Raw genomic sequence first — 57337 nt, forward strand, 5'->3', positions numbered from 1 at the left:
TCGTCACCCGCGCCGCCGTTGATGGTGTCGTGGCCCGAGGGCGCCAGCTCGGAGCTGCTGGAGCCGCCGTGCAGGGCGGCGGAAAGGTCGCTGGCCTGCTTGACGATGTCCACCTGGCCGGTCGGGGCGGTCACCACGTTGGGGCTCACGACCGTGATGTTGTCGATGCGGACGTCGACATCGGAGCTGCCCCAGAGCCAGTGGGTACTGTTGTCATTGGCCGAGAACTCCAGTTTGTAGGTGCCGTCGACCAGGGCCTTGCTGGTGATGGTGGCGCTGTCCGAGCTGGTGCGGGAGCCGCTGTCGACGAGTTCCCAGCTGACCGCGCCGTTGGCCGCGACCACTTTCTTCATCAGGCTCCAGGCGAAGCTGTCGCCGCTGCCGAATTCGCCGGTGCGATAGTCGAAGCTCAGCTTGCCCAGGTTGTTTCCGTTAACGTTGAACTCGGGACTGCTGGCCTTGGTGGCGGCGCCACCGTAGGCATCGGTGATCTTCAGCTCGCTGTTGCTGCGGGAAATCGAGCCGGTGCCGGTCTTGCTCCAGTTGTCGACTTTGGCGATGCCACTGCCGCTGTTGTTGTCGAAGTTGGCGAGAACAGTGGTGGTATTGCCCAGGTTGATGGTGCCGGTCCCGGTGACCTTGGTGTTATCGAAGTACTTGAGGATGTCGGCGTTGACGCCGGTGCCGATACCGATTGCCCGCACATCGCTGATACCGCTCAGGCCCGCAAAGGACTGTGCGGACTCGGCGACGATGTTATCGCTGGTGCTGTTACCGTTGCCGTAGTTCTTCGAGTAGGTCGGATCGCCGTCGGTGAGGAACAGTGTGAGGTTTTCATAGCCGTTCTTCTGGCCGTTGAACCAGGTGACTGCCTGCTCGAAAGCCGACTGGTAGTTGGTGCCACCATCGGCCTGCAGGCCGGTATTCTGGGTCTTGCCGATGGCGTTGATCAGCTGGTCGACGTTGCCGCTGTTCAGGTCGGCGATGCTGATCTTGATGCTGGCGGTGGCGGAGAAACCGATCAGGCTGATGTTGATCACGCCATCGTGGCCCTTGAGCTCGTTGGCCAGGTTGATCAGTGCATCCTTGATCAGTTTCATTCGCGAGTCGGCGTAGGCCGCACCGCTGTTGCCGGCCAGGTTGTAGGCCATGCTGCCGGAGGTATCGACCACCAGGGCGATGTTGTAGTTGGTACCCGGCTGTGTGGTGGTGAGCATGCCGCCTACGTCGCCGAGGATCACGTCGTCCCCCGAGCCGCCGGTGAGGGTGTTGTCGCCGTTGGGCGTGGTGCCGGGGATCTGCACCTGGCCGACGTGGATGTCGAAGCCGTAGGTCGGCGAAGTGTCGACGCCGCCGTTGGTCACGCCACCGCTGTCCTGCACAGCGAAGCTGAAGTGCGCGTTGGAACCAGAACCGTCCGGTACGAAGGTCAGCTTGCCGCCAGCCACGTCGCTGGCGCTGATGGCCTGGCCAGCCTTCACGGCGGTGCCGTTGAGCAGCAGGGTGCCGGAGTCCGGCAGGGCCTTGATCAGGATGTTCTGCAGGCTGTGGTTCTGGCCGTTGGCGGAGTCGGCGGTGTCGCTGAAGGAGAAGTCCTTGGTGCCGAAGGTGTAGGTCTTGTCGGCATAGATGCTGGCCGAACCGTCCGACGACAGCGGCGCATCGTTCACCGGGGTGACGTTGAAGGTCAGGGTGCTGGAGGAGCTGGAGAAGCCGTCATGGCTGTCCTGGACCGAGAACTTCAAGGTCGCATAGGCATTGCCCGCGGCGTTGGCCACCGGGGTGTAGACCAGGCTGGCGAGCAGGCTGACGGCGATGATCTGGCCGGCGGTCACCGACTGGCCATTGAGGGTCAGGCTGCCGGCGGTGGGCAGGTTGTCGATGCGGATCGCCTTTAGCGCGTCGCCGGCGTCCTTGTCGCTGAAGCCGAAGTCGCTGGCGCTGAAGCTGCGCTTGCCGTCCTCGTTCAGGGTCACGGTGCTGTCGGTGGCGGTGGGCAGGTCGTTGCTGCCGGTCACGGTGATGGTCACGGTGGCCGGTGCGCTGACTGCGCCCTGGGCGTCCTTGGCGGTGTAGGTGAAGGTCACCTGTCGCGATTCGCCGACGTTGAGCGAGTCGAAGTCGGTGCCCGGGTTGAACACGTAGCTGCCGTTGGCGTTGAAGGTGAGGGTGCCGTTGCCGGCGCCGACGCCGACGTTCTGCACCAGGGCGTAGCCGTTGGGGTTGACCGCGCTGTCGATGTCGGTGGCCGCCGGGACCTGGCCGTTGAGCGTGTTGTTCTCGCCGGTGGTCTGCAGGTCGTTCTTGGCTTCCGGCGCATCGTTCACCGCGTTGACGCCCACGGTGACGGTGGCGGTGCTGGTGCCGCCGTGGCCGTCGCTGATGGTGTAGGTGAAGCTGCCGCTGCCGTTGAAGTCCTTGGCCGGGGTGAACACGACGTTGCCGTTTTCCAGCTTCACGCTGCCGTTCACGGCGTTCTGCACGCTGACGATGGTCAGGCTGTCGCCGTCCACGTCGCTGTCATTGCCCAGCAGGGTCTGCGGAGCGATGGTCAGCGCGGTGTCCTCGTTGGTCACCAACTCGCCCACGGTGTGGGTCAGCGCGGTGCCGCCGACGGTGGTGTAGGTGCCGTTTTGCGGGCGCATTTCCACCTGCAGCTGGGCCTGGCCGCCCTGATCCCAGTAGACGATCTCGATGCTGTGGCTGCCGCTCTGGGCGATGGTGAAAACAGTCGATTCGCGTCCGGTCGGGCTCTGGTTGGCGTCGAACTTGAAGACTTCCACGCCGTCGATCTTGATGCTGAAACCATCGTCTGCGTTGACCCGCAGCTGGTAGCTGCCGGCGTTGAGGTTGATCGCGCCGGTCAGCTGGATGATCGCGTCGGAGGTGTTCGCCGGATCGGTGTTGAGGCTCTTCGCATCGTTGCCGAGGAACTTCTGCAGGTTGCCGTCGCCGCCCAGGTCGCCGTTGCTGAGGTTGTAGTTCAGCGTGGTGGAGGTGAAGGTGGCGCTCGGGTTGTGCCCGGCCATGAAGCTGGTCACCTGGCTCAGGCTGGTCAGGTTGCTGCCGTCGGGGCCTTCGTTGTAGCCCCAGTAGTTGCCCTTCAGGCCGCTGACGGTGAAGTTGTCGTTCACTGCCACCGGTGCGTCGTTCTCCGGCGTCACGTTGAAGGTGATCTTGTTCGGCGTGGTGTCGTAGGTGTTGCTGCTGTCCTTCACCGAGAAGGTGAAGTTGGCGTAGTTGTTGCCGTTGGCGTTGGCGGCCGGGGTGAACACCAGCTTGCCGAGGTCGGCGGCGTCGATCACCTGGCCTGCGGTCACGGCGCTGCCGTTGAACTTCAGCGTGCCGTTGGTGGGCAGGCTGTCGATACGCACGCCGCTCAAGGTATCGCCGGCGTCCACGTCGCTGAAGCCGAAGTCGGCGGCGGTGAAGCTGCGGCTGCTGTCTTCGTTCAGGGTGATGGTGTTGTCGGTGCCGTTGGGAGCGTCGTTGCTGCCGTTGACGGTGATGGTGATGGTCTTCGGATCGCTGAGCGCGCCAGCGTCGTCCTTCGCCTGGTAGGTAAAGGTGACGGTTTCGCTCTGGCCGGTGGCCAGGTGGTCGAAGGCGGTACCCGGCGTGAAGGTGTAGCTGCCGTTGGTGTTGAAGACCAGGCTGCCCTTGCCCTGGGCGACATCGGTGGCCAGCTGGTAGCCAACCACGGTGCCGTCCACATCGGTGGCGGTCGGGACCTGGCCCTGGAGAACGGTGTTCTCTCCGGTGGACGCGGTGCCGTCGACGGCAACTGGTCGGTCATTGGTGCCGGTGACGTCGATGGTGATGGTTTTCGGATCGCTCAGGGCGCCGTTGTTGTCCTTCGCCTGGTAGGTGAAGGTCACCAGTTCGTGAGCGCCGGCGGCCAGGTGATCGAAGGCCGTGCCTGGATTGAAGGTGTAGCTGCCGTTGGCGTTGAACGTCAGGGTGCCTTTGCCGGCCGCCACGTTGGTGACGAGCTGGTAGCTGGCGATGGTGCCGTCGACGTCGGTGGCCACCGGAATCTGGCCCTGGAGCACGGTGTTCTCGCCGGTGCTCTGGGTGTCGGCGTAGGCGACCGGCGCATCGTTGGTGCCGTTGATGGTGACGGTCACGTTGGTGCTGGTGCCGTCGGCGGCTTTCACGACGAAGGTCTCGACGAGGTGTTCGCCGACCTTCAGTTCGTTGAAGGCGGAGTTGGCCACGTAGGTCCAGGTGCCGTCAGCGGCGATGCTGAACTTGCCGTTGGTGCCGACGGTGTTGGTCTGGGTCTGGAAGACCGCCGGGCTGTCGACATCGTTGACGATCAGCTTCCCGCCGATGGTGACTGGGGCGTTGGTTTCGTCGGCGCTGCCGCTGTTCTGGCCGGTGATCACCGCCGCGTCGTTGGTGCCGGTGACAGTGATGGTGACGGTCTTCGGATCGCTCAGGGCGCCGTTGTTGTCCTTCGCCTGGTAGGTGAAGGTGACGTCCTGGGTCTGGCCCGCCGCCAGGTAGTCGAAGGCGGTACCCGGGTTGAAGGTGTAGCTGCCGTCGCTGTTGAAGGTCAGCGTGCCCTTGCCGCCGCCGATACCGGTGGCCAGCTGGTAGCTGGCGATGGTGCCGTCGACGTCGGTGGCGACCGGAACCTGACCCTGGAACACGGCGTTCTCGCCGGTGGTCTGGGTGTCGGCGTAGGCCACCGGCGCATCGTTGGTGCCGTTGATGGTGACGGTCACGTTGGTGCTGGTGCCGTCGGCCGCTTTCACGACGAAGGTCTCGACGAGGTGTTCGCCGGCCTTCAGTTCGTTGAAGGCGGAGTTGGCGACGTAGGTCCAGGTGCCATCGGTGGCGATGCTGAACGTGCCGTTGGTGCCGGCGGTGTCGGTCTGCGCCTGGAAGCTGGCCGGGCCGTCGACATCGGTGACATTCAGCTTGCCGCCAATGGTGACCGGGGCGTCGGTTTCATCAGTGCTGCCGCTGTTCTGGCCGGTGATCACCGCCGCGTCGTTGCTGCCGGTGACGGTGATGGTGACTGTCTGCGGGGTGCTCAGCGCGCCGTTGTTGTCCTTCGCCTGGTAGGTGAAGGTCACGGCTTCGCTCTGGCCGGCGGCCAGGTGGTCGAAGGCGGCGCCCGGGTTGAAGCTGTAGCTGCCGTCGCTGTTGAAGGTCAGGGTGCCTTTGCCAGCCGCCACGTTGGTGGTGAGCTGGTAGCTGGCAACGGTGCCGTCGATGTCGGTGGCGACCGGGACTTGCCCGTTGAACACGGCGTTTTCGTCGGTACTGACGGTGTCGGCAAACGCCACCGGCTTGTCGTTGGTGCCGACGATGTTCACGGTGACGGTGCTGCTGGTGCCGTCGAAGGCTTTCACGGTGAAGGTGTCGGTCAGGGTCTGGCCGTCCTTCAACTCGTTGTAGGCCTCTTTGGCGGTGTAGACCCAGGCGCCGTCGCTGCCGAGGTTGAAGGTGCCGTACTTGCCGGTGCTGCTCTGTGCCTGGAAGCTTTCCGGGCTGTCGACGTCACTGATGCTCAGCTGGCCATTGGTGGTGACCGGGGCGTCGGTCTCGTACACGTTGGCCGTGGACAGGCCGCCGATGACGGCTGCGTCGTTGCTGCCGTTGACGGTGATGGTGATGGTCTGCGGATCGCTCAGTGCGCCGTTGTTGTCCTTCGCCTGGTAGGTGAAGGTCACGGTTTCGCTCTGGCCGGCGGCCAGGTGGTCGAAGGCGCTGCCCGGATTGAAGCTGTAGCTGCCGTCGGTGTTGAAGGTCAGGGTGCCTTTGCCAGCGGCCACGTTGGTGGTGAGCTGGTAGCTGGCAACGGTGCCGTCGACGTCGGTGGCGGTCGGAACCTGGCCGTTGAGAACGCTGTTCTCTTCGGTGGTCTTGCTGTCGGCGTAGGCAACCGGCGCGTCGTTGGTGCCGTTGACGGTGATGGTGATGGTCTGCGGATCGCTCAGCGCGCCGTTGTTGTCCTTGGCCTGGTAGGTGAAGGACACGGTTTCGCTCTGGCCGGCAGCCAGGTGATCGAAGGCGTTACCCGGGTTGAAGCTGTAGCTACCGTTGGCGTCGAAGGTCAGGGTGCCCTTGCCGGCGGCGATGTTGGTGGCGAGTTGGTAGCTGGCGATGGTGCCGTCGACATCGGTGGCGGTCGGAACCTGGCCGTTGAAGACGGTGTTTTCCTCGGTGGTCGCAACGCCGTCGAAGGCCACCGGCGCGTCGTTGGTGCCGACGATGTTCACGGTCACGGTGGCGCTGGTGCCGTCCGCGGTCTTCACGATGAAGGTGTCGGTGTAGGTTTGGCCGACCTTCAGTTCGTTGTAGGCGCTGCTCGCTACGTAGGTCCAGTTGCCGTCGGTGCCCAGGTTGAAGGTGCCGTACTTGCCGGCTACGTTGCTCTGCGCCTGGAAGGTTTCCGGGCTATCGACGTCGCTGACGTTGAGCTTGCCGCTGGTGCTGACCGGCGCGTCGGTCTCGTTGACGCTGCTGGTCGTCACGCCAGTGATGACGGCGGCGTCATTGCTGCCGGTGACGGTGATGGTGATGGTCTTGGGTTCGCTCAGCGTGCCGTTGTTGTCCTTCGCCTGGTAGGTGAAGGTGACGACCTGGCTCTCGCCGGCGGCCAGGTGGTCGAAGTCACTGCCTGGCTCGAAGTGGTAGGTGCCGCTGGAGTTGAAGTTCAGCGAGCCGTTGCCCTGGCCGACGTCGGTGACCAGTTGGTAGCTGGAGACCTTGCCGTCCGGATCGGTAGCGGCCGGTACCTTGCCGTTGACGCGGCCGTTCTCGTCGATGGTGACACTGTCATCGTAGGCGGTGGGCGCGTCGTTGGTGCCGAGGATGTTCACGGTGACGCTGGAGCTGGTGCCATCGGCGGCCTTCACGGTGAAGGTGTCGGCCAGTATCTCGCCCGGTTTCAGCTCGTTGTAGGCGTCCTTGGCGATATAGGTCCAGGTGCCGTCGGTGCTCAGGTTGAAGGTGCCGTACTTGCCGGCGACGTTGGTCTGGGCCTGGAAGGTGTCCGGGCCGTCGACGTCGCTGACGTCCAGCTTGCCGGTGGTGGTGATCGGCGCGTCGGTCTCGTAGACGTTGACGATCTTCGCCCCGCTGATGATCGCGGCATCGTTGCTGCCGGTCACGGTCAGGGTCAGGACGTTCTCGTCGGTGGCGCCCTTGTCGTCGGTGACGATGAACTTGATCTGCAGCTCGAGGGACTCACCGGCGCCGAGCTTCTGGTAGTCGGCGTGGTTGCCGTCGAAGCTCCAGGTGCCGTTGGCGTTCAGGGTGAAGCCGCTGGGCGCCGCATCCTTCAGGCTGAAGTACAACGCGTGGCCGTCGTCGATGTCGGTGGCGGTGAGCGTGCCGCCGCTGATCTTGTCTTCATTCACCGATGCGCTGGCGGCCTTGGCCTGCGGCGCATCGTTGGTGCCGATGACGGTGATGGTCAGAGTGCTGGTGCTCTTCGCACCGTACTGGTCGGTGACGCTGTAGTTGACGGTGAATTCCTGGGTCGCGCCCACGGCCAGGTGCTGGTACGCCGCATTGCCGGCGTCGAAGCTCCACTTGCCGCTGCTGTCGCTGCTGAAGCCCGCCGGCAGGCTGCCGGTGGTGGCGAAGGTCAGCACGGCGTTGTGGTCGACATCGCTGCCGGCCAGTTGGCCACCGATCTTGCTGTCTTCGTAGACGGTTTCCTTCATCACCCCGGCGACCGGTGCGTCGTTGGTGCCGGTGATGGTGAGCGTCAGGGTGCTGGTGCCGGTGGCGCCGTGTTCGTCGGTGACGGTGTAGTTGATCGCCAGGGTCTGCGTCTCGCCCTGGGCGAGGTGGTCGTAGGCCGGGTCCTTGGCATCGAACAGCCAGCTGCCGTCGGACTTCAGGGTGAAGCCGGCGGTGTTCTGCGCGGTGCTGAAGGTCAGTTGGGCGTCATGGTCGACGTCGGTGGCCTGCAGCTTGCCGGTGATCTCGCTGACCGGCTTGAGCTGGTTGGCCAGGGTGGCGTTGTTGGCGCCGTTGGTGGTCAGGGTCCAGTTGCTGCCGGTGTGGGTGACCTGGCCGACCACATTGCCGACGCTCACCTGCGAAGGCAGGTTGCTCAGCACCAGGGTCGAGTTGACGTCTTTGTCGACGGCATCGGAAACGCCCAGGACGATGGTGTAGGTGCCCGGCTTGTCGAACACCTGCTGGAAGGTCTGCAGCCCCGAGCTGCCGCCGTCGCCGACCAGAGCCACGCTGGAAAGCAGCTGCACCTTCTGGCCGTTGACCTGCACGTAGGCGAAATCGTTGAAGGGCGATTCGTCGTTGGTGCTGAACTTCCAGTTGAAGCTGACCGCCTCGCCCGGCTGGGTGGTGGTGATGGTCAGGGTCACGGACGAGCCGTCAGTGGCGCCGGCCACGACGCCGGGGTCCTTGATGCCGCCTTCGACCGCGCTGGCGGTGGCCGGGTAGGCGACCGGCGCGTCGTTGGTGCCGACGATGTTCACGGTGACGCTGTAGGCGGTGCCATCGGCGGCTTTCACGGCGAAGGTGTCGACCAAGGTTTCACCGACCTTCAGCTCGTTGTAGGCGGACTTGGCGGTGTAGGTCCACTGGCCGTCGGCGCCCAGGTTGAAGGTGCCGTACTTGCCGGTGACGTTGCTCTGCGCCTGGAAGGTTTCCGGGCTGTCGACGTCACTGATGGCCAGCTGGCCGCTGGTGCTGATCGGTGCATTGGTCTCGTAGACGCTGACCGAGGTCTGGCCGCTGATGACCGCGGCATCGTTGCTGCCGGTGACGGTGATGGTGATGGTCTGCGGGTCGCTCAGCGCGCCGTTGTCGTCTTTCGCCTGGTAGGTGAAGGTGACGTCCTGGCTTTCGCCAGCGGCCAGGTGGTCGAAGTCGGGGCCCGGCTCGAAGGTGTAGCTGCCGTCGGCGTTGAAGGTCAGGCTGCCATGGCCCTGGCCGACGTCGGTGGCCAGTTCGTAGCCGACGACGCTGCCGTCGATATCGGTCGCCAGCGGAACCTGGCTGGTGAAGGCCGCATTCTCGCCGGTGGTCTTGCTGTCGCCGAATGCCACCGGCACATCATTGGTGCCGATGATGTTCACGGTGACCGTGGCGCTGGTGCCATCGGTCGCCTTGACGGTGAAGCTGTCGGTCAGCTTCTCGTCCTGCTTGAGCTCGTTGTAGGCATCGTTGGCGGTGTAGGTCCAGGTGCCATCGGTGCCCAGGCTGAAGGTGCCGTACTTGCCGGCGACATTGCTCTGCGCCTGGAAGCTGGCCGGGCCGTCGACATCGCTGACGGTCAGCAGGCCGCCAGTGGTGACCGGCGCGTTGGTCTCGTTGACATTCACGCTGGCCACGCCGCCGATCACGGCCGGGTCGTTGCTGCCGGTGACGGTGATGGTCAGGCTCTGGGTGTCGGTGGCGCCGTGTTCGTCGGTGACGATGTACTTGACCTGGATGTCCTTGGTCTCGCCTTCGGCGAGGGACTGGTAGGCCGGGTTCTTGCCGTCGAAGCTCCAGCTGCCGTCGGTCTTCAGGGTGAAGCCGGCCGGCGGGTTGCCGGAAACGCTGAAGCTCAGCTTGGCGCCATCGTCCACGTCGGTGGCGGTGAGCTGGCCCTTGCTGACGGCGTCTTCCTGGGCGGCTGCCGTCGCAGCGTCGGCCTTGGGCGCATCGTTGGTGCCGGTGACGGTGATCACCAGCACGCTCTGGGTGCTGGCGCCGTGTTCGTCGGTGACGGTGTAACCCACGCTGATGAGCTGGGTCGCGCCGGCCTTCAGGTGCTGGTAGGCGGCATCGCTTGCGTCGAAGCTCCACTTGCCGTCGCTGTTCAGGGTCAGGCCCGCCGGAGCGGCCTTGTTCAGGCTATAGGTGAGCTGCGCGCCGTTGTCGACGTCGATGGCCTTCAGCTCGCCGCTGATCTGCGCATCTTCCTTGACGCCATTGAGCAGCGAGGGCAGGGCGATGGGCGTGTCGTTGGTGCCGGTGACGGTCAGCGTCAGGGTGTTGCTGCTGGTGGCGCCGTGTTCGTCGGTGACGGTGTAGTCGATCGACAGCACCTTGGTCTCGCCGGCGGCGAGGCTCTGGTAGGCCGGGTCGAGGCCGCTGAAGGCCCAGGTGCCGTCCTTGAACAGGGTGAAGCCGGCCGGTGCCTTGTCATTCAGGCTGAAACTGAGCTTGGCGCCGTCGTCGACGTCGCTGGCGGTCAGTTTGCCGAAGCTGAGTTTGTCTTCGCTGGCCTTGGCGGACGCCGCGTTGGCGACCGGCGCATCGTTGGTGCCGGTGATGGTGATGGTCAGGCTGCTGGAGCTGATGGCGCCGTGCTCGTCGGTGACGGTGAACGGGATGCTGAGGGTCTGCGTGGCGCCGGCCTTCAGGTGCTGGTACTCGCTGCGGCTGGCATCGAAGCTCCACTTGCCGTCGGCGTCGATGCTGAAGCCGGCCGGGGCGGCCTTGTCCAGGGCGTAGCTGAGCTGGGCGCCGTTGTCGGCGTCGGTGGCGGCGAGCTGGCCGCTGATCTGTGCATCTTCCTTCACCGCGCCGGTGGTGGCGCTGGCGACCGGCGCGTCATTGCTGCCGGTGACGGTGATGGTGATGGTCTGCGGATCGCTCAGCGCGCCGTTGTCGTCCTTCGCCTGGTAGGTGAAGGTGATGTCACGGGATTCGCCTTCGGCCAGGCCGTCGAAGTCCTTGCCGGGGTTGAAGCTGTAGCTGCCGTCGGCATTGAAGGTCAGGGTGCCGTTGTTGGCGCCCACGCCGGTGGCCAACTGGTAGCCGGCGATGCTGCCGTCCACGTCGGAAGCTGTCGGAACCTGGCCGTTGAAGACGGTGTTCTCTTCGGTGGTGGCGTTGTCGGCATAGGCGACCGGCGCGTCGTTGGTGCCGGTGACGGTGATGGTGACGGTCTGCGGATCGCTCAGCGCGCCGTTGTTGTCCTTCGCCTGGTAGGTGAAGGTCACGGTCTCCTCGGCGCCGGCGGCCAGATGGTCGAAGGCGGTGCCCGGATCGAAGCTGTAGCTGCCGTTGGCGTTGAAGGTCAGGGTGCCGTTGCCCTGGCCGACGTCGGTGGTCAGCTGGTAGCCGACGATGGTGCCGTCCACGTCGGAGGCTGCCGGAACCTGGCCGTTGAGAACGGCGTTCTCTTCGGTGGTGGCGGAGCTGGCAACGGCTACCGGCGCGTCGTTGGTGCCGATGAGGGTCACGGTGACGGTGGTGCTGGTGCCATCGGCGGCCAGGACGTTGAAGGACTCGGTCTGGTGCTCGCCGTCCTTCAGCTCGTTGAAGGCCTCGTTGGTGACGTAGGTCCAGCTGCCGTCAGCGGCAACGCTGAACTTGCCATAGTCGCCGGCAGTGCCGGTCTGGACCTGGAAGCTGGCCGGGCTGTCGACGTCGCTGATGTTCAGCTTGCCGCCGATGGTGACCGGGGCGTTGGTTTCATCGGCGCTGCCGCTGGTCTGGCCGGTAATGACCGCCGCGTCGTTGGTGCCGGTGACGGTGATGGTGATGGTCTGCGGATCGCTCAGCGCGCCGTTGTCGTCCTTCGCCTGGTAGGTGAACGTCACGTCGCGGGTCTCGCCCTGAGCCAGGCTGTCGAAGTCCTTGCCGGGGTTGAAGCTGTAGCTGCCGTCCGGATTGAAGGTGAGGCTGCCGTTGCCCTGGCCGACACCGGTGGTCAGCTGGTAGCCGGCAACGCTACCGTCGACGTCGGTGGCGGTCGGGACCTGTCCGTTGAGAACGGTGTTCTCCTCGGTGGTGGCCGCGCCAGGCAGGGCTACCGGCGCATCGTTGGTGCCGGTGACGGTGATGGTGATGGTCTGCGGATCGCTCAGCGCGCCGTTGTTGTCCTTCGCCTGGTAGGTGAAGGTCACGTCACGGGTCTCGCCCTGGGCCAAGCTGTCGAAATCCTTGCCGGGGTTGAAGCTGTAGCTGCCGTCCGGGTTGAAGGTCAGGTTGCCATTGCCGTTGCCGACACCGGTGGTCAGCTGGTAGCCGGCGACGTTGCCGTCCACGTCGGAGGCGGCCGGGACCTGGCTGTTGAGCACACTGTTTTCTTCGGTGGTGGCTGCGCCCGGCAGGGCGACCGGCGCGTCATTGGTGCCGGTCAGGGTCACGGTGAGGGTGGCGGTGCTGGTCGCGCCGTGCTCATCGGTGACGGTGTAGGGCACCTGCACGACCTGGGTCTCGCCCTCGGCCAGGTGCTGGTAGGCCGGGTCCTTGCCATCGAAGGTCCAGCTGCCGTCCGGCTTCAGGGTGAAGCCCGCCGGCGGATTGCCGTTGGTGGTGAAGGTGAGGGTGCTGCCGGTGTCGCGGTCGGTGGCTACCAGTTGGCCGCCGATTACGCTGTCTTCATTGCCGCTGGCCTGGCCATCCTGGGCGACCGGGGTGTCGTTGGCGCCCTGGACGTTGATGGTGATGACGCGGGTGTCGGTGGCACCGGACGGATCGGTGACGGTGACGGTGAAGTTCTCGCTCGGGTTCTGACCCTGTGGCAGCGCGTTCACTGCATTGGCATCGACCACGTAGGTGTAGCTGCCATCGGCGTTGACGGTCAGCTCGCCGTAGGCGCCCTTGGCGCTGCCGCTCCAGGTCAGGTTGGTGTCGTCGACGTCGCTGGCGCTCAGTTGGCCCTTGATGTCGGCGAAGCTGTCGTTGGCGGCGGTGTCAGTGATGGCACTGGTATAGGTGCCCGTGGCCACTGGAGCGTCGTTTACCGGCGTGATGCCAACGTTCACGACCAGGGTGCTGGACGCGCCACGGCTGTCGGTGACGATCACGGTGAAGCTGTCGGCGCCGTTGTAGTCACCGTTGGGGTTGTACTGCCAGGTGCCGTTGGGGTTGAGCACCAGCAGGCCGTTGGCCGGCGCCTGGCCGACGCTATAGGAGATCAGGTCGCCATTCGCGTCGCGGGCGGAGAAGGCGCCGGTGAGCAGGGTGTCTTCGGCGGTGGTCAGTTCCAGCACGCCGTTGTTGCCATCGATGAACTGGGGCGCGAGGTTGGCCGGCAGTTCGCTCTGGCGCTCGTCACCGGCTGCGCCGCTGTTGTCCAGACCGGAAGTGGAGTAGCCAATGTGGGGATCGACGCGGCCGGCGGTAGCATCCAGCACCACGAAACTGTGGCCGCCGCCAACGCCACCATTGCTGCCAGCGGCCGAAGGCGCAGCAGTCGGGCCCGCAGCGGTGGGCGCCAGCGCCTGGGTCGGGTCGAGGCCGGCGGCGATGGCTTTCTGCAGGTCTTCGGTGCTCGGTGCGTTGGCCGGCTGCGCGGCGGCGTGGTGCGTCTCGGCCTGCGGCAGGTCGGCGCTGCTCCACTGGCTGTCGCGGCCCAGGTCGACCAGCTTGCCCTTGCCGACGTCGAGCGTCACCGCGCCGGCAGCGCCGGTGAGCAACTGCTCGCCCTGGTAGATGCGGTCACCTTCGACCAGAACGCGCTGGGCGCCTTCGGGGGTAACCGCAATCACTTGGCCGATGATGCTTTTTACGACGGCGACGACGCTGCTCATGCACTTCTCCTGGTGAGGCTTGCCTGGTTGCCGACCGGCCACAGGTGACGTCGGCTCAGGGGCATTCCTTTGTCTTTAAGAGCAAAAAGTTTGGCGTCAATACATTGGCTTATAGCGGTTGGAAATTACGTATATGCCAATGTATTGACCATTCGTTTGCCATCCTAAACAATTGGCAAATCGATGTCACTTTGATATCGGTGGTCCGCCCAAAAAAATTTAGCGTGAAATTCATCACGCTTTTGAAGCTTTCCTTGCAGCCATTCGCCGGTCTTTTGACGCTCTTTAGCGGCAATCGAATCGCTGCGGCTATCTCACTGATAAGGATGTTTTCCTCATGCGCATGCGATTCGCTCAAGCCGTGCCCTTCGCCCTGGCTTTCGTCATTCCCGTTGCTCTGCCGGTGCAGGCCGACACCCTCAACCAGGCCATGCAGAAGGCCCTGGAGTACCACCCGGAAATCCAGGCCGGAGTGAACTCGCGTCTCGCTGCGGACAAGCAACTGCGCGCCGCCAAGGGGGGCTACCTGCCGTCCGTCGACCTGACCGCTGGCTACGGCCGCGAAGGCTCCGACAACACCACCACCCGTGGCGAAGGCGATCACTGGAAGACCCTGAACCGCGGCGAGTCCAACCTCGCCCTGCGCCAGATGGTGTTCGACGGCTTCGCCACTTCCAGCGAAGTCGGCCGTCAGCAGGCCAACGTCAACTCCCGCGCCTACGCACTGCTGGGTACCTCCGAGCGCACCGCGCTGGACGTTGCCCAGGTCTACACCGACGTGCTGCGTCGCCAGGAGATGGTTCGTCTGGCCGAGGACAACCTGAAGAATCACCAGCGCGTCTACGACCAGATCAGCCTGCGCAGCTCCCGTGGTGTTGGCCGTCTCGCCGACCAGGACCAGGCCGAAGCCCGCCTGGCCCAGGCGCAGAACAACCTGATGACCGAGAAGACCAACCTGGCCGACGCCCGCACCAACTACTACAGCGTGGTGGGTAGCGACCCGGTGGAACTGAGTGAGCCCACCGGTCTTGTCGGCCAACTGCCGGAAGACCTGCAGGCTGCCCGTCGCCAACTGGTCGAGAACAGCCCGATCCTGCGCTCCGCGGAATCCGACGTCGCCGCCGCCGAGAAGCAGTACGACGCTGCGAAATCGACCTTCTATCCGAGATTCGATGCAGAACTTTCCAAGGGTGCCGATAACAACCTCGATGGCGAGGAAGGCCACAACAACGAATGGCAGGCCATGCTGCGCATGCGCTACAACCTGTTCGCCGGTGGCAGCAACAAGGCGGAGCTGGAAGCCAAGTCCTATGAAGCGAACCAGGCCCTGGATATCCGCAACAACGCTTTGCGCCAGTTGAACGAGGAACTCGGATTGTCCTGGAACGCCCTGAACAACGCCCGTGACCAGCTGCCGATCGCCCGCCAGTACGTGGACTACAGCACCCGCGTGCGCGAGGCCTACCAGAAGCAGTTCACCATCGGCGAGCGTACCCTGCTCGACCTGCTGGACAGCGAGAACGAGCTGTTCAACGCTTCGCGCCGCCTGGTCGACCTGAAGTACACCGAGCTGTTCACCCAGTACCGCATCAAGGCCACCCTGGGCGAACTGCTCAAGAGCCAGGGCGTGGTCGCGCCGATGGCCGCGGTGGCGTCCGAAGACATCAAGCCGAAAGTCCAGCTGCCCGGCCTCAACTAACCTGCCCGAGAGAGCATCCGCGTGGATCAAGAAGTCAGCGCCGTACCCTTAAGCCACGATCCGCGCGGTCTGCTGGATGACCCGCTGTTGGACAGCCTGCTGACGCTCTGTCAGCTGCACCAGAAGCCGGCCAGCCGCGCCATGCTCACCAGCGGCCTGCCGCTGCCCGGCCAGCGTCTCTCCGCCGAGCTGCTGCCCCGTGCGGCGGCTCGCGCCGGCCTGCAGGGGCGCCTGCTGCAGCGCAAGCTGGAGCAGATTCCCGCGCTGGCGATGCCCGCCATGCTGTTGCTGCGCGAAGGGCGCTGCGCGGTGCTGCTGGGGTGGGAGAGCAATGGCGATGCGCGCCTGCTGCTGTCCGAGAGCGACGGCGGTGAAGTGCGCGTCACCCGCGAGCTGCTCAGCGAGGACTACGCCGGCCAGGCCTTCTTCGCCCAGCCGCAGCACAAGTTCGACCTGCAGCACGGCGAGCTGATTCCGCGCGCCAAGAGCTGGTTCCGTGACACCCTCAAGCGCTCGCGCTGGCTCTATGTCGATGCCGTGGCCGCGAGCCTGCTGATCAACCTGATCGCCCTGGCCGCGCCGCTGTTCGTGATGAACGTCTACGACCGCGTAGTGCCCAACCAGGCCGCCGCCACCCTCTGGGTGCTGGCCATCGGCATCAGCGGCGCCTACCTGTTCGACCTGCTGCTGAAAACCATGCGCGGCCTGTGCCTGGACCTGGCCGGCAAGAAGACCGACCTGATCATCTCGGCGACGCTGTTCGAGCGCATCGTCGGCATGAGCATGAAGTACCGCCCGGCACGGGTCGGCTCGTTCGCCCAGAACATCCACGAATTCCAGACGCTGCGCGACTTCCTCAACTCGCTCACGCTCACCACCCTGATCGACATGCCGTTCACCCTGCTGATCCTGCTGGTGATCGGCATCATCGGCGGGCCGCTGGTGTTCGTCCCGCTGATCGCCTTCCCGCTGGCCGCAGGTCTTGGCTGGCTGCTGCAGAAGCCGCTGGTGGAGACCATGAATCGCACCATGGCGCTGGCCGCCGAGCGCCAGTCGAGCCTGATCGAGACCCTCGCCAGCCTTGACGCGGTGAAGGTCAACAACGCCGAAAGCGAGCGCCAGTACCTCTGGGAGCAGACCATCGGCACCCTCAGCCGCCTGGAGCTGCGGGTCAAGCTGCTGTCGACCCTGGCGATGAACATCACCGTGCTGATCCAGGCGCTGGCCGGGGTCGTCATGATCATCGGCGGCGTCTACCTGATCATCGCCGGCGATCTGTCCATGGGCGGCCTGATCGCCTGCTACATGCTCAACGGCCGCGCCCTTGGCCCGCTGACCCAGCTCTCCGGGCTGATCCAGCGCTACCAGCAGGCGCGCCTGTCCATGGCCACCACCAACCAGATGATGGAGCTGCCGCAGGAGCGCAACGCTGACGAACGTCCGCTGACCCGCTCGCAACTGCGCGGCGGCATCGAGATGCGCGGCCTCGACTTCGCCTACCCGAACCAGCAGGTGGCGGCGCTGCATGGCATCAATCTGCAGATCCGCGCCGGCGAGAAGATCGGCATCATCGGCCGCAGCGGCTCGGGCAAGAGTTCGCTGGCCAAGCTGATCGTCGGCCTGCACCAGCCCGAGAACGGCAACCTGCTGGTGGACGGCGCCGACGTGCGCCAGCTGGACATCAGCGAACTGCGCCACAACATCGGCTACGTGCCGCAGGACATCAGCCTGTTCAGCGGCACCCTGCGCGACAACCTGGTCAGCGGCGCGCGCTACATCGATGACGAACGCGTGCTGGAAGTGGCCGAGCTGACCGGCGTGAACGAATTCGTCCGCCTGCACCCGCAGGGCTACGAACTGCAGGTCGGTGAGCGCGGGCACAATCTTTCCGGCGGCCAGCGGCAGAACGTCGCCCTGGCCCGCGCGCTGCTGCTCGACCCGCCGATCCTGCTGCTGGACGAACCCACCAGCGCCATGGACAACGCCGGCGAAGAACGCCTGAAACAGCGCCTGCAGGCGATCATGGGCGAAAAGACGCTGCTGCTGGTCACCCACCGCGCCTCCATGCTCAGCCTGGTGGACCGCCTGGTGATCATCGACAAGGGCCGCATCATCGCCGACGGTCCGAAGGACGTGGTGATGGATGCGCTGAAGAAGGGGCAGATCAGTGTCGCTTAATCCTCTGGGCAATATCCGCCACTCTGTCCGTGGCTATTTCAAGGGCGGCGACAACCTCTCCGGCCAACCGCTTCCCGAGGTCAGCAAGGCGCTGATCGAAGACGCGCCGCGCGTGGTGCGCCTGACCATCTGGATTCTCATCGGCTTCGTGGCCTTCCTGCTGCTGTGGGCGCACTTCGCGCAGATCGACGAGGTCACCCGTGGCGAAGGCAAGGCGATCCCCTCGTCCAAGGTGCAGAAGATCCAGAACCTGGAAGGCGGCATCGTCTCGCAGATTTTCGTCCACGAAGGGCAGGTAGTGCAGGCCGGCGAGCAACTGATGCGCCTGGACCCGACGCGCTTCCAGTCCAACGTCGGCGAGACCGAGGCCGACCGCCTGGCGATGTTCCTGCGGGTGGAGCGCCTCTCCGCCGAGGTAGAAGACCGCCCGCTGAACATCCCCGATGACGTGCGTGCCAAGGCGCCAGGCCAGGCCAGTAGCGAAGAAGCGCTGTTCCACAGCCGCCAGCAGCAGCTCAAGGATGAAACCGACGGCCTGCAACAGCAGCTGGTGCAGAAGCAACAGGAATTGCGCGAGTTCATCTCCAAGCAGGCGCAGTACCGCAACAGCCTGAACCTGCTGCGCGAGGAAATCGCCATGTCCGCGCCGCTGGTGGCCCAGGGCGCGATGTCCCAGGTGGAGCTGCTGCGCCTGAAGCGCGGTGAAGTGGAGAACCGTGGCCAGCTCGATGCCACGACACTCGCGATCCCGCGTGCCGAAGCGGCCGTGAAGGAAGTCGAGCGCAAGGTCGCCGAGACCCAGTCGCGCTTCCGCAGCGACGCGCTGAAGGAACTCAACGAAGCCCGCACTGAACTGAGCAAGGCCACGGCCACCGGCAAGGCGCTGGAAGACCGCGTCAGCCGCACCCTGGTCACCTCGCCGGTGCGCGGCATCGTCAAGCAGTTGCTGGTGAACACCATCGGTGGCGTGATCCAGCCGGGCAGCGACCTGATCGAGATCGTCCCGCTGGACGACACCCTGCTGGTGGAAGCGCGCATCCGTCCGCAGGACATTGCCTTCCTGCGTCCCGGTCAGCACGCCATGGTCAAGTTCACTGCCTACGACTACACCATCTACGGCGGCCTGCAGGCGGACCTGGAGCAGATCGGCGCCGACACCGTCACCGACGATGACGGCAACAGCTTCTACCTGATCAAGCTGCGCACCCGCAAAAGCCATCTGGGCACCGACGACAAGCCCTTGCTGATCATCCCCGGCATGATCGCCACCGTGGACATCATGACCGGCAAGAAGAGCATCCTCAGCTACCTGCTCAAGCCCATCCTGCGGGCCAAGGCGGAGGCGCTGCGCGAGCGTTGATTGCCGCGCGGTACCCAGTGAAACGGGCCACCCTTGGGTGGCCCGTTTCGTTTGTGCAGGTCGGCTGTGACGATCAATAAGCCACGGTAAACCGCTGCTGGTGATGGTTGGCTTGCTCGGCCTCGTCGACCATCGCCACCGCCAGGTCCGGCAGGGAAATGCGGCTCTCGCCATTGCCGTCGAACAGTACCTGGTCGCCGCCAATGCGGAAGCTGCCGGTGCGGGTCTCGCCGTCGAGCAGCATCGCCGGGCTGAGGAAGGCCCAGTCCAGTTCCTTCTCGGCGCGCAGCTGGTCCAGTGCATCGGCGGCGCCTAGTGCGCCCTGCTTCCACTGTTCGGGGAATTCCGGGCTATCCACCAGGCGTTGGCCGGGGGCGATCTCCAGGCTGCCGGCGCCGCCGAGCACCAGCAGGCGCTTCACGCCGGAAGCCTTCACGCCGTCGAGGATGGCGCGGCTGCCGCTGGCGTGGGCCTCGCGGATATCCGGGTTGCCCCAGCCGGCGTTGAACGCGCTGATCACGACCTCCTGGCCTGCCACGGCACGGGCGACCTGGGCCGGATCATAGACGTCGGCCTGGACCACCTTGAGGTTATCCCGCGCTGGCAGTTTCGCCGGGTCGCGTACCAGCGCGGTCACCTGGTGGCCGCGACGCAGTGCTTCTTCGAGGAAGTAATGGCCGACGTGGCCGGTGGCGCCGATCAGGGCAAGTTTCATGGAATCACCTTTTCGTGGGAGGGAGTGCCGCGCCAGTGGGCACGGGTGGCAGGTGATTCATCTTCGGTCCAGGACTCCTGAGGATAAAGCCACGCCAACGCCATGCACTCATAAGCGTGGCTTCACAATGGGCTCAGTTATCGAAGAGTTTCTGTACCACCGAGAAGTCCTGCTCACCATGGCCCTGTTTCACCAGCAACCGGTACATCGCCAGCGCCAGGCTGCCCATGGGCGTGCTGTTGCCACTGACCTGTGCGGTCTCCTGCGCCAGACCCAGGTCCTTGGTCATCAGCGCGGCCATGAAACCGCCGGTGTAGCCGCGCGAGGCGGGAGCGTTTTCCATCACGCCGGGCCACGGGTTGTACACCTCCAGCGCCCAGTTGCCGCCGGAACTGCGCCGCATGATCTCCGACAGCACTACCGGGTCCAGGCCATTGGCAGCGCCCAGGGCGAGGGATTCGGCGGTGCCGATCATCAGCACGGCGAGCAGTTGGTTGTTGCATACCTTGGCGACCTGCCCGGCGCCGTCGCCGCCAGCGTGGAAGATATTACGGCCCATGGCTGAGAACACCGGGCGCGCGCGTTCGAGCACCTCGGCGTCACCGCCGACCATGAAGGTCAGGGTGCCGGCGATGGCGCCGCCGGTGCCGCCGGAGACTGGGGCGTCGAGCATGGGAATCTTGCGTTCGGCGGCGGCCTGGTGAACCTTGCGCGCCGAGGCTGGGGCGATGGTGGAACACTCCAGCACCAGGGTGCCGGGGGCGATGTGCGCGAGCAGGCCTTCGTTGCCGAGGTAGAGCCCCTCGACGTGCTGGCTCGCCGGCAGCATGGTGACTACCACGTCGGCGCCGTCCACTGCGTCATGAGCGCTGCGCGCGGCACTGGCGCCCTGGACGATCAGCCCGTCGATGGCGCTCTGCACCAGGTCGAACACGCGCAGCAGGTAGCCGGCCTTGATCAGGTTGGCGGCCATGGGGGCGCCCATGTGGCCGAGGCCGATGAAGGCGATGGTTTGCATGCTGGTTTCCTCCTGTTCAACGACGACAGGCACTCCAGCGCTTTGGCTCTTCGTAGGAGCGAGCTCGCTCCTACAGGGAGGGCACCCTACAGATCCGCCAGCGGATGCTCGCCCTCCCAGGTCGCGTCGAAGTGCGCATTCACCACAGCATCAGGTATGGCAGCGATATCCGGCCAGTGCCAGTGCGGGGTGTTGTCCTTGTCGATCAGCCGGGCCCGCACGCCCTCCGGGAATTCCGGGTGGCGGCAGCAGTTCAGGCTCATCGCGTACTCCATGCGGAACACCTCGGCGGTCGACAGATGGCGCGCGCGGCGAATCTGTTCCCAGACCAGACGAGCGGTCAGCGGGCAGCCGGAGGCGAGGGTCTTGGCCCCGCGAGCGATCAGTGCGTCCTCGTCGTTGACCAGCGCGGTCAGCGCGTTCCAGGCTTCGGCGATATTGGCGCTGTCGAGCACCGCATCCAGGCGTGCGCGGCGCGGCAGCAGCTGGGCGTCGGGCATCTCGCCACGGGCTTCGTGCTCCAGTGCCTGGAGCAGGCTGTGCAGCTGCACGTCAGCCTGTTCGCGCCAGTTCAGTTGCACCAGGCCTTCGATCAGGTCGTCCTGCTGGGTGTCGAGCAGGAAGCGGTCGGCGAGGTCCAGGTCCAGCGCATCGCGGGCGTTCATCTGCGTCGCGGTCAGCCCGAGGAACAGGCCAAGGCGGCCGGGCAGGCGGGCGAGGAACCAGCTGGCGCCGACATCCGGGTACAGGCCGATGTTCACTTCCGGCATGGCCAGGCGGCTGCTCGGGGTGACGATGCGCACGCCGGCGCCCTGCATCAGGCCCATGCCGCCGCCCATGACGTAGCCGTGGGCCCAGCAGATCAGCGGTTTGGAATAGGTGTGGATAAGGTAGTCCAGGCGGTACTCGTCGGCGAAGAAGCGGCGCGCCAGCTCCGGCACCTCGCCGGGTTTCTCGCGGCAGGCGTCGACCAGCTTGCGCACGTCGCCGCCGGCGCAGAAGGCCTTGCCGCCGTTGCCGCGCAGCACCACACAGGCGATCTGCGCGTCGTCCTGCCAGACACGCAGCTGGTGGTTCATCGCCTCGATCATCGGCAGGCTCAGGGCATTCAGGCTCTTCTCCGCGTCCAGCGTCACCACGCCGATGCGAAAGCCGTGCAGGCCGGGGCGTTCTTCGAACATCACATTCATCGTCGGGCCCTTATTGGTTGCGCCAGTGCGGATCGCGTTTCTCGAGGAAGGCATTGACGCCTTCGCGGGTGTCGTCGGCGTCGAACAGGTCGACGAAGCGCTCGCGCTCCTCCGGCAGCCAGGTGGTCGGGCCGCGCTCGCGGGCGCCCTGGATCAGCGGCTTGATGGTGCGCACTGCCACCGGGCTCTGCCGCGCGACCTTGGCCGCCAGCAGCAGGGCGGTGCCGCGGGCTTCGCCGGTATCGACGACCTGCTCGATGAGACCGATGCGCAGCGCGGTGTCGGCATCGATGCGCTCGCCGCAGAGGATCATGCGCTTGGCCCAGCCTTCGCCGACCAGCCACGGCAGCGCCTGGGTGCCGCCGGCGCAGGGCAGCAGGCCCACGGTGGCTTCGGGCAGGGCCATCTGCGCCTGGCGCTCGGCGATGCGTATGTCGCAGGCCAGGGCGCATTCCAGGCCGCCGCCCATGGCGTAGCCGTTGATCGCGGCGATGGACACGCCACGGAAGTCGCGCAGCGTCTCGAAGGCTTCGCCGAAGCGGCGGGCCATCTCGCGGGCGCGGGCCTTGTCGCCGTCGGCAAACATATTCAGGTCGGCTCCGGCGGAGAAGAATTTCGGACCCTGGCCGGTCACCACCAGGGCGTAGATGTCGTCGTCGCGGTTCAGGTGCTCGACCACCTGGCGCAGGCCGATCAGCGAGTCGCGGTCCCAGGTGTTGGCCGGCGGATGGTTGATGGTGATCAGCGCGGTGTGGCCGTGTTTTTCCACGGTCAGCTTGTGGGTCAGATCGAAGACTCCGGGCTTGTAGGGCTCGAGGGCGTTGCTCATGGGCATCTCCTTGTCGGTGCCGCCGGCGGCGGGCGTATGGGCATGAACTCTAGGCATGCGCGGCAGGGCGAGTCCATGTCCGATCTGTTCGATTGCGCCTGTGCGGGCGGGCGGTTTTTCCAGTGATTCGTTGCGGCCGGGTCAGAGCAGGCGGTCCAGCATTCCGCCCTGTTCCAGCAGGCGCCGGGCGACGATCACCCGCATGATCTCGTTGGTGCCCTCGAGGATCTGGTGCACGCGGCTGTCGCGCACCCAGCGCTCCAGCGGGTAGTCGTTGAGGTAGCCGTAGCCGCCGTGCAGCTGCAGCGCCTCGTTGCACAGGGCGAAGCAGCGGTCGGTGGCGAAACGCTTGGCCATGGCGCAATACAGGGTCGCCTCGCCGTCCTTGTGGTCCAGCTTGTGCGCGGCCAGGCGCACCATCTGCCGGCTGGCGGTGAGGTCGGTGAGCATGTCGGCGAGCTTGAACTGCAGGGCCTGGAACTCGGCCAGCGCCTTGCCGAACTGCTTGCGCTCCTCGACGTAGCGCAGCGACTGCTCCAGCGCCGCCTGGGCCGCGCCGAGGGAGCAACTGGCGATGTTCAGGCGGCCACCGTCCAGGCCCTTCATGGCGTAGACGAAGCCCTGGCCCTCCGGGCCGATGCGGTTGCCGGCGGGGATGCGCACGCCTTCGAAGGTGATGGTGCGGGTCGGCTGCGCCTTCCAGCCCATCTTGTCTTCGTTGCGGCCGTAGCGGATGCCCTCGGCGTTGGCCGGCACCAGGAAGCACGAAATGCCCTTGGCGCCTTCCTCGCCGGTGCGCGCCATGACGATCAGCACGTCGGTGGAGCCGGCGCCGGAAATGAAGGTCTTGGCGCCGTCGAGTACGTAGTCATCGCCGTCGCGTTTGGCGCGGGTGCGCAGGCGCGCGGCGTCGGAGCCGGCGTCCGGCTCGGTCAGGCAGTAGGAGGCCAGCAGTTCACCGCCGATCAGCCCCGGCAGCCACTGCTCCTTGAGCGCGGCGTCACCAAAGCTGGCAAGCATCCAGCTGGCCATGTTGTGGATGGTCATGTAGGCGGTGGTGGCGACGCAGCCGGCGGCCAACTGCTCGAAGATCAGCGAGGCGGAAAGGCGCGACAGACCCAGGCCGCCGTCTTCCTCGGCGATGTACAGGCCCAGGTAGCCCTGCTCGGCGGCACGGCGGATTACCTCCACCGGGAAGTGGTGCTGGCGGTCCCAGTCGGCGGCATGGGGCGCCAGTTCGCGGCTGGCGAAGGCGCGGGCGCTATCCACCAGCAGGCCTTGTTCTTCGGACAGATCGAAATGCATGCAGCTACCTCTGTTTGTTCTTGTTGGCTACAGCTTGGCGCTCGTGGCGCGCGCTCGTCGGCAAAGAAGCTCCTGGTTGAAGAGCCTCCCGAGTAAACAGTCCTCCGGTTATAGCGCGTTGCGCCCTCGACTGTGGATTGACGATCTTGTGCTGGGGATGGACGATCTTGGTATTGCCGATGCCGGATTACCGCCCATGTCCCGCCCACTGATCTCCACCTGGCCGCTGCCGCAGCAGGGCGTGCGCTTCATCACGCCGCCGCGCCTGCGTCGCGCGCTGGACCGCCACCCGCTTGGCCAGGCCTGCTATCCCTTGGCCCTGGGCTATTACCCGGCCGCGGTCGGGCACCGCATGGAGCGGGAAGACCCGGACGATCACCTGCTGATCTACTGCAGCGCAGGGCTCGGCTGGCTGGAAACGGCGGATGGACGATTCGAGGTCGCCGGTGGTGATCTGCTGGTGCTGCCCAAGGGCCGCGCCCATGCCTACGGGGCCGACCTTCAGCAACCCTGGTCAATCTTCTGGGTGCACCTGGAAGGCCGGTTGGCCGAAGACTTCCTGCGTCCGCTGGGCAAATCGCCGCGCCTGCGCGTGGGCGTGCAGCCGAGAATCCTCGGCGAGTTCGACGCGCTGTTGGCGTTGCGCCGACAGGGCCTGAGCCTGCCGCACTTCATTCATGCCGCCCATCTGCTGCAAAGCCTACTAACCTCGCTGGCCCTGCGCCCGGCCCGCGCGCGGCTGAAGTCCGGGCGGGTGCTGGACGTGGAGGCGGTGCAGGCGATGATGCGCGAACACCTGCACGATGCGCTGAACCTGGACGAGCTGGCGGCGCAGTTCCGCCTGTCACGCTTCCACTTCGCCAAGACCTACCGCGCGCTGACCGGCCAGGCGCCGATCCAGGATTTCATCCGGCTGAAGATGACCCACGCCTGCCGGCTGCTCGACCAGGGCAACCTGGAAGTGCGCCAGGTTGCCGAGCAACTGGGCTATGCCGATCCGTACTACTTCTCGCGGTTGTTCAAGAGCGTGGTGGGCATGGCGCCCAGTCACTACCGGGCGCTGCATCAGGGATAGAATCGGCATTTGCATTGATCTGCAGGGAGCACAACGGCAATGCGCAAACCCCTTTCTCTCTACCATCCCTGGCTATACGCCCTGAGAGTCTGGCAGCGCCGCGTGTTCCGCACCTGCCGCTGGTATCTGTCGAAAACCCCCTATGCGAGTCGGCAGTGCGAAGCACGCTTGCCGTTTCGCTACATCAAACATACCTCCAGGCTGATCCGGAAACTGGGCTCCAGTGATCTGGCGTTGCAGCACAACAAGGTGATCAACCTGCGCTTGGCCGTCGACTGCATGAGTGGTGTGCAGATCGGCCCTGGCGAGTACTTTTCCTTCTGCCGCCTGCTGGGTCGCCCCAGTGCCAGCCGAGGTTTCGTGGAAGGCATGGAGTTGTCCTTCGGCGAGGCGAGACAGGGGATTGGCGGCGGCATCTGCCAGCTGAGCAACCTGATCCACTGGATGGCTTTGCACTCGCCATTGAAGGTCGTGGAACGCGCCAATCACAGCTTCGATCCCTTCCCCGATGACGGCAGGATTTTGCCGTTCGGTTCGGGGGCGGCGATTTTCTACAACTTCATCGATCTGGTGCTGTACAACCCGACGCAGCAGACCTTCCAGCTCGACTTGCGGGTGGCGGAACATCAACTCGAAGGCGTGCTGCTGTGCAGCGCCGAGCGTCCCTTCCGCTATCACGTCTACCAGCGCAACCATCGTTTCGTGAAAGCCGGCGAGGGCGTCGTCCGGGAAAATGAAATCTGGCGTGATATTCGGGAAAAAGGCCAGCAAGGGACGTTGCTGAAGAGCGAATGCCTTTATCGCAATCGCGTGCGGGTGAAGTACCGGGTCGAAGACGAGCACCTGTCCGGCACCTGAGAGTGGCGCGCGGCGTCGCCTGTGCTGGCGTCCCCTACCGTGCGCGCCATGACGTGGCTCGCTAGTCTTTGCCGACTACCCGGAGAAGGACCCGCCCGATGCTGCCCGTGATCGCTGAACTGCTGCTGACCCTGGCCTGCGCTGTCGCCGCCTGGCTCGTCCTGCGTGAGCAGATGGGCTGGCGCGCGCTGGGGTTCCTGTCCATGGGCATCGCGGCGCTGCTGGGGGCGCTGGAGTATGGCGGCGTCGGTGCATTGACTGAGGCGCATCATTTGGCGAGCGTGGTGTCCGGCGCCGTAGGCCTGCCGTTGATCGCGCTCGGGCGTCTGTCCGGCGGCCCCGGCCGGCAAGTAGTGGTGCTGGTGATCGGCGTGCTGCTGGTGCTTCTGGCGCAGCTTTCATTGGTGAGCAACCTGATTGCCTTGCTGGTCATCGCCTGGCCTGGTCGCTCGCGGCGCTATGGGGTAGCGCTGCTTGGCGCGCTGCTGTTCATCGGCAGCGGCCTGCTGATCGGCACCCGTGGCGAACTGGCTGGCGTACCGCGCCGCGAACTGTTTCACCTGGGCCTGACAGTTGCCGTCGCGGTATGGATTCTTGCCGGCCTGGGCAGCGGCGCGCCGCGTCTGCCGGGCTCCTGGGCGGTGCGGCACAAGTCGCCTTGACTTGGCCGGGTCGCTTGCTTAGCGTGCCGGTTCGTTTCACCAGGCAGACGCACCATGACCAACGACGACCGGATCAAGCTGGAACCCAGCTGGAAAGAAGCCCTCCATGAGGAGTTCGAAAAACCCTACATGAAGCAGCTGGGCGAGTTCCTGCGCGCGGAGAAGGCCGCCGGCAAGGTGATCTTCCCGCCCGGTCCGCTGATCTTCAACGCGCTGAACACCACGCCGCTGGAGCGCATCAAGGTCGTAATCATCGGCCAGGACCCGTACCACGGCCCCGGCCAGGCCCATGGTCTGTGCTTCTCGGTGCAGCCGGGCGTGCCGACGCCGCCGTCGCTGCAGAACATCTATAAAGAGCTGCAACGCGACCTCAACCTGCCGATCCCCAATCATGGCTACCTGCAGCACTGGGCCGAGCAGGGCGTGCTCCTGCTCAACACCTCGCTCACCGTCGAACAGGCCCGCGCCGGCTCCCACGCCCAGGCGGGCTGGGGCCCGTTCACCGACAAGGTGATCGAAGTGGTCAGCCAGCGCCGCGAGAACCTGGTGTTCCTGCTCTGGGGTTCCCACGCACAGAGTAAGCAGAAGCTGATCGACGCGCAGAAGCACCTGGTGCTCAAGTCCGCGCACCCGTCGCCGCTGTCGGCCTATCGCGGCTTCCTCGGCAACGGCCACTTCAGCCGCACCAACAAGTTCCTCGAACAGCACGGCTTGACGCCTATCGATTGGTCGCTGCCGCCGGTGTAATGCCGATGATCCGGCGTGCGTGGCTGGCGAACCTGCCGGGCTTGATGCTCGGTGCTAGCTGCCTCGCGGCCGGTTCTTCTCTCGATGAGTGGCGTTCCAACGACGCCATTCACGGCCTTTACGAGATCGATCAGGCGGCCCGCGCTTTCGTGGCCGCCGAGAACGCCCGCAGCAACGCTGGTTGGACCGTCGCCGAGCCCAATCTCAAGACAATCGTCGCCCGCTGCTCCGTGCCGCTGGACACCCGCTGGGGTGAGATTCGCCTGTTCGCACCGGACGGGCGCGAGCTCAGGCGCAAGGTCGTCGAAGTCGTCTGTGCCAAGCCAGTCAGCGGCAAAAACTGGACGGTTTCGCTGCGCGTTTCCCACAAGTCTTGATCCCCCACAAAAAAAGAGGCCCGCACAAAGGCGGGCCTTGAAAATCGCCGCGTGTCTCGACGCGGCGAGCGTGGTTGCTTTAAGCGGCGTCAGCTACCGCCTCGCGGGAACGACGGGCGCGCTTGCGCCAAGCGCGGTACAGCGGCAGGCCGAGCATCAGCGCGACCAGCGCCCAGGTGCCGATGGCGATGGGGCTGGACCAGAGGATGCCCAGTTCGCCGTTGGAGATGGACAGTGCGCGGCGCAGGTTCTGCTCCATTAGCCCGCCGAGGATGAAGCCCAGCAGCAGCGGCGACAGCGGGAAGTCCAGCTTGCGCAGGATGTAGCCGAGGATGCCAATGGCGACCATCAGGAACAGGTCGAAGGTGGTGGCGTGCACGGCATACACACCGATGGCGGTGATGATCGCGATGCCCGGCACCAGCGCCCAGTTCGGCACCGAGAGGATGCGGGTGAACACCCGCACCATCGGCACGTTGAGGATGATCAGCATGACGTTGGCGATGAACAGCGAGGCGATCAGGCCCCAGACGATGTTCGGTTGTTCCTGGAACAGCAGCGGGCCGGGGGTGATGTTGTACAGGCTGAGCGCGCCGATCATGACCGCGGTGGTGCCCGAGCCGGGGACGCCGAGGGTCAGCATCGGCACCAGGGCGCCGCAGGCGGAGGCGCCGATGGCGGTTTCCGGGGCAGCCAGGCCGCGCAGGTCGCCCTTGCCGAATTTGCCGGTTTCACCGGCCAGCTTCTTCTCGGTCATGTAGGCCACGGCGCTGGCCAGGGTCGCACCGGCGCCGGGCAGCACGCCCATGATGAAGCCGAGCAGGCCGCAACGTACGTTGACCACGGCCACCGAGGCCGCTTCCTTCATGTTGAACAGCATGCGCCCGCTGGCCTCGACCATCTTGTGGCCGTGGTGGGTCTTCTCCAGCAGCAGGAGGATTTCGCTCACCGAGAACAGACCCAGCACCAGCACGACAAACTGGATGCCGTCGGAGACATGGATGTTGTCGAAGGTGAATCGGTACACGCCGCTGTTGGCGTCGATCCCGACGCTGGAGAGGAACAGCCCGAGCAGCGCCGCCAGCAGCGTCTTCAGCGGCCGGTCGCCGGCCAGTCCGCCGAGGGCGACGATGGCGAAGACCATCAGCACGAAGTATTCCGCGGGGCCGAACGCGATGGCCCATTTCGCCAGCAGCGGGGCGAACAGCACCATGCCGCAGGTGGCAATGAAGGCGCCGATGAACGAGCTCCAGGCCGACAGCGACAGGGCCACGCCGGCCAGGCCGTTGCGGGCCATGGGGTAGCCGTCGAGGGTGGTCATAACGGTGGAGGCTTCGCCGGGAATATTCAGCAGGATCGAGGAAATTCGCCCGCCGTATTCGCAGCCCAGGTACACGGCGGCCAGCAGGATCAGCGCCGACTCCGGCGGCAGGCCGAGGGCGAAGGCGACCGGGATCAGCAGCGCCACGCCGTTGATCGGGCCCAGGCCCGGCAGCAGGCCGACGACGGTGCCGATCAGGGTGCCGATCAGCGCGGTGATGAGGTTGTACGGGCTCAGGGCGACACCAAAGCCCTGTCCGAGATAGCTCAAAGTTTCCATGACGAGTTCCTCAGAGCAGGGGGTCGAGGATGCCCAGCGGCAGCGGGACGTCCAAAGTGCGGTCGAACAGCACGTAGAGGCCGATGGCGAGCAGCGTTGCGGTGATCACGCTGGCCGCCGGGCGGCCGCCGTAGATCAGCGCGATGAAGGTGCCGACCAGGGCGCTGGCGGGGATGAAGCCCAGCGGCTCGAACAGGCCGGCATACACCGCCAGCAGCACGACGCAGAGCACCACCTTGCCCAGCAGCGCGCCTTCCAGCGCCGGCTCGTCGTCCTCGCGCTTGATCGGCGTGGGACGGGCGATCAGCCAGGCCAGGCCCACAGCCATCAGGCCCAGGCAGAGCAGTGGGTAGGCGCGCGGGCCGACCGGTTCGTAGGAGAAGGGCGCCTGGAGCTGCCAGGCGATCAGGGCGAAGGCGACGCAGGCGAACAGCCAGGCGCCGGCGAACAGCCGCTGGAAGAGGCTGGTACGGGACATGGGGAGTCTCCTGGCGCCGCCTTCGTGGAAGGCGGCGCCGCTCGGGGCGTTACTGGATGAGGCCGAACTCGCGGGCCAGCTGCTTGTACTGGGCGACCTGCTGCTTCACATAGGCGTCCAGTTCCGGGCCGGTCATGGCGAAGGGGAACAGCTCGCGCTGGTCGCGCAGCCTGGCGAAGTCTTCCGAGGCCAGCAGCTTGTCGAAGGAGGCCTTCCAGAACTGGTAGTCCTCTTCGCTCACCTTCGGCCCGACGTAGAAGCCGCGCACCACTGGCCAGACGATGTCGAAGCCCTGCTCCTTGGCGGTCGGGATGTCGGCCATGCCTTCATCCTTCAGGCGCTCCTCGGAGAACACCGCGAGGATGCGCATCTTGCCCGCGCGGATGTGTGGCATGGAGTCGGAGATGTCCGTGCTGCCCACCTGGATGTGCCCGCCCAGCAGCGCCGTGGCGATTTCGCCGCCGCCTTCCAGGGCGACGTAGCGCAGCTGCTTCGGATCGATGCCGGCGGCCTTGGCGATCAGCGCGGTCTGCATCCAGTCCTGACTGCCGACGGTGCCGCCGGAACCGATCACCACTTTGCCCGGGTCGGTCTTGAGCGCGGCCACCAGGTCGCCGAGGTTCTTGTACGGTGAGTCGCTGGGCACCGCGATGGCGCCGTAGCTGGTGCCCACGGCGGCGAGCCACTTTACGGCGTTCTCGTCGAAGCGGCCGAACTTGCCCTGGGCGAGGTTCAGCAGCGAGCCGCTGGAGAAGGCGGTGATGGTGTTGCCATCGGCCGGACGCTGGGCGACCACCGCGTTGTAGGCCACGGCGCCAACGCCGCCGGGCATGTAGGTGACGCGCATCGGCTTGGTCAGTAGCTTCTCGTCCACCAGGGCGCTTTGCGCCAGCTTGCAGGTGAGGTCGAAGCCGCCGCCCGGGGAGGCGGGGGCGATGCATTCCGGGCGCTTGGGCTCGGCCATTAGTTGGCTGGCGGCGAGCAGGGTGGCGCCGGCGAGGGTCAGGTTGCGCAGGACGGTGGTCATGGTGCGATGCCTCTCTTGTTGTTGTCGGTTTACCAGATCGCCAGGGAGTAGCTGAGGTAGATACGCGTCTCGTCGGCGTCCCGCGCGAAGCTGGAACGGTAGGTGGCGTTACGCACGCGCACCGCGACGTCCTTGAGCGGGCCGCTCTGGATCACGTACTTGATGTCGGTGTTGCGCTCCCATTCCTTGCCGTGACCGTCCATGCCGTTGATTTTGGCATTGTCACCGCTGATGTAGCGATTCATCAGGGTCAGGCCGGGGATGCCGAGCTTGGCGAAGTCGTAGTCGTGGCGGACCTGCCAGGAGCGCTCGTCGGTCTCGGCGAAGTCGCCGACCTGGACGAAGTTGACGAGGTAGGGGTTGCTGCCGTCGATGTAGGGGAAGGCGCTGTCGCCGCTCATCTGCTGCCAGCCGAGGCTGAACTTGTTGGCGCCGATGGCGTAGCCAAGCATGCCGTTGAAGGCTCGGTTGTCGATCTCGCCGCCGCGCGCCTCGCCCTGGTCATCGCTGATGGCCAGGCGCACATCGGCGCTGAATTTTCCGGGGCCCAGCGGGTAGCTGGCGAGCAGGCCGACGAAGTGCTGGCGGTAGACCTCGTCCAGCTGCGCGTAGTGGTAGCGGCCGGTGAGGTGGTCGGTGAACTTGTAGTCGCCGCCAGCCAGGTCGTAGTGCTTGCCTTCGGCGCTGCCGCCGGAGAAGCGGCGGTTCTTGTTGTTCAGCGCCAGGTCGGTGTAGTCGGTGGAGTCGCGGTCCTTGACCTTCTCCAGACGCCCGCCGGTGAAGTTCAGGCCGGGCAGGTCGGTGGAGTTGAGCAGGCCGCCCTCGAAGGTCTGCGGGAACAGGCGGCTGTCGTTGGGCTGCAGAGTCGGCAGGTCGGGGATCAGGCTGCCGACCTTCAACTCGGTTTCGGAGGCCTTGAACTTGGCGGTCAGGCCGAGCTTGCTGTACTCGTCGGCGGCGCGGCCGTCGTCGTGGGTCGGCAGCAGGCCGGTGCCGGTGCGGTCCGGGGAGGAGTCGAGCTTCAGGCCGAGCATGCCCATGGCATCCAGGCCGACGCCGATGGTGCCGGGGGTGTAGCCGGACTGGAAATCGAGGATGAAGCCCTGCGCCCATTCCTCGCGCTTGGACTGGCCGGCGCCGTCGCGGAAATCACGGTTGAAGTAGATGTTCTGGGTACTGAGCGCGGCGCTGCTGTCTTCGAGGAAGCCGGCGGCTTCGCACAGCGGGGCGACCCCGGCGAAAGCCAGCAGGGCGGGGGGCAGACAGCGGGAACTGGGCTTGGAAAAAGCCGGTGCAGCCAAAGGCCGGGCGGTGGGCATCTGTGGTCTCCGTTCTTGTTGTTGTCGCGAAAGGGCACCACGCCGCCTTCCGCTCTGTTGACGGTCTTTGCCGTCGTCGAGTCCGCTGCTCCCGCCGTTGCGCCTGGGCAGTCGGCGCTGAAGTATTCGGGGTTGGGAGGCGGCTCGTTGGCGATGCTAACGGGCTAAGCTTTCGCCAGGCTTTCAGTCTCCTTTCGCAGTGATTTCAGCGAATTTCCCCCATTCACAGGGGCGCGCGGATGGGTAAACTGCCGGCCCGAACCTGTAGTCCGAGGGGTAGAAATCCGTGCGAATCCTCCTGGTTGAAGACCATCCGCAACTCGGTGAAAGCGTCGCCCAGGCGCTCAAGGGCGCCGGCTGGACCGTGGACCTGCTACAGGACGGCGTGGCCGCCGACCTGGCCCTGGCCAGCGAGGACTACGCGCTGGCGATCCTCGATGTCGGCCTGCCGCGACTGGACGGCTTCCAGGTGCTGGCGCGCCTGCGCGAGCGCGGCAAGACCCTGCCCGTGCTGATGCTCACCGCCCGAGGCGAAGTGCGCGACCGCGTGCACGGCTTGAACCTGGGCGCCGACGATTACCTGGCCAAACCCTTCGAACTCACCGAGCTGGAAGCGCGGGTGAAGGCCCTGCTGCGCCGCAGTGTGCTGGGCGGTGAACAGCAGCAGCGCTGTGGCGAGCTGGTCTACGACCTTGGCGCGCGGCGCTTCACGCTGGCCGAGCAGGCGATGAACCTGACCTCCCGCGAGCAGGCCGTGCTGGAAGCGCTGATTGCCCGGCCGGGGCGGGTGATGAGCAAGGAGCAACTGGCGGCCCAGGTGTTCGGCCTCGACCAGGACGCCAGCGCCGATGCCATCGAGATCTACGTGCACCGCCTGCGCAAGAAGCTCGAAGGCAGCTCGGTGCGCATCGTCACCTTCCGCGGCCTGGGCTATCTGCTCGAGGCCCAGGATGGCTGAACGGCGCTGGTTGCTTCCCGGTACGGGCAGTCTGCGCGGGCGCCTGCTCTGGCGCCTCGGTGGCCTGCTGCTGGTGCTGCTGCTGATCGGTAGCGCGGCCACCTACTGGCGCGCCCGGCACGCCGCCGACATCGCCTATGACCGCACCCTGCTGGCGTCAGCACGGGACATCGCCGACGGCCTCTACGCCAGCGACGGCACCCTGCGCGCCAATGTGCCCTACGTGGCGCTGGACAGCTTCGAGTACGACAGCGCCGGGCGCATCTTCTACCAGGTGATCGATCCGCAGGGGAACATGATCTCCGGCTACGAGAATCTCCCGGCGCCGCTGCCGACCGCGCCACGCACCGACGATTATCCGGCCTTGGCCAAGTTCTACGACGCCACCTACGAAGGGCAGGGTGTGCGGGTGGTCAGCCTGCTGCAGCCGGTGAGCCAGCCGACGGTAAACGGCATGGCGGAAATCCGTGTTGCCGAAACCATGGGCGCCCGCGAGCGGCTGGCGCGCAACCTGCTCGCCGATACCCTGCTCAACCTCGCGTTGTCGGCCATCGCCGCGCTGATGATGGTCTGGTACGCGGTGAGCGCCGGCCTGCGCCCGCTCGACCGCCTGCGCGGAGCGGTGGAGGAGCGTCAGCCGGACGACTTGCGACCGTTGCCGGAAGTCCGTGTGCAGAAGGAACTGCGCCCTCTAGTGGCAGCGCTCAACCACTTCACTGTGCGCCTGCGCGGCTTGTTCGACCGCCAGTCGCAGTTCATTGCCGAGGCGTCCCATGAGCTGCGTACCCCGCTGGCAGCGCTCAAGGCGCGGCTGGAGCTTGGCCTGCGCGAGCAGGACCCGCAGAAATGGCGCGCGACGCTGGTCGACGCGGTGCAGAACACCGACCGGGTGACCGGACTGGCCAACCAGTTGCTGTCCCTGGCGCGAGTGGAAAGCGGCGCCCGCGCGATCGCCGAAGGCGCGGGAGAGGATGTCGATCTCAGTCAGCTGGCGCGGGAGCTGGGTCTGGCCCTTGCGCCGCTGGCCTACTCGCGCGGCGTTGCGCTGGCGCTGGAGGCGGACGAGCCGGTTTGGGTCAAGGGCGATCCGACCCTGCTCAACGAGCTGCTCAGCAACCTGGTGGACAACGCCATCGCCCACGCCCCGGCGGACGGCAACGTGATCATCCGCGTGCGCTCGCCAGCGGAGCTGGAGGTCGAGGACGACGGCCCCGGCATCCCGCCGGAGGAGCGCGACAAGGTATTCCGCCGCTTCTACCGCCGCCGCCAGCAGGGCACCGGCCTGGGTTTGGCCATCGTCGGCGAGATCTGCAGCGCGCACCGCGCCCGTATCGAACTGGGCCAGGGCGAGCTGGGCGGGCTGCGGGTACGGGTGACCTTCCCGGCGGAAAACGCCTGAGCCAGAAACGCGAAACCCGCCGGAGAGGGCGGGTTTCGAAGGTGGCGAGGTTTTTTCGTAGGAGCGAGCTTGCTCGCGAACCTTTCGGCAGCGAAACCCCTTCGCGAGCAAGCTCGCTCCTACAGGTTGACCTCTACCGGCTCGCCTTCGACGTCGCTTACTGAAGCATGCTCATCGCCGCTTCCATGGCGGCGGAGAGGTCTTCGTCTTCCTTCACGTCCGCCGTCGGGTCCAGGCCCAGCTTGGCGAAGGCCGGGATGGTCGCCCAGTCCAGCTCGGTGTAGGGATGCTGGCTGCCGAGGTAGCTCTGCAGGGTGGCGACCTGGACGATGTCCACGTAGTCGACCTTGGCCGAGTCGCGGCTGAAGTCCAAGTGCTGCCCCGGCACCGCGGCGATCGGCGCAGGGAAGTCCCAGGCCTTGAGGATGCGGTCGCCGATGATCGGGTGGATGCGCTCGATCACGTGGTTGAGGCTGATGGAGTCGGCCAGCAGTTCGCTGTGCTCCTCGGCGTAGGTGAGGATCGGCAGCACGCCGATCTGGTGCACCAGGCCGGCCAGGGTCGCCTGATCCGGCGCCAGGCGGGTGTAGTGGCGGCACAGGGCGTGGCAGATGCCGGCGATCTCGGTGCTCTTGTTCCACACCTCCCGCATCTTGCGGTCAACCACGTCGGAGGTGGCCTGGAACATCTGCTCCATGGCAAGACCGGTGGCCAGGTTGCAGGTGTAGTTGATCCCCAGGCGGCTGATCGCCATCTGCAGGTCGGTGATTTCCTTGTTGGTGCGCAGCAGCGGGCTGTTCACCACCTTGATGATGCGCGCCGTCAGAGCTGCATCGTTGCCAATCACCTTGGCCAGATCCTGGATGCTGATGTCCGGGTTTTCCGCCGCTTCACGGACGCGCAGGGCGACTTCCGGCAGCGTCGGCAGCACCAGCTCATCGTTGTCGATGGCCCGCAGCAGTTCCTGTTGTACTTTTTCGGCAAGCTTGCTCATGAAGTGTCCTTCAGGGAAAGCCGGGCTCCCCGCCCGGCACGATATTCAGCGCTGGATCTCGCGGTCGCTGTCCAGAACGTAAGGCAGGTCCAGCAGGCGCAGGGGCTGGTCCTCGCCCAGGCGCACGTTGCCGTCGGCAGCGGCGTCGTCCTGCAGCACGGCGAGCAGCTCTACGCCATCGGCCGCGCGGGCGGCCAGTACCACTTCGCCGACGCTGGTGGAGTGCACCGGCGAGAACAGCTCGCGGCCCGGCTCCGGCAGTTCGGCGCCATCGAGTTTCAGGCGCTGCAGGCGGCGCTTGAGGCGGCCCAGGTACTGCATGCGCGCGACGATTTCCTGGCCGGTGTAGCAGCCCTTCTTGAAGCTCACGCCGCCCACGGCCTGCAGGTTGATCATCTGTGGGATGAACAGCTCGCGGGTGGCGCCGAATACCTGGCCGACGCCGGCGCGAACCTGGCCGAGCAGCCAGTCGTTGAGCTCGGCATGGGGCAGGCGGGCCTGCAACAGGTCGGCGATGGCGGCGGCGCGCTCGGCCGGTGCCCAGAGTTCGACGCGGCCCTGGCCGAGGCCGATGGCGATCAGGCCGTCGGCCCGCGCTACCTGGTCGGCTTCGCCGGAGAGGCTCAGGCCCAGTTCGGCAAGGACGGCGTCCGCACCGCTCAGGCCGAAGCGCGCCCACTGGCTGCTGTCATCGGCGAGGGTGGCCTTGGAAAACACCGCGTACTTCTTCAGGTCCGCCAGTTGGCTCTCCAGCAGGTCATTGGCCATGGCCAGCAGGAAGCCTTCGCCTTCGGCGAGGATGCGGAAGCTGGACGTCATGCGGCCCTTGGGCGTGCAGCGGGCGCCGAGGCTGGAGTAGTCGGCGTTCAGGTAATTGAGGTTGCAGGTCAGCTGGCCCTGGAGGAATTTGCCGGCGTCCGCGCCACGGACGGCGAGAATCCCTTCGTGATTGAGTTCGGTGTAGAAAGCGGAGTCGGTCATCACGATTCGCTGGAAGAAAGTTAGGGGCCTCATGATAGAGCCCAGGCCCAGCCTTGTCAGCGGGTGCCGGGTGAGCCGAGCATGCGTATAATGCCGCTCGGCTCGCGCCGTCCGTCGGCTTCGCGAGCATCAAGACGTATTCGCCCGCTGTTAATCGAGGTGCCCCGCAGATGAACGACGAAATCGAACTCAAACGCCTTTTCTGGCACAGCCGCCGCGGCATGCTGGAACTGGACGTACTGCTGGTGCCCTTTGTCCAGGAAGTCTATCCGGGCCTGCCGGCCGATGATCAGGCGCGCTTCCGCAAGCTGCTGGAGTGCGAGGATCAGGACATGTTCGGCTGGTTCATGCAGCGCGGCGAGCCGGAAGATGCCGACCTGCGTATCATCGTTCGCATGATCCTGGACCGTGTCCAGCCGAAGTGACCCCTTCGAGTGTCGCTGGCAACCGTCCATCGGTTTGCTGGCGGCCTATCTCGCCGCGCAGTGCTGCGCCGTCCTGGCGCTATTGCTCGCGGACATTCCCCTTCACTGGAAAACGCTCGGCCTGAGCCTCTGCCTGCTGCACGCTGCTCTGGTTGTGCCTGGGCGGATTCTATTGCGCGCGCCTGATTCGGTGCGTGCGCTGCGCCACAACGCTGAGGGCTGGCAGTTGTGGAGCGAGCGGGCGGGCTTTCAACCGGTGCGGTTGCTGCCGGACAGCCTGGCGCTGCCCTCGTTGATCGTCCTGCGTTTCCGCCGTCCCGGCGACTGGCTGGCGCGCAGTGTCTGCGTGCCGGCCGATGCATTGGCGCCGGAGTTGCACCGGCGCCTGCGCGTGCGTCTGCGCTTCAGCCGCAATAGGTGGACGGCGCCAGGATAGTGTCACGGGCCTCGGGCAGCAGGTCCGGATAGTCCAGCGTGTAGTGCAAGCCGCGGCTCTCGTGGCGTTGCATGGCGGAGAGGATGATCAGCTCGGCTACCTGGGCCAGGTTGCGCAGCTCGATCAGGTCGCGGCTGACCTTGTAGTTCGAGTAGAACTCATCGATCTCGTCCAGCAGCAGACGTACCCGGTGCTGGGCGCGCGCCAGGCGCTTGTTGGTGCGCACGATGCCCACGTAGTCCCACATGAAGCGCCGCAGCTCGTCCCAGTTGTGAGCGATGATCACGTCCTCGTCCGAATCGGTCACCTGGCTGGCGTCCCAACAGGGCAGCGCGACCAACGTCTGGGCCTTGGGCAGTTCGGCGAGGATGTCGGCGGCGGCGGAGCGGGCGTAGACAAAGCACTCCAGCAGCGAGTTGCTGGCCATGCGGTTGGCGCCGTGCAGGCCGGTGAAGGTGGTTTCGCCGATGGCATAGAGATTCGGTATATCGGTACGGCCTTGGGAATCCACCAGCACGCCGCCGCAGGTGTAGTGCGCCGCTGGCACCACCGGGATGGGCTCGCGGGTGATGTCGATACCGAAATCCAGGCAGCGCTCGTAGACCGTGGGGAAGTGCTCGCGGATGAACTCGGCCGGCTTGTGGCTGATATCCAGGTAGACGTAGTCGATGCCCAGGCGCTTCATCTCATGGTCGATGGCACGGGCCACAACATCGCGCGGGGCGAGTTCGCCCAGGGTGTGGAAGCGCGGCATGAAGCGCTCGCCATTCGGCAGGCGGAGCAGGGCGCCTTCGCCGCGCAATGCTTCGGTGATCAGGAAACTCTTGGCCTGCGGGTGGTACAGGCAGGTCGGGTGGAACTGGTTGAACTCCAGGTTGCCGACCCGGCAGCCGGCGCGCCAGGCCATGGCAATGCCATCGCCGGAGTTGCCGTCGGGGTTGCTGGTATAGAGGTAGACCTTGCTGGCGCCGCCGGAGGCGAGCACGGTGAAACGCGCGCTGAAGGTGTCCACTTCGCCGGTGGAGCGATCCAGCACGTAGGCACCGAGGCAGCGTTGACCGTCCATCCCCAGTTTCTGCTCGGTGATCAGGTCGACGGCGACCCGTTGCGACAGCAGTTCGATGTTCGGCCTTTGCCGGGCCTGGTCCAGCAGGGCGTTGAAGATCGCGGCGCCGGTGGCGTCGGCGGCGTGGATGATCCGGCGATGGCTGTGGCCGCCTTCACGGGTCAGGTGGAATTCGAAACCGCCGTCTTCGCGGCCCGGTTCATGGTCGCGGGTGAAAGGCACGCCCTGTTCGATCAGCCACTGGATGGCCTCGCGGCTATGCTCGACGGTGAATTTGACTGCGTCCTCGCGACACAGACCGGCGCCGGCGATCAGAGTGTCCTCGACGTGGGACTCCACGGTATCAGTGTCATCCAGCACGGCGGCGACGCCGCCCTGGGCCCAGAAAGTGGAGCCCTGAGACAGTTCGCCCTTGCTCAGCACGGCGATCTTCAGGTGCGAAGGCAGCGTCAATGCCAGCGTCAGGCCGGCGGCCCCGCTGCCGATCACTAGGACATCGTGCTGGAAATGCTGACTCATACCCGGCTCCACAAAATGGCGCCCTAGTATATAGAAGGGGGCCACGGCACAATACTGGCGAACCGATGACACCGAAGGCGCGTGCCGCGGGACGGCAGTCGCAGGGCGGGAGGCTTTCTTCCCCGCTCAAGCCGGTCCGGCAAGCGCCAGGGGTGGAGTCGAAGTCATTGAACGATCACGGCAAATCCCCGGAACTTTTTCAGACGTTCCGGTTCGAACTCGGAATACCCAATCAACTTTGCGTGCAGATTGACATTGCGCGGAAGGGGAGCGGGTGTTCCGCCCGGTGCAGTTGAATTTGACGGGCTTCGGACGCATGTCGGGGTCCGATTGCCGCAAATGTGAAAAAACTGTGCGGCGCATGCTTGGAGGGGAGAACTTTTGCAAAAGACCCGAGTCTATCTTGGCAGGACGATTTACCAGGGTGCTCGAAGCTCCTCCAGGTTTTCAGAGGAGCATTCATGCTAACCCAGGAACAGGATCAGCAACTGGTTGAACGGGTACAGCGCGGAGACAAACGGGCTTTCGACCTGCTGGTGCTGAAATACCAGCACAAGATTCTGGGGCTCATCGTGCGATTCGTGCACGACGCCCAGGAAGCCCAGGACGTTGCACAGGAAGCATTCATCAAGGCGTATCGCGCCTTGGGCAACTTCCGGGGTGACAGTGCCTTTTATACCTGGCTGTACCGTATCGCCATCAACACCGCGAAGAACCATCTGGTTGCGCGCGGTCGGCGGCCGCCGGACAGCGATGTCACGGCAGAGGACGCGGAGTTCTTCGACGGCGATCATGCCCTGAAGGACATCGAGTCGCCGGAAAGAGCCATGCTGCGGGATGAGATCGAGGAAACCGTCCATCGCACCATCCAGCAGTTGCCCGATGACTTGCGCACGGCTTTGACCCTGCGTGAGTTTGAAGGCCTGAGTTACGAAGATATCGCCACCGTGATGCAGTGTCCGGTGGGAACCGTCCGCTCACGGATTTTCCGTGCGCGGGAAGCGATCGACAAAGCTTTGCAGCCGTTGCTGCATGATGAAGTCTGATACAGCGGCAGAAGCCAAGAGAGGTACCGCTATGAGTCGTGAAGCCCTGCAGGAGTCGCTGTCCGCGGTAATGGATAACGAGGCGGATGAGCTTGAGCTGCGGCGTGTGCTTGCAGCCTGCGGCGAGGACGCCGAATTGCGGGCCACCTGGTCCCGTTACCAACTGGCCCGTGCCGTGATGCACCGCGAGCCGGCCATGCCCAAGCTGGACATTGCTGCCGCCGTGTCCGCCGCGCTGGCTGATGAAGCCGTACCGGCGCCGCGCAGTCGCAATCCGTGGCGCAACGTCGGCCGCCTGGCTGTCGCCGCCTCGGTGACCCTGGCTGTTCTGGCCGGTGTGCGCATGTACCACCAGGATGACAGTGTTGCCAACGGCCTTGCCCAGCAAGGCGCCACTCCGCAGATCGCCCTGCCGCAAGTGCAAGGTCCGGCGGTACTGGCAGGCTACACTCAGGACGAGGCGCCGCAGGTGATCACCAATGCCCAGGGTGGGCAGACCACCTGGCACGAGCAGCGTCTTCCGGGTTACCTGCGTCAACATGCTCAGCAGTCCGCCGTCAGTGGCACTGACAGCGCCCTGCCTTACGCACGCGCCGCGAGCCTGGAAAGCCGCTGATTTGCGACCTTAAGGAGCGACATGCGCGCGAAGACAGCACTGTTGTTCTTCCTCGGTGGTCTGCTGGCATTGCCAGTCCAGGCCGCCGATGCGTTGGACTGGATCAAGCGCCTCTCCGAGGCTGATCAGAAACAGAACTTCCAGGGTACCTTCATCTACGAACGCAGCGGAGCCTTCTCCACCCACGATGTCTGGCATCGTGTGGAGAGTGACGGCTCGGTGCGCGAACATCTGGTTCAGGTCGATGGGCCGCGCCAGGAAGTGGTGCGCGTCGATGGCGCTACCCAGTGCGTAGGGGGAGGTATGTCGGGGCAGGTGTCGACCGGCGAGATGTGGCCGGCACGCAAACTAAACCCTGCCGATCTATCTAGCTACTATGACGTGCGCGTCGCTGGTGAGTCGCGTATTGCCGATCGGCCGGCGGTTGTGCTGGCGGTGATCCCGCGCGATCAGCATCGCTATGGCTTCGAGCTGCACGTGGACAAGGAAACCGGCCTGCCGCTCAAGTCCCTGCTGCTCAATGACAAGGGCCAGATCATCGAGCGCCTGCAGTTCACCCGCATCGACATGGCAGCGCCGGATGACGGCGAGTTGCAAGCGAGCGCTGCCTGCAAGCCAGTGAAGGAAGCCAAGGTTGCCGAAGTGAAGACCAACTGGCATTCGGAATGGGTGCCGCCGGGCTTTACCCTGAACAGCACGCTGCAGGAACGCAGTCCGGTCTCCAATGACCAGGTACTATGCCTGGCCTACGGCGACGGGCTGGCGCGCTTCTCGGTGTTCCTCGAGCCGCTGCACGGCGCCAAGGTCGATGATGCCCGCACCCAGTTGGGCCCTACCACCGTTGTGTCGAGGCGGTTCGCCAGTGACGACGGCGGCACCATGGTGACTGTGGTCGGCGAGATACCCAGTGGCACTGCCGAGCGCGTGGCGTTGTCCATGCGGCCCACGGGAGCCCAGCCACAGTGATCCAGGAGTGGGGGAGGGTGATTGCGGTCGAGTCTGGAACTGTCCAGATCGAAACGCTGCGCCGCTCCGCCTGCTCGGGATGTTCGGTCAATGCCGGTTGCGGCCAGGGTCTCCTGGAGCGGCTGGGGATTGCCCGGGGGCGGGGTCAAGCGCGCGCCCTTTCTTCACTGCGTCTGATACCTGGCGACGAAGTCGTGCTTGGCGTGGATGAAGACCTTCTGCTGAAAAGCGCTCTCCTTTTCTATCTCCTTCCGCTGATCGGGCTTTTCGCGCTGGCGCTACTGGCGGCGTGCCTCGATCTGGGGGAACCTCTCATCATCGTGGCCGGACTGGCGGGGTTCCTGCTGTCCTGGCTGCCGGTGCGTCGCTACGCGCGACGCCATACGGATGATCCGGCGATGCAACCGGTTGTGCTGCGTGCGCTGGTCGGTGGGCCGCCCGGCCCTGTTTAGTGATCTTCCCAATCAACATCACGGGAGCTGTAGTCAATGCAAACCCTGAAACGCAGCATGGCTGCGCTGGTCGCCCTGCTGGCCCTGAGCCTGTCGGTCACCGCGCGGGCTGAACTACCGGACTTCACGCCGCTGGTCGAGAAAGCCTCGCCGGCGGTGGTCAACATCAGTACCACCCAGAAGCTTCCCGACCGCTCCAACGCGCAGATGGGCATTCCGGACCTCGACGGCCTGCCGCCGGGCCTGCGCGAATTCTTCGAACGCAGCATTCCCCGCGGTCAGGGTGGTCAGGGCCAGGCGCCCCGCGGCCAGCAGCGCGAGGCCCAGTCCCTGGGCTCGGGTTTCATCATTTCCGATGATGGCTACATCCTCACCAATAACCACGTGGTGGCAGACGCCGATGAGATTCTCGTGCGCCTGTCCGACCGCAGCGAGCACAAAGCCAAGCTGGTCGGTGCCGACCCGCGCAGCGACGTGGCCGTGCTGAAGATCGATGCCAAGGGCCTGCCGACGCTCAAGCTGGGTGATTCCGACAAGCTGAAAGTTGGCGAGTGGGTGCTGGCCATTGGTTCGCCGTTCGGCTTCGACCACTCGGTGACTGCCGGTATCGTCAGCGCCAAGGGCCGCAGCCTTCCGAACGAGAACTATGTGCCGTTCATCCAGACCGACGTGGCGATCAACCCGGGCAACTCTGGCGGCCCGCTGCTGAACCTGCAGGGCGAAGTAGTCGGTATCAACTCGCAGATTTTCACTCGTTCCGGCGGCTTCATGGGGCTTTCCTTCGCGATCCCGATCGATGTGGCGCTGAACGTCGCCGATCAGCTCAAGGCTGGCGGCAAGGTCAACCGTGGCTGGCTGGGCGTGGTGATCCAGGAAGTGAACAAGGACCTGGCCGAATCCTTCGGTCTCGACAAGCCGGCCGGCGCGCTGGTCGCGCAACTGGTGGAAGACGGCCCGGCAGCCAAGGGCGGCCTGCAGGTAGGTGACGTGATCCTGAGCCTGAACGGCCAGACCATCAACGAATCCGCCGACCTGCCGCACCTGGTGGGCAACATGAAGCCGGGCGATAAGGCCGCTCTGGAAGTCATTCGCGACAACAAGCGTCAGACCTTGAGCATGACCATCGGCAGCCTGCCGGACGACGACGATGCCGTCGCTGCCGTCGAGGGCAAGGGTGCCGAGCGCAGCAGCAACCGCATGGGTGTGACTGTGGCGGAGCTGACTGCCGAGCAGCGCAAGTCCCTGGATATCAAGGGTGGCGTGGTCATCAAGGAAGTGCAGGGCGGCCCGGCGGCCATGATCGGCCTGCGTCCGGGCGATGTCATCACCCACCTGAACAACCGCGCGGTGGATTCTTCGAAAACCTTCAGCGAGATCGCCAAGGCGCTGCCGAAGGATCGTTCGATTTCCATGCGCGTGCTGCGTCAGGGACGTGCGAGCTTCATTACGTTCAAGCTGACCGAATAAGGTCGGTGCACCAGAAAAGGGCGACTCCGGTCGCCCTTTTTCATGCCTGACCGTCCGGCGCGGCGTGACGCGTCAGGCTGTAGTCAGGTAAACTCCCCGGCTATTTTTCGGCGGACCGCCGCCTTCAGCCTTCCGAGTGTGTTCGCCGTGAGTGACCTGAGTCATATCCGCAATTTCTCCATCATCGCCCACATCGACCATGGCAAGTCGACGCTGGCAGACCGCTTTATCCAGATGTGCGGCGGCCTGTCCGACCGCGAGATGGAGGCCCAGGTTCTGGACTCCATGGACCTGGAGCGTGAGCGCGGCATCACCATCAAGGCGCACAGCGTCACCCTTCACTACAAGGCGAAGGACGGCAAGACCTACCAGCTGAACTTCATCGATACCCCCGGTCACGTCGACTTCACTTACGAAGTCAGCCGTTCGCTGGCGGCGTGCGAAGGCGCGCTGCTGGTGGTGGATGCCGGCCAGGGCGTGGAAGCGCAGTCGGTCGCCAACTGCTACACCGCCATCGAACAGGGCCTGGAAGTGATGCCGGTCCTCAACAAGATGGACCTGCCGCAGGCCGATCCGGACCGCGTAAAGGACGAGATCGAAAGCATCATCGGCATCGACGCCACCGACGCTGTGGCCTGCTCGGCCAAGAGCGGCATGGGCGTGGAAGATGTGCTGGAACGCCTGGTCACCGCCATCCCCGCTCCGGAAGGCGAGATCGACGCCCCTCTGCAGGCGCTGATCATCGACTCCTGGTTCGACAATTACCTGGGCGTGGTCTCGCTGGTGCGCGTGAAGCACGGCCGCGTCAAGAAAGGCGACAAGATCCTGGTGAAGTCCACCGGCAAGGTCCACCAGGTGGACAGCGTCGGCGTCTTCACCCCGAAGCACACCGAGACTCCGGACCTCAAGGCCGGCGAAGTAGGCTTCATCATCGCCGGCATCAAGGACATCCTGGGCGCGCCGGTAGGCGACACCCTTACCTTGAACAGCACGCCCGACGTGGACGTGCTGCCGGGCTTCAAGCGTATCAAGCCGCAGGTCTACGCCGGCCTGTTCCCGGTCAGCTCCGATGACTTCGAGGACTTCCGCGAAGCGCTGCAGAAGCTGACCCTGAACGACGCCGCGCTGCAGTACGAGCCGGAAAGCTCCGAGGCCCTGGGCTTCGGCTTCCGCATCGGCTTCCTCGGCATGCTGCACATGGAGATCATCCAGGAGCGCCTGGAGCGCGAATACGACCTGGACCTGATCACCACCGCGCCGACCGTGATCTTCGAGATCGTGCAGAAGAACGGCGAGATCCTCTATGTCGACAACCCGTCGAAGCTGCCCGACCTTTCGTCCATCGACGAGATGCGCGAGCCGATCTGCCGCGCGACCATCCTTGTGCCTCAGGAGCACCTGGGCAACGTCATTACCCTGTGCATCGAGAAGCGCGGCGTCCAGCGCGACATGCACTTCCTCAGCGGCCAGGTCCAGGTGATCTACGATCTGCCGATGAACGAAGTGGTGCTGGACTTCTTCGACCGCCTGAAGTCCACCAGCCGTGGCTATGCTTCGCTGGACTACAGCTTCGACCGCTTCGAGCCGGCCAACCTGGTTCGTCTCGATGTGCTGATCAACGGCGAGAAGGTTGACGCCCTCGCCCTGATCGTCCACCGCGACAACGCCCCGTACAAGGGCCGTCAGCTGGTGGAGAAGATGAAGGAATTGATTCCGCGGCAGATGTTCGACGTCGCGATTCAGGCGGCCATCGGCGGGCAGATCATCGCTCGCTCGACGGTCAAGGCGCTCAGGAAGAACGTGCTGGCCAAGTGCTACGGTGGTGACGTGAGCCGTAAGCGCAAGCTGCTGGAGAAGCAGAAGGCCGGTAAGAAAAGGATGAAGCAGGTCGGTAGCGTGGAGATTCCGCAGGAAGCCTTCCTCGCTGTGCTCAAAGTGGACAGTTGAACCCTATGACCCTGAATTTCCCGCTGTTGCTGGTGATTGCCGTTGCGGTATGCGGCGTTCTCGCCCTGGTGGACCTGGTGCTGTTCGCGCCGCGTCGCCGGGCGGCCATTTCCGCCTATGAAGGATCGGTCAGCGAAGCTGACCCGGAAGTGCTGGAGAAACTGAACAAGGAGCCGGTGCTCGTCGAGTACGGCAAGTCGTTCTTCCCGGTGCTGTTCATCGTGCTGGTGCTGCGTTCGTTCCTCGTCGAGCCCTTCCAGATCCCGTCGGGTTCGATGAAGCCGACCCTGGAAGTGGGCGATTTCATCCTGGTGAACAAGTTCGCCTACGGCATCCGCCTGCCGGTGCTCGACACCAAGGTGATCCCGGTGGGTGACCCACAGCGTGGCGATGTCATGGTGTTCCGCTATCCCAGTGACCCGAACATCAACTACATCAAGCGTGTCATCGGCGTGCCGGGCGACACCATCCGCTACACCAGCGACAAGCGCCTTTTCATCAACGACCAGGCCGTGGCCGAGTCGCTGGTGGGCGAGGAGCCGGGCACCCTGGGCAGCGTGACCCTGTACCAGGAGAAGCTGGGCGCGGTGGAGCACATGATCCGCAAGGAAATGACCCGCTTCCGCATCGAGCCGGGCAAGCAGTGGAAAGTGCCGGCTGGCCATTACTTCATGATGGGCGACAACCGCGACAACTCCAACGACAGCCGCTACTGGAACGATCCGAAGATTCCGAAGGACCTGCTGGGCATGGTTCCGGACCGCAATATCGTCGGCAAGGCCTTCGCGGTGTGGATGAGCTGGCCGGATCCGAAGATGCGCAATCTGCCGAATTTCTCGCGAGTCGGCGTGATTCACTAAACTTGTGAGACGTTGCAGGCCGGCAAGGCTGGAACGGTGCTAGAAAAAGGCGGGGCTGCACGCGGGGAGCGAGGCAGCCCCGCTTCACTTGGACCCGTCGTGGTTGGCGGGCAAATAAGAAAGATACCGACATGAGGTCGATATGACGTACGCACGTTCGCAGAAGGGAATGTCATTGCTGGGTTGGCTGGTCGTGCTCGCCATCGTGGCGTTTCTCGCCAGTGCCGCGTTCAAGATCATTCCGCATTACCTGGACTACTACGCCATCGAGAAGGCCATCACCTCGGTGGAAACCGACAAGGCTGCCGAAGTGCGTACCGTTCCGGAGTTCTACTCCTATGTGGACAAGGCACTGATGCTCAACAACATCCGCGACCTCAAGCTGGATGACGCGCTGGACGTGAAACTCGAGAACAACGAGTTCCGCGCCCACCTGAAATACGAAAAACGCGAGCCGCTGGTGCAGAACATCGACCTGGTGGTCAAATTTGACAAAGAATTCCGTGTACGAATGCCGTGAGTAACAACAGTCTGGATCGACTCGAGCGCAAGCTTGGCTACACCTTCCGCGACCAGGACCTGATGGTCCTGGCGCTGACCCATCGCAGTTTCGCCGGGCGCAACAACGAGCGCCTGGAGTTCCTCGGTGACGCCATCCTCAACTTCGTCATCGGCGAAGCCCTGTTCACCCACTTTCCCCAGGCCCGCGAAGGCCAGCTGTCGCGCCTGCGCGCGCGACTGGTGAAAGGCGAGACCCTGGCCCTGCTGGCCCGCGGTTTCGAGATCGGGGATTACCTGCGACTGGGCTCGGGTGAGCTGAAGAGCGGCGGTTATCGTCGCGAGTCGATCCTGGCTGACGCCATGGAGGCGCTGATTGGCGCCATCTATCTGGACACCGGCATGGATTCCGCCCGTGAGCGGATCATGGACTGGCTTGGCCCGCAACTGCGCGAGCTGACCCCGGTGGATACCAACAAGGACCCCAAGACCCGCCTGCAGGAATTCCTGCAGTCCCGCGGGTGCGAACTGCCGCGTTACGACGTGGTGGATATCCAGGGCGAACCGCATTGCCGCACTTTCTTCGTAGAGTGCGAGGTGGCCCTGCTGAACGATAAGACCCACGGTCACGGCGGTAGCCGCCGCATCGCCGAGCAGGTGGCAGCCGCCGCCGCGCTGGCAGCCCTGGGTGTGGAGAATGGCCATGAGTGAGCACGAGCAAGACCAGCACGACCCATCCGAGCACGATGAAGCAGGAACCGTTCGTTGCGGTTACGTTGCCATCGTCGGCCGCCCCAACGTAGGCAAGTCGACTCTGCTCAACCACATCCTCGGGCAGAAGCTGGCGATCACCTCGCGCAAGCCGCAGACCACTCGCCACACCCTGCTGGGCATCAAGACCGAGGGTGACGTGCAGGCGGTGTATGTCGACACCCCCGGCCTGCACAAGGACAACGACAAGGCGCTGAACCGCTACATGAACCGTTCGGCCAGCGCCGCGCTGAAGGACGTCGACGTGGTGATCTTCGTCGTCGACCGCAACCGCTGGACCGACGAAGACCAGATGGTCTACGACAAGGTCAAGTACGTGAGCTGCCCGGTCCTGCTGGCGGTGAACAAGGTCGACCGCATGGAAGACAAGGGCGAGCTGCTGCCGCACCTGCAGTGGCTGGCCGAGCAACTGCCCAACGCCGAAGTCGTGCCGATTTCCGCCCAGCACGGGCAGAACCTCGACGTGCTCGAAGGTCTGGTGGCCGAGCGCCTGCCGGAAAATGACCACTTCTTCCCGGAAGACCAGATCACCGACCGCAGTAGCCGCTTCCTCGCCGCCGAACTGGTGCGCGAGAAGATCATGCGCCAGCTGGGCGCCGAGCTGCCGTACCAGGTCGCCGTGGAGATCGAAGAGTTCAAGCAGGACGGTCCGATCCTGCACATCCATGCGCTGATCCTGGTGGAACGCGACGGCCAGAAGAAGATCATCATCGGCGACAAGGGCGATCGCATCAAAAGCATCGGTCAGAACGCCCGCAAGGACATGGAAGTGCTGTTCGACTCCAAAGTCATGCTCAACCTCTGGGTGAAAGTGAAAGGCGGCTGGTCCGACGACGAGCGTGCACTGCGCTCGCTGGGCTACGGCGACCTCTGACTTTCAGCGCCCCGCGAGTATTCGCGGGGCGTGCCCTTTGGGTGCCTGAGCGCGCCCGCCTCCCGACTTCCCACTCCAGGCGCAGCGCCATGAGCCTCGCTTCTACTGCCCAAGCCGCCTTCGTCCTGCACAGCCGTCCCTACAAGGAAACCAGCGCGCTGGTGGATTTCTTCACCCCGCAGGGGCGCTTGCGCGCCGTTCTGCGTGGCGCGCGGGGCAGGGCTGGAGCACTGGCGCGACCGTTCGTGCCCCTGGAGGGCGAATTCCGCGGGCGCAGCGACCTGAAGAATGTCGTGCGCCTGGAGCCCAACGGCATCCCCAACCTGCTCAGTGGCGAAGCGCTGTTCAGCGGCCTGTACCTGAACGAGCTGATGGTCCGCCTGCTGCCCGTTGAAGACCCGCATCCCGTGCTGTTCGAGCACTACCGTGCGACCCTGCCGCTGCTGGCCGCCGGCAGTCCACTGGAACCGCTGCTGCGCTCGTTCGAATGGCGGTTGCTGGACGACCTGGGCTATGGTTTTTCCCTGGACACCGATATCGTCGGTCAGGCGGTAGCGCCCAACGGACTCTACCGCCTGCTGCCCGACGCGGGCCTCGAACCGGTCGGCGGCCTGCAGCCGGGGCTGTTCCATGGTGCCGACCTGCTGGCCATGGCCGAAGCCGACTGGAACGCCCCGGGCGCCCTGGCGGCGGCCAAGCGCCTGATGCGCCAGGCGCTCGCTCCCCATCTTGGCGGCCGACCGCTGGTCAGCCGCGAGCTCTTCATGAATCGCAAGGACAACTCCCGTGACTGAAGCCAATCGTATCCTGCTGGGCGTGAACATCGACCACGTCGCCACCCTGCGCCAGGCCCGCGGTACCCGTTATCCCGACCCGGTGAAAGCCGCGCTGGACGCCGAGGAAGCCGGGGCTGACGGCATCACCGTGCACCTGCGCGAGGATCGCCGGCACATCCAGGACCGCGATGTGCGCGTGCTCGCCGAAGTGCTGCAGACCCGCATGAACTTCGAGATGGGCGTGACCGAGGAGATGATGAAGTTCGCCGAGATCATCCGTCCGGCCCACGTCTGCCTGGTGCCGGAGACTCGCCAGGAACTGACCACCGAAGGTGGCCTGGATGTCGCCGGCCAGGAAGCACGCATCCGCGAAGCGGTGCAGCGCCTGGCGGCCGCTGGCTGCGAGGTGTCGCTGTTCATCGATCCGGATCAACGTCAAATCGAGGCTTCTGCCCGCATTGGTGCGCCGGCGGTGGAGTTGCACACCGGTCGCTATGCCGACGCGCACAATCCGGCCGAAGCTGCCCATGAGCTGGCGCGCATCCGCGATGGCGTGGAGTTCGGTCTGTCCCATGGCCTGATCGTCAACGCCGGCCACGGCCTGCATTACCACAATGCCGAGCCGGTAGCGGCCATCGCCGGGATCAACGAGCTGAACATCGGCCACGCCATCGTCGCCCATGCGCTGTTCGTGGGTTTCAAGCAAGCGGTTGCCGAGATGAAGGCACTGATCGTGGCGGCGGCGAATCGCTGATCGCTACCTGATTGGAAACCGTAGGGTGCATAACTCGGAACGGGTTATCCGCCACCACGGCGGATAACGCCTCGGTCGTTATGCGCCCTACGTTCTAATTCGACCTGGGCAGCGCTTCAGGGCTTGCGCGCCACCAGCGTGGCGCGCATGGGCGCCGGGAGGCCTTCGAGGGTGCGGCTGTGGTCGTCCGGATCGAGGAAGTCCGGCAGCGACTGGTAGCGCATCCAGTCGGTGGCGCGCTGCTCTTCCACGGAGGTGCGGCTGACGTCGACGCTGCGCACGTCGGTGAACCCTGCGCGGCGCAGCCACAACTCCAGCGCCGGTACCGCGGGCAGGAACCACACGTTGCGCATCTGCGCATAGCGGTCCTCGGGCACCAGCACGGTGTTCACATCGCCTTCCACCACCAGGGTTTCCAGCACCAGTTCGCCGCCACGGCGCAGGCAGTCCTTGAGCGCCAGCAGGTGGTCGATGGGCGAGCGGCGGTGGTAGAGCACGCCCATGGAGAACACCGTGTCGAAGCCTTCCAGTTTCTCCGGCAGGTCTTCCAGGGCGAAGGGCAGGTGCCAGGCCGGCAGGTCCGCCAGGTAGCGCTTCATCGCGAGGAACTGGCAGAAGAACAGCCAGTTCGGGTCCACGCCCACCACGCTCTGCGCGCCGGCACCGAGCATGCGCCACTGGTAGTAGCCATTGCCGCAGCCCACATCGAGGATGCGCTTGCCCGCCAGGTCGATGTGCGGCGAGACGCGCTCCCACTTCCAGTCCGAGCGCCATTCGGTGTCGATGTGGATACCGAACAGGTTGAACGGCCCCTTGCGCCACGGAATCAGCCCCTGCAGGGCGAGCTTGAGCTGCGCGCGGGTGTCCTCGTCGCAGGTGCCTTCGAGGTTGAAGCGCTCGCGCAGCTCGACGGCAGCGGCTTGCAGGTGCGGCAGGCGGTCCACCGCGGCCAGCCAGCGTTCGAGATCGCCGTGGCCATCGTCGACCTTGCTGGCCAATTGCGCGGGCAGCGAGGCGGCCCAGGATTCCAGTGGCGTGCCGGCCAGTTCAAGGCGCAGGCGGTCGAGGTCGAAGCGTTCGATCATGGCAGGGCAATCAGGGAGGCGAAGTTGAGGCACTGGAACCAGAGCACGACCTTGGAGAAACCGGCGGCCAGCAGGCGCTCGCGGTGGGTATCCAAGGTATCGGGGCGCATGACGTTCTCGATGGCGGTGCGCTTCTGGGCGATTTCCAGTTCGCTGTAGCCATTGGCGCGCTTGAAGTCGATGTGCAGGTCGGTGAGCAACTCGTGCTCCTGCTCGTCGGCGAAGCGCAGTTTTTCCGAGAGGATCAGCGCGCCACCGGGCAGCAGGGCGCTGCGTAGGCGGCTGAGCAGTTCCAGGCGTTGTTCGGGGGCGATGAACTGCAGGGTGAAGTTCAGCGCGATCAGCGAGCAGGGCTTGAGCTCCAGCGTCAGGATGTCCGCCTCGATCAGTTCGACCGGCAGTAGTTCCTGGTGCATGGCATCCTGGGCGCGCAGGTATTCGCCGCAGCGCTCGATCATCGGTGCGGAGTTGTCGACGCCGATGACGCGGCAGCCTTCGGTCTTCACGTGGCGGCGCAGCGCCTGGGTCACGGCGCCCAGCGAGCAGCCGAGGTCGTAGAGCACGCTGTTCGGCGAGGCGAAGCGCGCGCCGAGTACGCCGATGTTTTCGACGATGGTGGGGTAGCCCGGCACGGATCGCTTGATCATGTCCGGGAAGACGCGCACCACGTCCTCGTTGAAGGTGAAGTCGGGAACCTGGGCTTGCGGCTGGGCGAAGATGCGGTCGGATTCGCTCACGCTGGATGGGGCCTCGTTACGCTGAACAGGCAACCAGGCGCGGCGCGCCCGGTTTGCCGGGGCGCGCATTGTAGCCGAGGCGCGAGGTGCGCCCAACCGTTAGCGGACGAGGGTCACTTGAGCTGGTCGGAGAAGTATTCGCCGGCGCCCTGCAGTGGGCCGAGGGGGTTCTTCTTGTCTTCCATGCGGCGGATGTTCGGCTCGCCGTTGCTGGTCTTGTGCACCACCACGTCGTCGATCAGCACGAACACCGGGCGGAACGACCAGCCCTGCACCTGGCGGCGCTTGCGGAAGTTGAAGATGTCGGCCCAGAAACTGCCCACGCGCTGGCTGTCGGTCTTGTTGAAGTCGAAGGCATAGCCGACGCAGCGATCCTTGGCCTGCAGGCAGGTCACCAGGCCGTCGGGCAAGTAGTCGATGGGGATGTTGGGCTGCACGAAGAGCAGGCGCACGTCGATGAACGAAAGCATCTTGGCGTTGCCCTGGGACAGCGGGTCGAAGCCCAGTGCGTAGAGCTGCGACTTGGTGGTCTTGCCAGGGTCGACCTGGTTGTAGCGGCTCTGTGCATCCTGGTAATCCAGGAATGGTGACTGCACTTCCGCGCGTTCGCTGGGCAACAGACTGCCACAGGCCGAGAGTGTCAGGCAGGCTCCCAGCAACAACATGGAGCGAACTACTGCACGCATGGAGCTCCCCTTTTCCCAGTCTCTTATTGATTGATCTATAGCCGATGACAGAGGGCTCTGCCGGACTTTTCTCACGCCTTCGCAGGACTAGTCAACGGCGATGCCGTAACCCTGCATCAGGGGTTTCCACTGGTCGTTGCGGCGCAGCTCGCGCAGGCCCTCGTCGAGGTCGGCCAGGCGCTCTTGCACGCTTTCCAGGCGCGGGTTTAGCGCGACGTACATAGGACGTTTATCGGCGAGCTCGCCGGCCGCTTGAATGCGCTCCGAGAGGCCATGGCGCTGCAGGTAGTGCTCGACGATCTGGCTGTCCTCAAGCAGCACTGTGATGCGCCCGAGCAGCAGCTTCTGGAGGTTGCGTTCGAGCACCTTCTCGCCGCTGAGCACCTGCACCTGTTCATGGTTGGCCAGGTGCTCGTCACGCCAGTCGTCCAGCTCCTTGCCGTAGGAATAGCCTTGGGCCAGCCCGATGGACTGGCTGCTCAGCGAGGCCGGACCTTTCCAGGTCCAGGGATTGTCGTTGCGCACGTAGAAACGCATGGTCACCCAGCCGATGGGCTCCTCGCCGATCAGCAGCTCCGCGGACTCTTCGCTGTAGGCGCCGACCACGCCATCCACCAGCCCCTCGCGGGCCATCTGCAGGGCGCGAGGCCAGGGCAGGGGCTCGAAGCGGGGTGGTTGTGGCAGCACCCGGCCGAGCGCTTCGAGCAGGTAGCCGGGCTTGTCCGGGTCGTTCGGGCAGAGGTAAGGGCACCAGTCATCGCCGGCCAGGCGCAGGGGTTCGGCGCTGGCCAGCGCCGAACAAAGTAGCAGCAGCGGTGAAGCGATTCGCAGCATGTCAGGCCCGGGAAGTGGTTTGTCTTTCCGAGTATGGCAGAGCGATATGACGGGATGTGACGGACGCGGCAATACCGAACTGGCCGAGCCAGTAGGTGAGCATGATGGCGTAGGAGGAGCCGTCGAAAGCAGCGACGAAGCGGCTGATGCCGATCATCGAATCGGAGCTGACGAACAGCAGCGCGCCCAGGGCAGCGAACGCCTGGCTGGCCTTGGTGATCGTGGGCACGCCAAGGCGGGCAACGGCGCGCCAGAGCATGGCGCTGATGGTCAGGCTGTATAGCGCGATGGGCAGCAGCAGCGGGCCGAGACCGCGGCTGTAGAGCAGGGAGAACAGGCCGCCACCCATGCTGCCTGCAACCAGCAGCCCGAGCGGGGCGAAACGGCGGGTGTCGCCCAGGTAGGCGACCAGGTACGCAAGATGTGCCAGCAGGAAGGCGGCGAGGCCGGGCACGAAGGCGTTGATCGGCCACTCCAGCAGGATGTCGCCAAGCATCGACAGCACCAGGCCGATGGCGACCCAGCGGCGATAGCCGTCGGCGGGCGTGGCGAGAATCCACAGCAGCATGGCCAGCGCCGGTAGCGGCTTGCACAGCATGCGCAGCGTGGGCAAGTCGAAGGTGACGGCGAACAGGTAGGCGGCACCGCCGATGAGTGCCAAGAGTGCCCAGCGCATGGGGTTCCCTCCCGAAGAAAATGAACGCCCACTGTGCCCCAGCGCGGCGCCCGGCCCACAGGCCGAAGGCGTCAGCGCGGGCGGCTTTTGGCGCCGGTTGAGGGTCTGCTGAGCGCGCGCTTTACTTGACGCTGATCGGGCAGATGAAGGTCTTCGCCGGGGCTACTTCGGCTTCCCAGGGGCGGCGGTAGGCCAATTCCAGTGTGTCTTCGCCGGGAGCGGTCACGCGGAAGCGCCAGGTGGATTCGCCGGCGCTGCCGACCAGACCTGCGTCTTCCGGATTGCTGTAGACCTCCGGGCCGAGGGCGCGCAGCAGGCCGTTGGCAGCGTTGCGCATCTCCCAGCGGAAACCGGTGGTTGGGTTGCTCGGCAGGATCAGCACCAGCTCCTGGCCGGTGTGCAGTTTCAGCGGCTTGCAGTCGGCGGCGTCTTCCAGGGTGACCACGGGCTTGGTCTGCCCGGCGCAGCCGGCGAGCAGGGCCAGGGTGAGGGGCAGCAACGAGCGGTACGACGGCATGACGGCTCCTGGGAGGGGACAGGTTGCGCCGCAGGATACCGCAATCATGTGAGAAGTAGAGGTTTCGTGGGGAAGCGCGCATTTCGCGCGGTGGTGGCGCCAGCCTGTAGGAGCGCGCCATGCGCGCGATCGCGGGCATGGCCCGCTACAACAGAGGACGCATTTTGATTCGCGGTGGTACGCTGAAGAGCCGTGGCGGTCAGACGAGGTGGTTCTCCACCGCCCACACCGCGGCCTCGACGCGCGAGCGCATGCCGAGCTTGTGCAGCACTCGCTTGACGTGGACCTTCACGGTGCCTTCGGTGATGTCGAGTTTGCGCGCGATCATCTTGTTGCTATAGCCGTGGGAGAGCTGGCGCAGGATCTGCCGCTCGCGGTCGGTGAGTTCCTCGATGCCCTTGGGCCTGTCGTCGCCGCGCAGAGCCTGGGCCAATACCTGGGTCAGCTGCGGGCTGATGGTGAGCTGGCCGGTGGCGGCCTGGCGGATGTGCTCCAGCAGGCGCTCGGGTTCCATGTCCTTGAGCAGGTAGCCGTCGGCGCCGGCGCGCAGCACGTTGATCACGTCGTTGCGGTCATCGGAAACGGTGAACACCACGATGCGCGCGTCTTCGCCGTTCTCGCGCATGGCGCGCAGGGTGTCGAGGCCGGTCATGCCCTTCATGTTGAGGTCGAGCAGGATCATGTCCGGTTCCAGCTCCGCGGCCATGCGTAGCGCCTCCTCGCCACTGCCGGCTTCGCCCACCACTTCCAGGTCGTCCTCGAACTCCAGCAGTTGGACCACGCCCTTGCGCATCATCGGGTGGTCGTCGACGAGCAGGATGCGCGCGCGGTCATCGGTGGGGGTGGCCGTCATGGGTGGGTCTCCGGGTATTGCGACAGGGGTTTGTGGGCAAAGCGCACGCTGACGCGGGTGCCCTGCGACTCGCGCGGGGCGATGGTGAAGGTGGCTTCCAGGGTCTGACTGCGCTCCCGCATGATGCTAAGCCCATAATGCCCATTGCGGCTCTGCGCTGCGTCAAAGCCGACTCCATCATCGTCCACGGTGATGCACACCTGGTCCTCGGCATCCTCGAAGAGGGTGACCTTCGCCTGCGTCGCCTGGGCGTGGCGCACCACGTTGGACAGCGCTTCGCGGACGATCTGCAGGACGTGGATTTCTTCATTGGGGTTGAGTGGGATATGCGCCAGGCGGTTGTCCAGTTCTATGGACAGATCGCCGCGCTCGCCGAACTCCGCCACGGTCTTCACCAGTGCCGCTTCCAGGCTGGATTGCTCAAGGCTCAGGCGGAAGGTGGTGAGCAGCTCGCGCAATTGGCGATAGGCGCTGTTGAGCCCTTCGCGTAGTTCGTCGAGGGTCTCGTCGATCTTCTGGGCCGGCACGTCGCGCTTGAGCAGGGTAGTCAGGCGGCTGACCTGGATCTTCAGGTAGGACAGCGACTGCGCCAGCGAATCGTGCAGCTCGCGGGCGATGGTGCTGCGCTCGGCGAACAACGCCAGGCGGTTCTCCTGCTCCTGTTGCAGGGACAGTGCGAAGGTGCGCGCGATGTTGTCGCAGAAGCCCTCGACGAACTGCTGCTGCCAGTCTTCCAGGTGGCCGTCGGGAGTCTCGATGAATAGCTCGCCGAAGCGGTGCTCGCCGATGGAAAGCGGCTGCATCAGCAGCGGGTTGATGCCGCGGATCGGGTTGTTGCAGTTGTCGGCCTGGGCGCGGCATTCGCCGCAGTTGCCCTGCAGGCAGAAACTGCCGGTGATGCCGTCGGTGGTGAGCGAGGAGTAGGCGCGCTCGACGCCGTCCTTGTTCAGGCACAGGGTCACCTTGCCAGCCTGCAGCACGCGCTCCAGCTGATTCAGCAGCGGCTGCAGCGAGCGCTCGTCGTACGGGTCCTGGCCGAGGCGGCGGGCGCTGTCGTAGAGCAGTTCCAGGCGCTGGTGACTGTTGGAGAGATCGCGGGTCTTGTCTTCCACCCGCGCTTCCAGCTCGCGGTAGCTGGTCTGCAGTTCCGCGGCCATCTGGTTGAAGCGCTCGCCAAGCTGGCTCAGCTCGTCTTCGCCGCTGCTGCTGACCCTGGCATCGAGGTCGCCTTCGCCCAGTCGGCGGGCGGTGGTGGTCAGTTCGCGCAGCGGGCCGACGACGTGGTAGCTCAGGTCGTAGAGGCTGATGAACACCACCAGCAGGCTGAGGAACAGGCACAGGCCCTGCACCGTGCTGAGCATCTGCGAGCGGTACTCGGCGTTGCGCTGCAGGGTGCCGACGAAGTCGTCGATGTGTCCGACGAAGGTGTCCAGGGTGGCCAGGGCCGGCGCTTCGGAGAGGTCGAGGTTCTGCAGTTCCGTGCGCAACCGGTCGTGCTGCTGGCGGATCGGCGCGTCGGCATCGGAGCGGCGCAGCAGGCGGGTGATCTCGTCGTTGTCCAGGCGCGCGGCGAGGGTCGATTGCAGGGACTGGCGGTTGATCGGCGACGGGTCCAGCGCCAGGCGGTAGGTGAGCATCCGCAGCGAGCCAGCCTGGTTGATCACCGCGGCATCCTGATGCGAATAGTCGGCGAACAGCAGGGCGCTGAACATCCCGGCCAGGGCCAGTGATACCAGCAGGGTGAGGTAGCAACCAAAGCGCACGACGATGGATTTGCGCAGGGAGGGGCGCCCGGCAGGGGGACTACCCACAAAGAGTCGGTCGTTGCCGGTAGGGTCGGCAGTGCGTGCCGTGTTCATAATAAATGCCTTTTAAAACAATGTGTTAAGCATTCTTTTCGGTGATACCCACAAGGAGGTAGCGGCGCGCATCTGCTCATGAATCGCGGTTTGGCTCATTGATGGCGATCAAGAGAAGGCGGCTGGTCCTTACCTAACGTGCGGGCAAAGACCGTCTGGAAGTGAGCTTAGCCATGTTGTCCCACCGTCAGAAACAGTACTCCGTGCTCGGCATGAGCACACTGGCGTTCGCCGTGAACTTCGCGGTCTGGACGATGTTTTCGATCATCGGTATCCGCATCAAGGAAGAGCTGGGCCTGTCCGAGGCGCAGTTCGGCCTGATGGTGGCGCTGCCGATTCTTACCGGTTCGCTGGTTCGCCTGCCGCTGGGCTTGATCAC

The 57337-nt window shown here is 65.2% G+C and carries 46 protein-coding genes (2 of these 46 running past the window's edge); 25 read left to right on the forward strand and 21 right to left on the reverse strand.

Going from position 1 to position 57337, the window contains the following annotated elements; genetic code table 11:
• A protein-coding gene (locus ACIPK7_RS12445; RefSeq protein WP_401087990.1) for a retention module-containing protein crosses the window boundary here: on the reverse strand, window positions 1-13469 show its 5' portion. Its footprint begins 700 nt before the window's first position; 13469 of the gene's 14169 nt are visible here — the first part of the coding sequence; its start codon is at window positions 13467-13469; its stop codon lies beyond the left edge, outside the window.
• Window positions 13470-13806: 337 nt separating this feature from the next.
• Between ACIPK7_RS12445 and ACIPK7_RS12450 the strand changes: the two genes are divergently transcribed.
• The 3 genes from ACIPK7_RS12450 to ACIPK7_RS12460 are packed head-to-tail and all read left to right on the forward strand — an operon-like array spanning window position 13807 to window position 18706.
• Window positions 13807-15168 (forward strand): TolC family outer membrane protein, encoded by a 1362-nt coding sequence (locus ACIPK7_RS12450; protein WP_192435396.1) that lies wholly within the window; start codon window positions 13807-13809, stop codon window positions 15166-15168.
• A 21-nt stretch (window positions 15169-15189) separates the two neighbouring features.
• Window positions 15190-17346, forward strand: coding sequence for a type I secretion system permease/ATPase (locus ACIPK7_RS12455; RefSeq protein ID WP_401087992.1), 2157 nt, complete (start codon window positions 15190-15192; stop codon window positions 17344-17346).
• Window positions 17336-18706, forward strand: coding sequence for an HlyD family type I secretion periplasmic adaptor subunit (locus tag ACIPK7_RS12460; protein WP_192435392.1), 1371 nt, complete (start codon window positions 17336-17338; stop codon window positions 18704-18706). The genes ACIPK7_RS12455 and ACIPK7_RS12460 overlap by 11 nt, the downstream gene beginning before the upstream one ends.
• Before the next feature lie 73 nt (window positions 18707-18779).
• Here the strand turns inward: ACIPK7_RS12460 and ACIPK7_RS12465 are convergent, their stop codons facing one another.
• From ACIPK7_RS12465 to ACIPK7_RS12485, 5 genes are all read right to left on the reverse strand, one after another.
• Complete coding sequence (locus ACIPK7_RS12465; RefSeq protein ID WP_401087994.1) at window positions 18780-19421, reverse strand: NAD(P)-dependent oxidoreductase; 642 nt, start codon at window positions 19419-19421, stop codon at window positions 18780-18782.
• Between the two features lie 133 nt (window positions 19422-19554).
• Window positions 19555-20439 (reverse strand): 3-hydroxyisobutyrate dehydrogenase, encoded by an 885-nt coding sequence (gene mmsB, locus ACIPK7_RS12470; protein ID WP_192435388.1) that lies wholly within the window; start codon window positions 20437-20439, stop codon window positions 19555-19557.
• Window positions 20440-20525: 86 nt separating this feature from the next.
• The gene (locus ACIPK7_RS12475; RefSeq protein ID WP_192435386.1) at window positions 20526-21629 is read right to left on the reverse strand and encodes an enoyl-CoA hydratase/isomerase family protein; all 1104 of its coding nucleotides are present in this window, start codon (window positions 21627-21629) and stop codon (window positions 20526-20528) included.
• A gap of 10 nt (window positions 21630-21639) precedes the next feature.
• The gene (locus ACIPK7_RS12480) at window positions 21640-22458 is read right to left on the reverse strand and encodes an enoyl-CoA hydratase (protein WP_401087997.1); all 819 of its coding nucleotides are present in this window, start codon (window positions 22456-22458) and stop codon (window positions 21640-21642) included.
• Between the two features lie 141 nt (window positions 22459-22599).
• Window positions 22600-23763: an isobutyryl-CoA dehydrogenase gene (locus tag ACIPK7_RS12485; RefSeq protein WP_401087999.1), complete on the reverse strand. Its 1164-nt coding sequence runs from the start codon at window positions 23761-23763 to the stop codon at window positions 22600-22602.
• 196 nt (window positions 23764-23959) lie between these two features.
• Here ACIPK7_RS12485 and ACIPK7_RS12490 point away from each other — a divergent pair, with 196 nt between their 5' ends.
• The 5 genes from ACIPK7_RS12490 (at window position 23960) to ACIPK7_RS12510 (ending at window position 27482) form a co-directional block, all read left to right on the forward strand.
• On the forward strand, window positions 23960-24838 hold the full coding sequence (locus ACIPK7_RS12490) for an AraC family transcriptional regulator (protein WP_192435376.1): 879 nt from the start codon (window positions 23960-23962) through the stop codon (window positions 24836-24838).
• A 39-nt stretch (window positions 24839-24877) separates the two neighbouring features.
• Entirely contained in the window at window positions 24878-25696 is an 819-nt protein-coding gene (locus ACIPK7_RS12495; protein ID WP_401088001.1) for a VanW family protein, read from the forward strand.
• Window positions 25697-25794: 98 nt separating this feature from the next.
• Window positions 25795-26358 (forward strand): hypothetical protein, encoded by a 564-nt coding sequence (locus ACIPK7_RS12500; protein WP_401088002.1) that lies wholly within the window; start codon window positions 25795-25797, stop codon window positions 26356-26358.
• A gap of 54 nt (window positions 26359-26412) precedes the next feature.
• Window positions 26413-27105, forward strand: a complete 693-nt coding sequence (gene ung, locus ACIPK7_RS12505; protein ID WP_401088004.1) for a uracil-DNA glycosylase — start codon at window positions 26413-26415, stop codon at window positions 27103-27105.
• Window positions 27106-27110: 5 nt separating this feature from the next.
• The gene (locus ACIPK7_RS12510; protein ID WP_192435359.1) at window positions 27111-27482 is read left to right on the forward strand and encodes a hypothetical protein; all 372 of its coding nucleotides are present in this window, start codon (window positions 27111-27113) and stop codon (window positions 27480-27482) included.
• Window positions 27483-27561: 79 nt separating this feature from the next.
• On the opposite strand, the gene ACIPK7_RS12515 is transcribed toward ACIPK7_RS12510, so the two are convergent.
• The 4 genes from ACIPK7_RS12515 to ACIPK7_RS12530 are packed head-to-tail and all read right to left on the reverse strand — an operon-like array spanning window position 27562 to window position 31906.
• A complete protein-coding gene (locus ACIPK7_RS12515; RefSeq protein WP_401088006.1) occupies window positions 27562-29082 on the reverse strand; it encodes a tripartite tricarboxylate transporter permease in 1521 nt (506 codons plus the stop codon).
• 10 nt (window positions 29083-29092) lie between these two features.
• Window positions 29093-29560 carry a tripartite tricarboxylate transporter TctB family protein gene (locus ACIPK7_RS12520; protein WP_401088010.1) on the reverse strand — a complete coding sequence of 156 codons (468 nt, stop codon included), beginning with the start codon at window positions 29558-29560 and terminating at the stop codon, window positions 29093-29095.
• A gap of 49 nt (window positions 29561-29609) precedes the next feature.
• Window positions 29610-30587, reverse strand: coding sequence for a Bug family tripartite tricarboxylate transporter substrate binding protein (locus tag ACIPK7_RS12525; RefSeq protein ID WP_401088012.1), 978 nt, complete (start codon window positions 30585-30587; stop codon window positions 29610-29612).
• Window positions 30588-30616: 29 nt separating this feature from the next.
• Window positions 30617-31906 carry an OprD family porin gene (locus ACIPK7_RS12530; protein WP_401088014.1) on the reverse strand — a complete coding sequence of 430 codons (1290 nt, stop codon included), beginning with the start codon at window positions 31904-31906 and terminating at the stop codon, window positions 30617-30619.
• A gap of 286 nt (window positions 31907-32192) precedes the next feature.
• Here ACIPK7_RS12530 and ACIPK7_RS12535 point away from each other — a divergent pair, with 286 nt between their 5' ends.
• The gene (locus ACIPK7_RS12535) at window positions 32193-32864 is read left to right on the forward strand and encodes a response regulator (RefSeq protein ID WP_024765529.1); all 672 of its coding nucleotides are present in this window, start codon (window positions 32193-32195) and stop codon (window positions 32862-32864) included.
• Entirely contained in the window at window positions 32857-34263 is a 1407-nt protein-coding gene (locus ACIPK7_RS12540) for a sensor histidine kinase (RefSeq protein ID WP_401088016.1), read from the forward strand. Before ACIPK7_RS12535 ends, ACIPK7_RS12540 begins: the two co-directional genes overlap by 8 nt.
• A 157-nt stretch (window positions 34264-34420) precedes the next feature.
• On the opposite strand, the gene ACIPK7_RS12545 is transcribed toward ACIPK7_RS12540, so the two are convergent.
• A complete protein-coding gene (locus ACIPK7_RS12545; RefSeq protein WP_401088018.1) occupies window positions 34421-35257 on the reverse strand; it encodes an HDOD domain-containing protein in 837 nt (278 codons plus the stop codon).
• A 45-nt stretch (window positions 35258-35302) separates the two neighbouring features.
• Window positions 35303-36238 carry a folate-binding protein YgfZ gene (locus tag ACIPK7_RS12550; protein WP_192435349.1) on the reverse strand — a complete coding sequence of 312 codons (936 nt, stop codon included), beginning with the start codon at window positions 36236-36238 and terminating at the stop codon, window positions 35303-35305.
• Between the two features lie 170 nt (window positions 36239-36408).
• On the opposite strand from ACIPK7_RS12550, the gene ACIPK7_RS12555 reads away from it, so the two are divergent.
• Both ACIPK7_RS12555 and ACIPK7_RS12560 read left to right on the forward strand, forming a co-directional pair.
• Entirely contained in the window at window positions 36409-36663 is a 255-nt protein-coding gene (locus ACIPK7_RS12555) for a succinate dehydrogenase assembly factor 2 (RefSeq protein ID WP_192435347.1), read from the forward strand.
• Window positions 36647-37099 carry a protein YgfX gene (locus tag ACIPK7_RS12560; protein WP_401088020.1) on the forward strand — a complete coding sequence of 151 codons (453 nt, stop codon included), beginning with the start codon at window positions 36647-36649 and terminating at the stop codon, window positions 37097-37099. The genes ACIPK7_RS12555 and ACIPK7_RS12560 overlap by 17 nt, the downstream gene beginning before the upstream one ends.
• Here ACIPK7_RS12560 and nadB read toward each other — a convergent pair.
• Window positions 37068-38684 (reverse strand): L-aspartate oxidase, encoded by a 1617-nt coding sequence (nadB, locus tag ACIPK7_RS12565; RefSeq protein ID WP_401088022.1) that lies wholly within the window; start codon window positions 38682-38684, stop codon window positions 37068-37070. The genes ACIPK7_RS12560 and nadB overlap by 32 nt on opposite strands.
• 461 nt (window positions 38685-39145) lie before the next feature.
• Here nadB and rpoE point away from each other — a divergent pair, with 461 nt between their 5' ends.
• The 12 genes from rpoE (at window position 39146) to pdxJ (ending at window position 49711) form a co-directional block, all read left to right on the forward strand.
• Window positions 39146-39730 carry an RNA polymerase sigma factor RpoE gene (gene rpoE / locus ACIPK7_RS12570; RefSeq protein WP_017516654.1) on the forward strand — a complete coding sequence of 195 codons (585 nt, stop codon included), beginning with the start codon at window positions 39146-39148 and terminating at the stop codon, window positions 39728-39730.
• 31 nt (window positions 39731-39761) lie between these two features.
• Window positions 39762-40346: a sigma-E factor negative regulatory protein gene (locus ACIPK7_RS12575; protein ID WP_024765536.1), complete on the forward strand. Its 585-nt coding sequence runs from the start codon at window positions 39762-39764 to the stop codon at window positions 40344-40346.
• Between the two features lie 21 nt (window positions 40347-40367).
• Window positions 40368-41312, forward strand: coding sequence for a MucB/RseB C-terminal domain-containing protein (locus ACIPK7_RS12580; protein ID WP_401088024.1), 945 nt, complete (start codon window positions 40368-40370; stop codon window positions 41310-41312).
• A complete protein-coding gene (locus ACIPK7_RS12585; RefSeq protein WP_192435337.1) occupies window positions 41309-41764 on the forward strand; it encodes a SoxR reducing system RseC family protein in 456 nt (151 codons plus the stop codon). The genes ACIPK7_RS12580 and ACIPK7_RS12585 overlap by 4 nt, the downstream gene beginning before the upstream one ends.
• A gap of 36 nt (window positions 41765-41800) precedes the next feature.
• Entirely contained in the window at window positions 41801-43231 is a 1431-nt protein-coding gene (locus ACIPK7_RS12590; protein ID WP_401088026.1) for a DegQ family serine endoprotease, read from the forward strand.
• A 147-nt stretch (window positions 43232-43378) separates the two neighbouring features.
• Window positions 43379-45178: a translation elongation factor 4 gene (gene lepA / locus ACIPK7_RS12595; protein WP_192435333.1), complete on the forward strand. Its 1800-nt coding sequence runs from the start codon at window positions 43379-43381 to the stop codon at window positions 45176-45178.
• Window positions 45179-45183: 5 nt separating this feature from the next.
• Window positions 45184-46038, forward strand: a complete 855-nt coding sequence (gene lepB / locus ACIPK7_RS12600; protein WP_045209774.1) for a signal peptidase I — start codon at window positions 45184-45186, stop codon at window positions 46036-46038.
• 142 nt (window positions 46039-46180) lie between these two features.
• Window positions 46181-46558: a DUF4845 domain-containing protein gene (locus tag ACIPK7_RS12605; protein WP_192435331.1), complete on the forward strand. Its 378-nt coding sequence runs from the start codon at window positions 46181-46183 to the stop codon at window positions 46556-46558.
• Window positions 46555-47247, forward strand: a complete 693-nt coding sequence (gene rnc / locus ACIPK7_RS12610; RefSeq protein ID WP_017517395.1) for a ribonuclease III — start codon at window positions 46555-46557, stop codon at window positions 47245-47247. The genes ACIPK7_RS12605 and rnc overlap by 4 nt, the downstream gene beginning before the upstream one ends.
• On the forward strand, window positions 47240-48181 hold the full coding sequence (gene era / locus ACIPK7_RS12615; RefSeq protein WP_138212455.1) for a GTPase Era: 942 nt from the start codon (window positions 47240-47242) through the stop codon (window positions 48179-48181). Before rnc ends, era begins: the two co-directional genes overlap by 8 nt.
• Window positions 48182-48270: 89 nt before the next feature.
• Complete coding sequence (gene recO / locus ACIPK7_RS12620; protein ID WP_401088029.1) at window positions 48271-48975, forward strand: DNA repair protein RecO; 705 nt, start codon at window positions 48271-48273, stop codon at window positions 48973-48975.
• Window positions 48968-49711 carry a pyridoxine 5'-phosphate synthase gene (gene pdxJ / locus ACIPK7_RS12625; RefSeq protein ID WP_017517398.1) on the forward strand — a complete coding sequence of 248 codons (744 nt, stop codon included), beginning with the start codon at window positions 48968-48970 and terminating at the stop codon, window positions 49709-49711. The genes recO and pdxJ overlap by 8 nt, the downstream gene beginning before the upstream one ends.
• Window positions 49712-49827: 116 nt before the next feature.
• Here the strand turns inward: pdxJ and cmoB are convergent, their stop codons facing one another.
• The 8 genes from cmoB to ACIPK7_RS12665 form a co-directional block, all read right to left on the reverse strand.
• Window positions 49828-50796 (reverse strand): tRNA 5-methoxyuridine(34)/uridine 5-oxyacetic acid(34) synthase CmoB, encoded by a 969-nt coding sequence (cmoB, locus tag ACIPK7_RS12630; RefSeq protein ID WP_401088031.1) that lies wholly within the window; start codon window positions 50794-50796, stop codon window positions 49828-49830.
• On the reverse strand, window positions 50793-51533 hold the full coding sequence (gene cmoA, locus ACIPK7_RS12635) for a carboxy-S-adenosyl-L-methionine synthase CmoA (protein ID WP_401088033.1): 741 nt from the start codon (window positions 51531-51533) through the stop codon (window positions 50793-50795). Before cmoA ends, cmoB begins: the two co-directional genes overlap by 4 nt.
• Window positions 51534-51646: 113 nt before the next feature.
• Window positions 51647-52219 (reverse strand): hypothetical protein, encoded by a 573-nt coding sequence (locus ACIPK7_RS12640; protein ID WP_081517641.1) that lies wholly within the window; start codon window positions 52217-52219, stop codon window positions 51647-51649.
• A gap of 87 nt (window positions 52220-52306) precedes the next feature.
• Window positions 52307-53053: an ABC transporter substrate-binding protein gene (locus ACIPK7_RS12645; protein WP_192435321.1), complete on the reverse strand. Its 747-nt coding sequence runs from the start codon at window positions 53051-53053 to the stop codon at window positions 52307-52309.
• 1 nt (window position 53054) lies between these two features.
• Window positions 53055-53729, reverse strand: coding sequence for a lysoplasmalogenase (locus ACIPK7_RS12650; protein ID WP_192435319.1), 675 nt, complete (start codon window positions 53727-53729; stop codon window positions 53055-53057).
• A 121-nt stretch (window positions 53730-53850) separates the two neighbouring features.
• On the reverse strand, window positions 53851-54246 hold the full coding sequence (locus ACIPK7_RS12655; protein ID WP_192435317.1) for a protease inhibitor I42 family protein: 396 nt from the start codon (window positions 54244-54246) through the stop codon (window positions 53851-53853).
• A 199-nt stretch (window positions 54247-54445) separates the two neighbouring features.
• Window positions 54446-55099 carry a two-component system response regulator NarL gene (narL, locus tag ACIPK7_RS12660; protein ID WP_192435315.1) on the reverse strand — a complete coding sequence of 218 codons (654 nt, stop codon included), beginning with the start codon at window positions 55097-55099 and terminating at the stop codon, window positions 54446-54448.
• Entirely contained in the window at window positions 55096-56958 is a 1863-nt protein-coding gene (locus ACIPK7_RS12665) for a histidine kinase (RefSeq protein ID WP_401088036.1), read from the reverse strand. The genes narL and ACIPK7_RS12665 overlap by 4 nt, the downstream gene beginning before the upstream one ends.
• Window positions 56959-57131: 173 nt before the next feature.
• On the opposite strand from ACIPK7_RS12665, the gene ACIPK7_RS12670 reads away from it, so the two are divergent.
• A protein-coding gene (locus tag ACIPK7_RS12670) for a nitrate/nitrite transporter (RefSeq protein ID WP_401088038.1) crosses the window boundary here: on the forward strand, window positions 57132-57337 show its 5' end (the start). Its footprint extends 1096 nt past the window's final position; the window shows 206 of its 1302 coding nt (coding positions 1-206); it begins with the start codon at window positions 57132-57134; its stop codon lies off the right edge, out of view.

Source organism: Pseudomonas sp. NPDC086581, assembly GCF_044746165.1.
In the GTDB taxonomy this organism is placed as follows: Bacteria; Pseudomonadota; Gammaproteobacteria; order Pseudomonadales; family Pseudomonadaceae; genus Pseudomonas.

Excerpts from the sequence above, each read along its gene's own strand:
- lepB (WP_045209774.1), top strand. The coding sequence starts at position 45,184 with ATGACCCTGAATTTCCCGCTGTTGCTGGTGATTGCCGTTGCGGTATGC.
- ACIPK7_RS12530 (WP_401088014.1), bottom strand. The coding sequence starts at position 31,906 with ATGCCCACCGCCCGGCCTTTGGCTGCACCGGCTTTTTCCAAGCCCAGT.
- ACIPK7_RS12580 (WP_401088024.1), top strand. The coding sequence starts at position 40,368 with ATGCGCGCGAAGACAGCACTGTTGTTCTTCCTCGGTGGTCTGCTGGCA.
- ACIPK7_RS12475 (WP_192435386.1), bottom strand. The coding sequence starts at position 21,629 with ATGAATGTGATGTTCGAAGAACGCCCCGGCCTGCACGGCTTTCGCATC.
- ACIPK7_RS12450 (WP_192435396.1), top strand. The coding sequence starts at position 13,807 with ATGCGCATGCGATTCGCTCAAGCCGTGCCCTTCGCCCTGGCTTTCGTC.
- recO (WP_401088029.1), top strand. The coding sequence starts at position 48,271 with ATGAGCCTCGCTTCTACTGCCCAAGCCGCCTTCGTCCTGCACAGCCGT.
- era (WP_138212455.1), top strand. The coding sequence starts at position 47,240 with ATGAGTGAGCACGAGCAAGACCAGCACGACCCATCCGAGCACGATGAA.
- ACIPK7_RS12520 (WP_401088010.1), bottom strand. The coding sequence starts at position 29,560 with ATGTCCCGTACCAGCCTCTTCCAGCGGCTGTTCGCCGGCGCCTGGCTG.
- ACIPK7_RS12590 (WP_401088026.1), top strand. The coding sequence starts at position 41,801 with ATGCAAACCCTGAAACGCAGCATGGCTGCGCTGGTCGCCCTGCTGGCC.
- ACIPK7_RS12480 (WP_401087997.1), bottom strand. The coding sequence starts at position 22,458 with ATGAGCAACGCCCTCGAGCCCTACAAGCCCGGAGTCTTCGATCTGACC.
- ACIPK7_RS12465 (WP_401087994.1), bottom strand. The coding sequence starts at position 19,421 with ATGAAACTTGCCCTGATCGGCGCCACCGGCCACGTCGGCCATTACTTC.
- ACIPK7_RS12655 (WP_192435317.1), bottom strand. The coding sequence starts at position 54,246 with ATGCCGTCGTACCGCTCGTTGCTGCCCCTCACCCTGGCCCTGCTCGCC.
- ACIPK7_RS12540 (WP_401088016.1), top strand. The coding sequence starts at position 32,857 with ATGGCTGAACGGCGCTGGTTGCTTCCCGGTACGGGCAGTCTGCGCGGG.
- ACIPK7_RS12605 (WP_192435331.1), top strand. The coding sequence starts at position 46,181 with ATGACGTACGCACGTTCGCAGAAGGGAATGTCATTGCTGGGTTGGCTG.
- ACIPK7_RS12650 (WP_192435319.1), bottom strand. The coding sequence starts at position 53,729 with ATGCGCTGGGCACTCTTGGCACTCATCGGCGGTGCCGCCTACCTGTTC.
- narL (WP_192435315.1), bottom strand. The coding sequence starts at position 55,099 with ATGACGGCCACCCCCACCGATGACCGCGCGCGCATCCTGCTCGTCGAC.
- ACIPK7_RS12545 (WP_401088018.1), bottom strand. The coding sequence starts at position 35,257 with ATGAGCAAGCTTGCCGAAAAAGTACAACAGGAACTGCTGCGGGCCATC.
- ACIPK7_RS12490 (WP_192435376.1), top strand. The coding sequence starts at position 23,960 with ATGTCCCGCCCACTGATCTCCACCTGGCCGCTGCCGCAGCAGGGCGTG.
- ACIPK7_RS12555 (WP_192435347.1), top strand. The coding sequence starts at position 36,409 with ATGAACGACGAAATCGAACTCAAACGCCTTTTCTGGCACAGCCGCCGC.
- mmsB (WP_192435388.1), bottom strand. The coding sequence starts at position 20,439 with ATGCAAACCATCGCCTTCATCGGCCTCGGCCACATGGGCGCCCCCATG.
- ACIPK7_RS12640 (WP_081517641.1), bottom strand. The coding sequence starts at position 52,219 with ATGCGTGCAGTAGTTCGCTCCATGTTGTTGCTGGGAGCCTGCCTGACA.
- ACIPK7_RS12495 (WP_401088001.1), top strand. The coding sequence starts at position 24,878 with ATGCGCAAACCCCTTTCTCTCTACCATCCCTGGCTATACGCCCTGAGA.
- cmoB (WP_401088031.1), bottom strand. The coding sequence starts at position 50,796 with ATGATCGAACGCTTCGACCTCGACCGCCTGCGCCTTGAACTGGCCGGC.
- ung (WP_401088004.1), top strand. The coding sequence starts at position 26,413 with ATGACCAACGACGACCGGATCAAGCTGGAACCCAGCTGGAAAGAAGCC.
- nadB (WP_401088022.1), bottom strand. The coding sequence starts at position 38,684 with ATGAGTCAGCATTTCCAGCACGATGTCCTAGTGATCGGCAGCGGGGCC.
- ACIPK7_RS12500 (WP_401088002.1), top strand. The coding sequence starts at position 25,795 with ATGCTGCCCGTGATCGCTGAACTGCTGCTGACCCTGGCCTGCGCTGTC.
- ACIPK7_RS12550 (WP_192435349.1), bottom strand. The coding sequence starts at position 36,238 with ATGACCGACTCCGCTTTCTACACCGAACTCAATCACGAAGGGATTCTC.
- ACIPK7_RS12515 (WP_401088006.1), bottom strand. The coding sequence starts at position 29,082 with ATGGAAACTTTGAGCTATCTCGGACAGGGCTTTGGTGTCGCCCTGAGC.
- rpoE (WP_017516654.1), top strand. The coding sequence starts at position 39,146 with ATGCTAACCCAGGAACAGGATCAGCAACTGGTTGAACGGGTACAGCGC.
- ACIPK7_RS12575 (WP_024765536.1), top strand. The coding sequence starts at position 39,762 with ATGAGTCGTGAAGCCCTGCAGGAGTCGCTGTCCGCGGTAATGGATAAC.
- ACIPK7_RS12645 (WP_192435321.1), bottom strand. The coding sequence starts at position 53,053 with ATGCTGCGAATCGCTTCACCGCTGCTGCTACTTTGTTCGGCGCTGGCC.
- ACIPK7_RS12525 (WP_401088012.1), bottom strand. The coding sequence starts at position 30,587 with ATGACCACCGTCCTGCGCAACCTGACCCTCGCCGGCGCCACCCTGCTC.
- ACIPK7_RS12510 (WP_192435359.1), top strand. The coding sequence starts at position 27,111 with ATGATCCGGCGTGCGTGGCTGGCGAACCTGCCGGGCTTGATGCTCGGT.
- ACIPK7_RS12665 (WP_401088036.1), bottom strand. The coding sequence starts at position 56,958 with ATGAACACGGCACGCACTGCCGACCCTACCGGCAACGACCGACTCTTT.
- ACIPK7_RS12485 (WP_401087999.1), bottom strand. The coding sequence starts at position 23,763 with ATGCATTTCGATCTGTCCGAAGAACAAGGCCTGCTGGTGGATAGCGCC.